The sequence below is a fragment of the Paenarthrobacter sp. DKR-5 genome, assembly GCF_018531425.1.
Classification (GTDB): domain Bacteria; phylum Actinomycetota; class Actinomycetes; order Actinomycetales; family Micrococcaceae; genus DKR-5.
In genome coordinates this window covers 394,955-449,817 of record NZ_JAHBOI010000004.1, presented here as the reverse complement: position 1 = coordinate 449,817, position 54,863 = coordinate 394,955, and the positions used below count along the sequence as shown (strand labels likewise).

54 protein-coding genes and 2 tRNA genes (1 of these 56 cut by a window edge) are annotated in these 54,863 nt (G+C 69.5%); 26 read left to right on the top strand and 30 right to left on the bottom strand.

Annotation, left to right across the window (positions count from 1 at the left end; translation table 11 throughout):
• Positions 1-401, bottom strand: partial view of a 2-hydroxyacid dehydrogenase gene (locus KIH31_RS11315; protein ID WP_214427201.1) — the 5' end (the start) only. 562 nt of this gene lie to the left of the window's left edge; 401 of the gene's 963 nt are visible here — the first part of the coding sequence; it begins with the start codon at positions 399-401; the stop codon falls past the left edge of the window.
• A 153-nt stretch (positions 402-554) separates the two neighbouring features.
• Here KIH31_RS11315 and KIH31_RS11310 point away from each other — a divergent pair, with 153 nt between their 5' ends.
• The 3 genes from KIH31_RS11310 to KIH31_RS11300 all read left to right on the top strand — a co-directional run bounded on the left by KIH31_RS11310 (position 555) and on the right by KIH31_RS11300 (position 2,827).
• Entirely contained in the window at positions 555-1,511 is a 957-nt protein-coding gene (locus KIH31_RS11310) for a hypothetical protein (protein ID WP_214427200.1), read from the top strand.
• Between the two features lie 184 nt (positions 1,512-1,695).
• Positions 1,696-1,768, top strand: a tRNA-Lys gene (locus KIH31_RS11305).
• 195 nt (positions 1,769-1,963) lie between these two features.
• Positions 1,964-2,827, top strand: a complete 864-nt coding sequence (locus KIH31_RS11300) for a hypothetical protein (RefSeq protein ID WP_214427199.1) — start codon at positions 1,964-1,966, stop codon at positions 2,825-2,827.
• Positions 2,828-2,915: 88 nt separating this feature from the next.
• Here KIH31_RS11300 and KIH31_RS11295 read toward each other — a convergent pair whose 3' ends face one another.
• Complete coding sequence (locus KIH31_RS11295; protein WP_374224872.1) at positions 2,916-3,398, bottom strand: MarR family winged helix-turn-helix transcriptional regulator; 483 nt, start codon at positions 3,396-3,398, stop codon at positions 2,916-2,918.
• 139 nt (positions 3,399-3,537) lie between these two features.
• Here KIH31_RS11295 and bcp point away from each other — a divergent pair, with 139 nt between their 5' ends.
• From bcp to KIH31_RS11250, 9 genes are all read left to right on the top strand, one after another.
• On the top strand, positions 3,538-4,008 hold the full coding sequence (bcp, locus tag KIH31_RS11290; protein WP_214427198.1) for a thioredoxin-dependent thiol peroxidase: 471 nt from the start codon (positions 3,538-3,540) through the stop codon (positions 4,006-4,008).
• A gap of 59 nt (positions 4,009-4,067) precedes the next feature.
• Positions 4,068-4,152: transfer RNA gene (locus tag KIH31_RS11285), tRNA-Leu, on the top strand.
• A 138-nt stretch (positions 4,153-4,290) separates the two neighbouring features.
• Positions 4,291-4,722: a rhodanese-like domain-containing protein gene (locus KIH31_RS11280; protein WP_307857628.1), complete on the top strand. Its 432-nt coding sequence runs from the start codon at positions 4,291-4,293 to the stop codon at positions 4,720-4,722.
• 248 nt (positions 4,723-4,970) lie between these two features.
• Complete coding sequence (locus tag KIH31_RS11275; RefSeq protein ID WP_214427197.1) at positions 4,971-5,657, top strand: fasciclin domain-containing protein; 687 nt, start codon at positions 4,971-4,973, stop codon at positions 5,655-5,657.
• Between the two features lie 167 nt (positions 5,658-5,824).
• Entirely contained in the window at positions 5,825-7,480 is a 1,656-nt protein-coding gene (locus KIH31_RS11270) for an ABC transporter substrate-binding protein (RefSeq protein WP_250545911.1), read from the top strand.
• A gap of 82 nt (positions 7,481-7,562) precedes the next feature.
• Entirely contained in the window at positions 7,563-9,059 is a 1,497-nt protein-coding gene (locus KIH31_RS11265) for a malate:quinone oxidoreductase (protein WP_214427196.1), read from the top strand.
• Positions 9,060-9,064: 5 nt separating this feature from the next.
• Positions 9,065-12,301 (top strand): efflux RND transporter permease subunit, encoded by a 3,237-nt coding sequence (locus KIH31_RS11260; protein WP_214427195.1) that lies wholly within the window; start codon positions 9,065-9,067, stop codon positions 12,299-12,301.
• Between the two features lie 110 nt (positions 12,302-12,411).
• The gene (locus KIH31_RS11255; RefSeq protein WP_214427194.1) at positions 12,412-13,542 is read left to right on the top strand and encodes an LLM class flavin-dependent oxidoreductase; all 1,131 of its coding nucleotides are present in this window, start codon (positions 12,412-12,414) and stop codon (positions 13,540-13,542) included.
• On the top strand, positions 13,539-14,021 hold the full coding sequence (locus KIH31_RS11250) for a MarR family transcriptional regulator (RefSeq protein WP_307857627.1): 483 nt from the start codon (positions 13,539-13,541) through the stop codon (positions 14,019-14,021). Before KIH31_RS11255 ends, KIH31_RS11250 begins: the two co-directional genes overlap by 4 nt.
• Here KIH31_RS11250 and KIH31_RS11245 read toward each other — a convergent pair.
• Both KIH31_RS11245 and KIH31_RS11240 read right to left on the bottom strand, forming a co-directional pair.
• Positions 14,011-14,820 (bottom strand): transglutaminase family protein, encoded by an 810-nt coding sequence (locus KIH31_RS11245; protein WP_214427193.1) that lies wholly within the window; start codon positions 14,818-14,820, stop codon positions 14,011-14,013. The genes KIH31_RS11250 and KIH31_RS11245 overlap by 11 nt on opposite strands.
• Before the next feature lie 71 nt (positions 14,821-14,891).
• Entirely contained in the window at positions 14,892-15,683 is a 792-nt protein-coding gene (locus KIH31_RS11240) for a hypothetical protein (protein ID WP_250545815.1), read from the bottom strand.
• A gap of 139 nt (positions 15,684-15,822) precedes the next feature.
• Here KIH31_RS11240 and KIH31_RS11235 point away from each other — a divergent pair, with 139 nt between their 5' ends.
• On the top strand, positions 15,823-16,482 hold the full coding sequence (locus KIH31_RS11235; protein ID WP_250545814.1) for a DUF1684 domain-containing protein: 660 nt from the start codon (positions 15,823-15,825) through the stop codon (positions 16,480-16,482).
• On the opposite strand, the gene KIH31_RS11230 is transcribed toward KIH31_RS11235, so the two are convergent.
• The 5 genes from KIH31_RS11230 to KIH31_RS11210 are packed head-to-tail and all read right to left on the bottom strand — an operon-like array spanning position 16,479 to position 22,150.
• On the bottom strand, positions 16,479-17,639 hold the full coding sequence (locus KIH31_RS11230; RefSeq protein WP_214427192.1) for a cysteine desulfurase family protein: 1,161 nt from the start codon (positions 17,637-17,639) through the stop codon (positions 16,479-16,481). The genes KIH31_RS11235 and KIH31_RS11230 overlap by 4 nt on opposite strands.
• Positions 17,636-18,532, bottom strand: a complete 897-nt coding sequence (gene nadC / locus KIH31_RS11225; protein WP_214427191.1) for a carboxylating nicotinate-nucleotide diphosphorylase — start codon at positions 18,530-18,532, stop codon at positions 17,636-17,638. The genes KIH31_RS11230 and nadC overlap by 4 nt, the downstream gene beginning before the upstream one ends.
• Positions 18,529-20,079 (bottom strand): L-aspartate oxidase, encoded by a 1,551-nt coding sequence (gene nadB, locus KIH31_RS11220; protein ID WP_214427190.1) that lies wholly within the window; start codon positions 20,077-20,079, stop codon positions 18,529-18,531. The genes nadC and nadB overlap by 4 nt, the downstream gene beginning before the upstream one ends.
• Entirely contained in the window at positions 20,076-21,386 is a 1,311-nt protein-coding gene (gene nadA, locus KIH31_RS11215; RefSeq protein ID WP_214427189.1) for a quinolinate synthase NadA, read from the bottom strand. Before nadA ends, nadB begins: the two co-directional genes overlap by 4 nt.
• A gap of 17 nt (positions 21,387-21,403) precedes the next feature.
• A complete protein-coding gene (locus KIH31_RS11210; protein ID WP_214427188.1) occupies positions 21,404-22,150 on the bottom strand; it encodes an NUDIX domain-containing protein in 747 nt (248 codons plus the stop codon).
• A gap of 177 nt (positions 22,151-22,327) precedes the next feature.
• Here KIH31_RS11210 and KIH31_RS11205 point away from each other — a divergent pair, with 177 nt between their 5' ends.
• Complete coding sequence (locus tag KIH31_RS11205; RefSeq protein ID WP_214427187.1) at positions 22,328-22,891, top strand: hypothetical protein; 564 nt, start codon at positions 22,328-22,330, stop codon at positions 22,889-22,891.
• Here KIH31_RS11205 and KIH31_RS11200 read toward each other — a convergent pair.
• Positions 22,872-23,375, bottom strand: coding sequence for an Lrp/AsnC family transcriptional regulator (locus KIH31_RS11200; RefSeq protein WP_214427186.1), 504 nt, complete (start codon positions 23,373-23,375; stop codon positions 22,872-22,874). The two genes, KIH31_RS11205 and KIH31_RS11200, sit on opposite strands and share 20 nt — an antisense overlap.
• A 132-nt stretch (positions 23,376-23,507) precedes the next feature.
• Here KIH31_RS11200 and KIH31_RS11195 point away from each other — a divergent pair, with 132 nt between their 5' ends.
• From KIH31_RS11195 to KIH31_RS11175, 5 genes are all read left to right on the top strand, one after another.
• Positions 23,508-24,527: a thiamine pyrophosphate-dependent enzyme gene (locus tag KIH31_RS11195; protein WP_214427185.1), complete on the top strand. Its 1,020-nt coding sequence runs from the start codon at positions 23,508-23,510 to the stop codon at positions 24,525-24,527.
• Positions 24,520-25,566: a transketolase C-terminal domain-containing protein gene (locus KIH31_RS11190; protein ID WP_214427184.1), complete on the top strand. Its 1,047-nt coding sequence runs from the start codon at positions 24,520-24,522 to the stop codon at positions 25,564-25,566. Before KIH31_RS11195 ends, KIH31_RS11190 begins: the two co-directional genes overlap by 8 nt.
• Positions 25,559-25,888: a biotin/lipoyl-containing protein gene (locus KIH31_RS11185; protein ID WP_214427183.1), complete on the top strand. Its 330-nt coding sequence runs from the start codon at positions 25,559-25,561 to the stop codon at positions 25,886-25,888. Before KIH31_RS11190 ends, KIH31_RS11185 begins: the two co-directional genes overlap by 8 nt.
• A 4-nt stretch (positions 25,889-25,892) precedes the next feature.
• On the top strand, positions 25,893-26,708 hold the full coding sequence (locus KIH31_RS11180; RefSeq protein WP_214427182.1) for an alpha/beta fold hydrolase: 816 nt from the start codon (positions 25,893-25,895) through the stop codon (positions 26,706-26,708).
• A 135-nt stretch (positions 26,709-26,843) separates the two neighbouring features.
• Complete coding sequence (locus KIH31_RS11175; RefSeq protein WP_214427181.1) at positions 26,844-27,839, top strand: serine/threonine-protein kinase; 996 nt, start codon at positions 26,844-26,846, stop codon at positions 27,837-27,839.
• Positions 27,840-27,852: 13 nt separating this feature from the next.
• Here KIH31_RS11175 and KIH31_RS11170 read toward each other — a convergent pair whose 3' ends face one another.
• The 4 genes from KIH31_RS11170 to KIH31_RS11155 form a co-directional block, all read right to left on the bottom strand.
• A complete protein-coding gene (locus KIH31_RS11170; RefSeq protein ID WP_214427180.1) occupies positions 27,853-28,263 on the bottom strand; it encodes a VOC family protein in 411 nt (136 codons plus the stop codon).
• A 9-nt stretch (positions 28,264-28,272) separates the two neighbouring features.
• Positions 28,273-28,731 carry a helix-turn-helix transcriptional regulator gene (locus tag KIH31_RS11165; protein WP_214427179.1) on the bottom strand — a complete coding sequence of 153 codons (459 nt, stop codon included), beginning with the start codon at positions 28,729-28,731 and terminating at the stop codon, positions 28,273-28,275.
• Between the two features lie 126 nt (positions 28,732-28,857).
• Positions 28,858-30,312: a 4-hydroxyphenylacetate 3-monooxygenase, oxygenase component gene (gene hpaB / locus KIH31_RS11160; protein WP_214427178.1), complete on the bottom strand. Its 1,455-nt coding sequence runs from the start codon at positions 30,310-30,312 to the stop codon at positions 28,858-28,860.
• A 55-nt stretch (positions 30,313-30,367) separates the two neighbouring features.
• Positions 30,368-30,898 (bottom strand): flavin reductase family protein, encoded by a 531-nt coding sequence (locus KIH31_RS11155; protein WP_214427177.1) that lies wholly within the window; start codon positions 30,896-30,898, stop codon positions 30,368-30,370.
• A 154-nt stretch (positions 30,899-31,052) separates the two neighbouring features.
• On the opposite strand from KIH31_RS11155, the gene KIH31_RS11150 reads away from it, so the two are divergent.
• Complete coding sequence (locus tag KIH31_RS11150) at positions 31,053-31,787, top strand: IclR family transcriptional regulator (RefSeq protein ID WP_214427176.1); 735 nt, start codon at positions 31,053-31,055, stop codon at positions 31,785-31,787.
• Here KIH31_RS11150 and KIH31_RS11145 read toward each other — a convergent pair.
• The 5 genes from KIH31_RS11145 to KIH31_RS11125 form a co-directional block, all read right to left on the bottom strand.
• Complete coding sequence (locus tag KIH31_RS11145; RefSeq protein ID WP_214427175.1) at positions 31,784-33,142, bottom strand: MFS transporter; 1,359 nt, start codon at positions 33,140-33,142, stop codon at positions 31,784-31,786. The genes KIH31_RS11150 and KIH31_RS11145 overlap by 4 nt on opposite strands.
• 89 nt (positions 33,143-33,231) lie before the next feature.
• Positions 33,232-36,315, bottom strand: a complete 3,084-nt coding sequence (locus KIH31_RS11140; RefSeq protein ID WP_214427174.1) for an AAA family ATPase — start codon at positions 36,313-36,315, stop codon at positions 33,232-33,234.
• Positions 36,312-37,472 (bottom strand): exonuclease SbcCD subunit D, encoded by a 1,161-nt coding sequence (locus KIH31_RS11135; RefSeq protein WP_214427173.1) that lies wholly within the window; start codon positions 37,470-37,472, stop codon positions 36,312-36,314. The genes KIH31_RS11140 and KIH31_RS11135 overlap by 4 nt, the downstream gene beginning before the upstream one ends.
• Positions 37,473-37,518: 46 nt before the next feature.
• The gene (locus KIH31_RS11130) at positions 37,519-38,466 is read right to left on the bottom strand and encodes an aquaporin (protein ID WP_214427172.1); all 948 of its coding nucleotides are present in this window, start codon (positions 38,464-38,466) and stop codon (positions 37,519-37,521) included.
• A gap of 144 nt (positions 38,467-38,610) precedes the next feature.
• A complete protein-coding gene (locus KIH31_RS11125) occupies positions 38,611-39,585 on the bottom strand; it encodes a plastocyanin/azurin family copper-binding protein (RefSeq protein ID WP_214427171.1) in 975 nt (324 codons plus the stop codon).
• A gap of 299 nt (positions 39,586-39,884) precedes the next feature.
• On the opposite strand from KIH31_RS11125, the gene KIH31_RS11120 reads away from it, so the two are divergent.
• The gene (locus KIH31_RS11120) at positions 39,885-40,856 is read left to right on the top strand and encodes an ADP-ribosylglycohydrolase family protein (protein WP_214427170.1); all 972 of its coding nucleotides are present in this window, start codon (positions 39,885-39,887) and stop codon (positions 40,854-40,856) included.
• On the opposite strand, the gene KIH31_RS11115 is transcribed toward KIH31_RS11120, so the two are convergent.
• Together KIH31_RS11115 and KIH31_RS11110 are read right to left on the bottom strand one after the other, a co-directional pair.
• Entirely contained in the window at positions 40,837-41,373 is a 537-nt protein-coding gene (locus tag KIH31_RS11115) for a DUF4395 domain-containing protein (protein WP_214427169.1), read from the bottom strand. The genes KIH31_RS11120 and KIH31_RS11115 overlap by 20 nt on opposite strands.
• Before the next feature lie 86 nt (positions 41,374-41,459).
• Positions 41,460-42,449: an exonuclease domain-containing protein gene (locus tag KIH31_RS11110; protein WP_214427168.1), complete on the bottom strand. Its 990-nt coding sequence runs from the start codon at positions 42,447-42,449 to the stop codon at positions 41,460-41,462.
• Positions 42,450-42,608: 159 nt separating this feature from the next.
• On the opposite strand from KIH31_RS11110, the gene KIH31_RS11105 reads away from it, so the two are divergent.
• The 3 genes from KIH31_RS11105 to KIH31_RS11095 all read left to right on the top strand — a co-directional run bounded on the left by KIH31_RS11105 (position 42,609) and on the right by KIH31_RS11095 (position 44,931).
• A complete protein-coding gene (locus tag KIH31_RS11105) occupies positions 42,609-43,199 on the top strand; it encodes an HAD family phosphatase (RefSeq protein ID WP_214427167.1) in 591 nt (196 codons plus the stop codon).
• Between the two features lie 81 nt (positions 43,200-43,280).
• The gene (locus tag KIH31_RS11100) at positions 43,281-44,150 is read left to right on the top strand and encodes an Fpg/Nei family DNA glycosylase (RefSeq protein ID WP_214427166.1); all 870 of its coding nucleotides are present in this window, start codon (positions 43,281-43,283) and stop codon (positions 44,148-44,150) included.
• Between the two features lie 49 nt (positions 44,151-44,199).
• Positions 44,200-44,931 (top strand): VTT domain-containing protein, encoded by a 732-nt coding sequence (locus KIH31_RS11095; protein WP_307857626.1) that lies wholly within the window; start codon positions 44,200-44,202, stop codon positions 44,929-44,931.
• Here KIH31_RS11095 and rdgB read toward each other — a convergent pair.
• From rdgB to clpS, 6 genes are all read right to left on the bottom strand, one after another.
• A complete protein-coding gene (gene rdgB / locus KIH31_RS11090) occupies positions 44,928-45,551 on the bottom strand; it encodes an RdgB/HAM1 family non-canonical purine NTP pyrophosphatase (RefSeq protein WP_214427165.1) in 624 nt (207 codons plus the stop codon). The two genes, KIH31_RS11095 and rdgB, sit on opposite strands and share 4 nt — an antisense overlap.
• The gene (gene rph / locus KIH31_RS11085) at positions 45,548-46,315 is read right to left on the bottom strand and encodes a ribonuclease PH (protein ID WP_250545813.1); all 768 of its coding nucleotides are present in this window, start codon (positions 46,313-46,315) and stop codon (positions 45,548-45,550) included. Before rph ends, rdgB begins: the two co-directional genes overlap by 4 nt.
• 85 nt (positions 46,316-46,400) lie before the next feature.
• Entirely contained in the window at positions 46,401-47,198 is a 798-nt protein-coding gene (locus KIH31_RS11080) for an MBL fold metallo-hydrolase (protein ID WP_214427164.1), read from the bottom strand.
• A complete protein-coding gene (gene murI / locus KIH31_RS11075; protein WP_214427163.1) occupies positions 47,195-48,157 on the bottom strand; it encodes a glutamate racemase in 963 nt (320 codons plus the stop codon). The genes KIH31_RS11080 and murI overlap by 4 nt, the downstream gene beginning before the upstream one ends.
• A gap of 108 nt (positions 48,158-48,265) precedes the next feature.
• Positions 48,266-48,820: a DUF2017 domain-containing protein gene (locus KIH31_RS11070; RefSeq protein WP_214427162.1), complete on the bottom strand. Its 555-nt coding sequence runs from the start codon at positions 48,818-48,820 to the stop codon at positions 48,266-48,268.
• Between the two features lie 10 nt (positions 48,821-48,830).
• Positions 48,831-49,139, bottom strand: coding sequence for an ATP-dependent Clp protease adapter ClpS (gene clpS / locus KIH31_RS11065; RefSeq protein WP_214427161.1), 309 nt, complete (start codon positions 49,137-49,139; stop codon positions 48,831-48,833).
• An 80-nt stretch (positions 49,140-49,219) separates the two neighbouring features.
• Here clpS and KIH31_RS11060 point away from each other — a divergent pair, with 80 nt between their 5' ends.
• Together KIH31_RS11060 and KIH31_RS11055 are read left to right on the top strand one after the other, a co-directional pair.
• A complete protein-coding gene (locus tag KIH31_RS11060; RefSeq protein ID WP_214427160.1) occupies positions 49,220-50,551 on the top strand; it encodes a nicotinate phosphoribosyltransferase in 1,332 nt (443 codons plus the stop codon).
• Positions 50,548-51,177: a nicotinamidase gene (locus tag KIH31_RS11055; RefSeq protein ID WP_214427159.1), complete on the top strand. Its 630-nt coding sequence runs from the start codon at positions 50,548-50,550 to the stop codon at positions 51,175-51,177. The genes KIH31_RS11060 and KIH31_RS11055 overlap by 4 nt, the downstream gene beginning before the upstream one ends.
• 132 nt (positions 51,178-51,309) lie before the next feature.
• Here KIH31_RS11055 and KIH31_RS11050 read toward each other — a convergent pair whose 3' ends face one another.
• The 3 genes from KIH31_RS11050 to KIH31_RS11040 form a co-directional block, all read right to left on the bottom strand.
• The gene (locus KIH31_RS11050; protein ID WP_214427158.1) at positions 51,310-53,088 is read right to left on the bottom strand and encodes a DEAD/DEAH box helicase; all 1,779 of its coding nucleotides are present in this window, start codon (positions 53,086-53,088) and stop codon (positions 51,310-51,312) included.
• Complete coding sequence (locus KIH31_RS11045) at positions 53,085-54,470, bottom strand: MFS transporter (RefSeq protein WP_214427157.1); 1,386 nt, start codon at positions 54,468-54,470, stop codon at positions 53,085-53,087. Before KIH31_RS11045 ends, KIH31_RS11050 begins: the two co-directional genes overlap by 4 nt.
• A 66-nt stretch (positions 54,471-54,536) precedes the next feature.
• Positions 54,537-54,848 (bottom strand): DUF3039 domain-containing protein, encoded by a 312-nt coding sequence (locus tag KIH31_RS11040; protein WP_214427156.1) that lies wholly within the window; start codon positions 54,846-54,848, stop codon positions 54,537-54,539.
• Between the last annotated feature and the right edge of the window lie 15 nt (positions 54,849-54,863).

Below are 54,863 nucleotides of genomic sequence, written 5' to 3'. Positions count from 1 at the left end.
CGCCATAGTCCCTCCGCCTGGTCGCGGGCCGCGGCGTCGATGCCGCGCAGGGACGCCAGCATCAGGCCGATGGCGAGTTCCGCCGTCGTCGCAGCGTGCACGCCGGCCGCGCTCGCCACGGCGATCCCGGGCCCCACGGCTTCCCGCACGCCGTCGTAACCGGTGGACTGGGTGTGAACCAGCTTCAGGTTCGGCAGCGCGGCCAGCAGGGGCAGCTGGGCCGCCGGGTTCGGGTTGTACGGCAGCACGACGACGTCGACGTTCCCCGCCTCCTCCGCGGGCAGCGGGGCCTCCATGTCCCACAACAGCACGGTCACGCCCTCCGGTACGGGCTGCAGGGCGGCGAGGAGCTCAGCGTCGGGGACGGTAACCGTGCGGATTGCGGGGGTGGATTCAGTCATAGCCCTAATCTAACCGGCGCTGCGGGCCCGGCCGGTCCGGTCCGGCGCCGCCGTGCCGCTTCCGTGGGCACCGCCTGCCTAGACACCGCTTCCCCGGGCACCGTAACGTCGGGCCAACGGCAATACCGCCGGCACGGACAGGAGGAACCTCCCATGGAATGGCTCATCTGGGTCATCGTCATCGTTCTGGTCATCGCCCTCGTGTGGTGGCTCGTCAGCCGCAGGGCCGGCGGCCAGGCGCCGGAATCGACCTCGGCAGGCACCGCTGCGGAGGCTGGCGCGAAGGCTCCTGCCGGGGGCGAGCCGGAGACAGCCGCAGCGCCCGGTCTTGACGAAGAACACCGCCAAGCCGGCGCCGGAGGTGGCCCCGTCGATGTCGACGACTGGGCTCCGGAAACGGAGGCACCCGCCGAAGAGCTGAAGCCGTCCGCCAAGGCAGTGCACGACGGCGATGTGGACGATTGGGACGAGGAAAGCACTGCGGCCGGCCACGACGTCGACGCCGCGAACCTGGATGCCGGCGAACGGACCGCGGAAGCAGACCGCCCGGCGGCCTACGCCGTCAAACCGGCCGAAGAGCCTGCGGCCGCCGAACCGGCCGCTGCCGAACCCGAACCGGCCGCTGCCGAACCCGTCGTTGCCGAGCCCGAGCCGGCTGTTGCCGAGCCACCCTTCGGGCAAGGGTCCGCGGCAGCGCTTCCGGACGGCTCCGCGCCGGCCGGATTCCCCGTCAAGGGCGTTTCGGATTCATTCACGTACCACGACCTGGACAGTGACGCGTACGCGGAGACAGCCGCCGACGTCTGGTTCGTCAGCGACGCGCACGCCGAGGCCGCGGGCTTCCGCCGCGCCCGGAACCAGTCTCGCAAGCCCGGCGGCCCGGCATTCTCCTTCGCCGCACCCGTTGCGCCGGGTCCCTACGGGGAAGGTTCCGCCGACCCCAAGGCCGACGGCACCGGCCCCGCCGGGTTCATGATCAAGGCCGACGAGGATGCGATGGTCTTCCACGGCCCCGACAGTCCCGCCTACGCGGGCACCGAGGCCGACGTCTGGTTCCGCACGTCCGAGGATGCCGAGAAGGCCGGATTCCGCCGCTACGCGGGCGAATAGGCCGTTCGAGGGGCCCTTCCGCTCCCCTGCCGGCGTGCGGAAGGGCCCCGAAAGAGCCGCCTAATCGCCCCCTCGAAGCGGGCCCGGAAGTCGATTTCGCACTTCGCCGGAAACCGTGTAGAGTTTCATGTCGTTGCGGGGTTCCGCGAAGGAATGAAAACCTTCACGATGATCTCAAAACAATGCGCCTCTAGCTCAATTGGCAGAGCAATTGACTCTTAATCAATGGGTTCTCGGTTCGAGTCCGAGGGGGCGCACAGCGAAACCCCGTCTTCACTGGCCCAGGCCAGGAAGGCGGGGTTTTTGTTTACTCCAGCACCCCCAAAAGTCTCGCGTCGGGGGTGTTCTTTGCTTTCGCGGCCCACTAAAAGCGGCGCGGTTCGTCGGCGAAGTTATGGACAGAGCTTTGTACTACGCATTGACGTCGGCTCGCAGGGGTCTAGTCTCCCGCCATGAAGGCGACATCGTTGCGCATGCTCACCGGCCTCGTTGGCTCGCTTCTCCTGGCAACGGGCGCCGTCGCCGCACCCGCCAGTGCCGCTCCGGCACCCGTCAAGCTCACCTGCCCGGCACCGTGCAGCCTGCCGTTCCGTGACTACACGGGCGACCGCAACCCGGACGTCCTCGCGCGGGACAGCCACGGCAACCTCTGGCTCTACCCGGGCAACGGCGACGGCGGGTTCAAGGCCCGCACGCTGGCCGGGATCGGCTGGAACTTCACCGAAATCGTACCCGTACCCGGCGGCTTTACGGGGCCCGGTCACATCAAGAACAACGGGGTGCTCGCCGTCGACCGCACCGGCACCATGTGGGCCTACTACGGCGACGGCCACGGCTACTGGCACAAGCCCCGGCGGGTCGGCCCCGGTTGGGACCGGATGACCAGCATTGTCTACACCCCGCGGGGCGGTGTGATGGCGATCGACCGTTCCGGCATTCTCTGGAGCTATTGGGTGGACGGCCGAGGCGCTTGGTCGCACCGCCGGCTGGGGTCCGGCTGGGCTGGCAGGACGCTGGTCGACTGGGCCGTCGGCGGCGGCTGGCCCGACTTCGCCGCCCGGGACATGCACGGCACGCTCTGGCCCTACTACATCACCGGCACCGGCGTCCGCCGCGCCTCCTATAGCCTCGGCACTGGGTGGGGCCGGTACACGCGGATCATCCAGGACGGCGACTTCGAGAACGTGGACGGCTACATCGACCTGCTGGCCACCGACCGCAACGGCGACCTGTGGTTCTTCCCGAGCACGGGCAACGCCGTGCCGGGGCACCGGGTGAAGGTCGGCGTCGGCTGGACCGGCTACACCATCTCATAACCGGGCATCGGCTTCCCACGAGAAGAGAAGACACGAAAAAGGGGCGGAGGTTCCCCGCCCCTTTTTCGCAGTTCCGGCGCCGTGGCGTCTAGCTCAGCGGGCCGACCCCCTGCGAGGCGCTGGCGACAATGGCGCGCGTCACCTCTGATTCCTGCGCGGTGGCACTCAGGCTGCGGATGACGTCTTTGAGACTTTTGCGCAGATCTTCGATGTTGACAGAGGAAGTGCTGACGACGCCGTCCTCCAAGGTGTGCGCCTTCTCGATCACTTCACGCCCTGCGTCGGTGAGCGACACGAGGTGGCTGCGCCGGTCGGTGGTGCTGCGAACCCGCGCGACATGGCCGTGGGCCTCGAGGCGGGACAAGGTCTTGCCCATGGTCTGCGCCTGGACCCGCACAATCTGGGCCAGCTGAGCCTGGGTGATAGCTCCCCGGGCAGCGAGGACGTCGAGGGCGATGATGCCCGCATGGGTCACACCGATCGCAGCAAGCCGTTCGTTCCAAGCGTGCTCAACGAGGCGGGCGGCGGTGGAAAGCAGGCGCCCAGTGGGCCACAACTCCATATCAGGCATAGCTAGCAGTATATCCCTTCGCATGCTTACCATTTGCTGGATTTGATAAGCATACTGATTTATTGCCCGTCACGCCATCTTTGCCTCCCGGAACCCGCTGATTTCCCTAAACTGAAGGCTCCAGACAATAGGAGGACACATGGCGCAGAGACTCTCCGTCGGCGACGAAGCACCGGACTTCACGCTCGAGGACCACAGCGGCACCCAGCACAGCCTCAGCGGACTGCGGGGCCGGAACGTGATCGTCTACTTCTACCCCGCGGCGTCAACCCCGGGGTGCACCACTGAAGCCTGCGATTTCCGCGACAACATCAACTCGCTCAAGTCCGCGGGCTACGAGGTTCTCGGCCTCTCCCCCGACCCGAAGAACAAGATCGCAAAGTTCGTCGAGTCCGAAAACCTGAACTTCCCGCTGCTCTCCGACGAGGACCACGCGGTGGCCGAGTCCTACGGAGCGTGGGGCCTGAAGAAGAACTACGGGAAGGAATACGAGGGCCTCATCCGCTCCACCATCGCCGTCGATCCCGACGGCAAAGTGGCCCTGGCACAGTACAACGTCAAAGCCACCGGCCATGTAGCAAAGCTGCGCCGGGACCTCGGCCTCGACTGAGTCCGCGGCAGCACCGCAGGTATGATTGACGCTGGCGCCCGGCGATGCCGGCCGCCGGCGCGCGAGTGGTGGAATTGGCAGACACGCAGGATTTAGGTTCCTGTGTCTTCGGACGTGGGGGTTCAAGTCCCCCCTCGCGCACCATGCGGTAAGTCGGGACATCCCTGACGGATGGGTCGAGTCATCGTTGACACCCCGGTCTTCGGACCGGGGTGCTTCTTCGTCCGCCGCAGCCCCGAGTCGATTGACTAGGGCTCTTCCGCCGAACGAAGCGAGGAAGTTGTGGAACAGCAGCGCTATGCGTCCGCGGGAGGCGCCGGGGTGGAAGAACACCGGGCAGTGACGATCGACCAATTGCTCATGGAGAGCCGCACGGGACTCGCTCGCGTTCACCCGGAGGACCTGGACCGTGAGATATCCGCGGGTGCCCTGGTTGTCGACACGCGCCCGATCGACCAGCGCAACCGCGATGGCGTCCTTCCTGGAGCGATCGTCATCGATCGCAATGTGCTCGAATGGCGTCTCGACCCGTCCAGCCCCTCCCGACTGCCGGACGCCGACTACCATGCCCGACGGATCGTGATCGTCTGCAACGAGGGCTACAGTTCAAGCCTTGCCGCCCACACCCTGCAACGGCTCGGGCTGACCCAAGCGACCGATCTTGTCGGCGGCTTCCAGGCTTGGCTCGCGCTTCAGAAGCAGACTCAGGACTGATCGCGGTCCCATATCGGCTGAAGACGCGGGCTAGCGGCTCTCGCCGACGGGGTGTCGACGATGCCGGGAGACTGGAAACCCCTCGCCCCCCCCAAAAAAAACTTTTCACTTCGGACCCATCCCTCGGGAGCGGGGGCTCGAACCAGCAGTGAGACACCGGGAAGACGGTGCCCGCCCAGCAAGTTCACGAAGCCCCTATCAACCGGACCCGGCCCCTGCACCAGGGCCGCCTTCAGAGGAGTACCGAAATGAAACTCATCAAGCGCAACTCACTCGCCGCCGTCGGCCTGACCGCCGTCGCCCTGATGGGCCTGACGGCCTGCGGCGGTTCCACCACTGCCGCTTCCACGGCGGGCTCGACCGCGGCCGCTTCCTCCTCATCGATGTCCTCGTCCATGCCCTCCTCGAGCGCCATGGCGAGCAGCAGCGCTGCCATGGACCCGGCCGCCGACCTGGTCGGCCCCGGCTGCAAGGGCTACGCGGAGAAGGTTCCCAGCGGGAAGGGCTCCGTCGCGGGGATGGCCGCTGACCCGGTGGCCGTGGCGGCGTCGAACAACCCCCTGCTGACCACGCTGACGGCGGCGGTTTCCGGCAAGCTGAACCCGAAGGTCAACCTCGTCGACACGCTCAACGGCAGCGAGTTCACCGTCTTCGCCCCGGTGGATGACGCCTTCAAGAAGATCGACCCGGCCACCATCGCGACGCTGAAGACCAACGACGCCCTGCTCAAGAAGATCCTCACGTACCACGTAATCCCCGGCCAGATCAGCCCCGACAAGATCGTCGGAACCCACCCGACGGTCGAGGGCGGTTCCGTCACCGTGACCGGCAGCAAGGACGCGCTCAAGGTCAACGGCGCCAACGTGATCTGCGGCGGTGTGCACACAGCCAACGCAACGGTCTACCTGGTCGACTCGGTGCTGATGCCGAAATAAGCTTCCCTGTACTGACTCCTCTTTCACGACAGGGAAACGGAGCGGGCGCCGCAGCCATGCGGTGCCCGCTCTGCTGTGGTCAGGGACACTCCCGCTGCGGGCCGGTCCGCTGGCCGCCGTCAATTAGACTGGTCAACGGTCTGGAGAAGTGAGGTGATGGGGCAGTGCTGAGCAAAGCGCGCCGGCGTGCAGGGTTCAAATTCGCGTCGGTACTGCTGGCTTTGGGACTCACCGCCTGCACCGCCACCCCTGCGCCGGCACCGGCGACCTCCAGTTCCACAGGGCTTCCGACGGCGACCTTCACCTTCGGCACGGGATCCATCCCGCAGGGCCTCGACCCCGCGGTGACGACCGACAGTGAGGCCTTCCGTGTGACCCGCCAGATCCTCGAAGGGCTGGTGGGCGTGGACCCGACGACGGGCGGTCCCGCACCGGCACTGGCCACCAGCTGGCAGGAACTCAACGACGGCCTGTCCTACGCCTTCGAGTTGCGCAAGGGCGTGACCTTCCAGGACGGCACTGAGTTCAATGCGGCGGCTGTCTGCACGAATTTCGACCGGTGGTACCACCTGCCGAAAGCCATGCAGACCGATCCCTCCGCCCTGATGTTCAAGACAGTATTCCGCGCCTTCGCCGACAACCCCAGCCTGTCCGTCTACAAGGACTGCCTTGCCACCAAGGACGGCCAGGTCCGAATCGACCTCAACCAGCGGTTCACCGGCTTCCTCCAGGCCATGTCGCTGCCCTCATTCGGCATCTCCTCGCCCAAGGCCCTCGCCGCGGGCAAAGCCGACGAGCCGAGCCGCACGGTCAACAACCACCGCATCTCCGAGTACGCGACCCACCCGGTGGGCACCGGCCCCTTCTCCCTGGCCTCCTGGGACGGCAGCGAAATCACCTTGAAGGCGAACAGGAACTACTGGGGAGACAAGGGCCAGATCGGCACCGTCAAGTTCCTGGCCATCGACCAGCCGCAGGCACGCCTGCAGGCCCTGATCGACGGGCAGATCGACGGCTACGACCTCGTCACGGTGGGCAACTTCGACCAGCTCGTCAAGCGCGGATTCCAGATCGTCCAGCGTGACCCCTTCTCGGTGATGTACCTGGGCATCAACCAGGCCTCCGGTCCACTGTCCAACCTGAAGGTGCGCCAGGCGCTGTCGATGGCCATCGACAAGGACACCATCATCAAGAAGTTCTTCATCGACGGAACGGCCAGTGCCTCCCAGTTCGTGCCGCCCAAGCTGAGCGGGTTCAACCAGAGCGCCCCGAGCCTGCCCTACGACCTGGAAAAGGCAAAGAAGCTGCTCGTCGACGCCGGCTACAAGGGAACCGAGCTGAAGTTCTACTACCCGACCAACGTCACCCGCGCCTACCTTCCCACGCCGGAGAAAATCTACGCGGAAATCAGCCGTGAACTGGTCGCGGCCGGGTTCAACATCAAGCCCGTGCCGATCGACTGGAACGACGGATACCTGCAGAAGGTGCAGGCTCCGGGAGGCCACGATTTGCATCTGCTGGGCTGGAACGGCCTGTACTCGGACCCCGACAACTTCCTTGCCACCATGTTCGGTTCGGTCAACGGGGAGTTCGGCTACCAGGACCCGCAGACCGCTGCGAAAATCGAGCGGGCTCGCGGACTTCCCAACGGACCCGAACGCACCGCGCTGTACCAGACCATCAGCACCCAGCTGGCCCAGGACATCCCCGCCGTGCCGATCGCCTTCCCTATTTCGGCCCTTGCCATGTCGGACCGAGTGGCCAGCTACCCGGCGTCGCCCGTCCTGAGCGAAGTCTTCAACCAGATCAAGCTCAAGGGCTGAGCGCCGCTTCCCGCAATTTCAGCAACTATTCACCCGCGCGGTAGTCTTCTACCGCTGGGCCAACCGCTACCGGAGATGGATCGTGACCGCTAATTCAGTGACCAAACAGACCGACGTTGTTTTGATTGGTGGGGGCATCATGAGCGCCACCCTGGGTGTGCTGCTCAAGGAACTCGAGCCCGGCTGGTCCATCTCCCTCTTCGAGCGGCTCGACCGGGTCGGCTCCGAGAGCTCGGACCCGTGGAACAACGCCGGCACCGGGCACTCGGCCCTCTGCGAGCTCAACTACACCCCGGCCGGCCCTGACGGCAGCGTGAACCCGGCGAAGGCGATCGGCATCAACGAGCAGTTCCAGGTTTCCCGCCAGTTCTGGTCGCACCTGGTCTCCAACGGGAGCATCGGGGCCCCCAAGAGCTTCATCAACCCGCTGCCGCACATGAGCTTCGTGTGGGGCGCGGACAACGTGCGCTACCTGAAGAACCGCTACGAGGCGCTCAAACCGCAGCCGCTCTTCAACACCATCGAATTCAGCGCCGACGCCGGCGAGCTGGCCGCCTGGACCCCGCTGGTGATGAACGGCCGCGACCCGCAGCAGCAGGTGGCCGGTTCCCGCGTCGTCGAAGGCACTGACGTGGACTTCGGCACCCTCACCCGCCAGCTCACCGAGCACCTCGGTGCCAGCGGTGCGGAGCTGCACTTCCAGCACGACGTCGTCGACGTCGCCCGCGCCACCAACGGCCGCTGGGACGTGACCGTGAAGAACCGCATCACGAACGCCCGGACCACCGTCAACACGCGCTTCGTCTTCATCGGCGCCGGCGGCGGCGCGCTTCACCTGCTCCAGCGCTCGGGCATTCCCGAAGGGAAGGGCTTCGCCGGGTTCCCCGTTTCCGGCCAGTTCCTGCGCTGCACCGATGAATCCGTGGTCAGCCAGCACAACGCCAAGGTCTACGGCCAGGCCTCGGTGGGCGCGCCGCCCATGTCGGTGCCGCACCTGGACACCCGCTTCGTCAACGGAAAGCGCTCCCTGCTGTTCGGCCCGTACGCGGGCTTCTCCACCAAGTTCCTCAAGACCGGCTCACTGCTGGACCTGCCGCTGTCCATCCGGCCCACCAACCTGATCCCGATGCTGGCCGTGGGCAAGGACAACATGTCCCTGACCAAGTACCTCATCACCGAGGTACTCAAGAGCCGCAGCGACAAGAACGAGACGCTCCGCGACTACTTCCCCACCGCCGAAGGCGATGACTGGGAGCTGATCACCGCCGGCCAGCGCGTCCAGGTAATCAAGAAGGACAAGGCCAAGGGCGGTGTCCTGCAGTTCGGCACCGAGGTCATCACCTCCGCCGACGGCGGCCTGGGCGCCCTGCTCGGCGCCTCCCCCGGAGCGTCCACCGCAGCTCCGATCATGCTCGAGATGATCAGGCGGTGCTTCCCCCAGAACCTCAAGAGCTGGGAACCGAAGCTGAAGGAAATGATTCCCGGCTACGGCGTGAAGCTGAACGAGAACCCGTCCCTGGCGCAGGAGATCCTGGATTCGACCGCTGCCACGCTGCAGCTCACCGTGCCCAGCATCTAGCGGCGATGTTCCGGCTCGCTCGACTGTCCCTGGGCAACCGGGCCCTGATTGCCCTGATCACGGTGTTTGCCGCCGTGTTCGGGGTGATCACCATGGGTTCGCTCAAGCAGGAGCTCATCCCCTCCCTCGAGTTCCCCCAGGTCACGGTGGTCACGGCGATGCCTGACGCGACACCGGAGGTGGTGGACAAGCAGGTCGGCCGGCCGCTGGAAAGCGCCCTGAACAGCGTCGAGGGCCTGGAGTCGAGCACGTCGACGTCGCGCAGCGGTGTGTCCACGATCAACCTGAGCTTTGCCTACGGCACCAACCTGGACCGTGCCCGCAACCAGATCGACCGGGCGATCAGCGCCGCCAAACGGACCCTTCCGGACAACGTCACGCCGCAGGCCATCGCCGGCAGCATCAGCGACTTCCCCATCGTGTTCCTGGCCGTCTCCTCCGACAAGCCGCTCAGCGAGCTGAACGCGGACCTCCAGCGCCTCACGGCACCCAAACTGCTGAAGATCGACGGCGTGCGCGGAGCCGACGTCACCGGCGGGAACACGCAGCACATCGCCATCCTGCCCAAGGACGGCGCACTGGCCGAGCGGGGGCTGGCCATCACCGCCATCAGCGACGCGCTCAAGAACAACGGGTCCCTCGTTCCCGCCGGCACCGTTCAGGAGCAGGGCAAAACCCTGTCCGTGCAGATCGGCAGCCCCGTCGACTCGCTGGATGCCATCCGTGCGCTGCCCCTGACCGGCGCCCGCAACGGTGCCGCCACGATCGGCGACGTCGCGGAGGTTTCACTCGCAGACGACACGGCCACCTCGATCACGCGGACGAATGGGAAGCCGACCCTGGCCATCTCGGTGACCAAGAAACCTGAGGCGGATACCGTCGCCATCTCGCACCAGATCCGCGACCAGCTCCCCCAGCTGGAAGCCGAGCTGGGCAGCAACGCGAAGATCACCAGCGTCTTCGACCAGGCTCCGTTCATCGAGAAGTCCATCAAGGACTTGACCACCGAGGGCATCCTGGGTCTGGGGTTCGCCGTCGTCGTCATCCTGATCTTCCTGCTTTCGGTCAGGTCCACGCTGGTCACGGCGATCTCGATCCCGCTCTCCCTGCTGATCACCTTCATCGGCCTGTGGGCCACGAAGTACTCGCTGAACATCCTCACCCTCGGTGCGCTCACCATCGCCATCGGCCGGGTGGTGGATGACTCGATTGTCGTCATCGAGAACATCAAGCGGCATCTGAGCTACGGCGAGGACAAGCTCACCGCGATCCTGGGCTCCATCCGCGAGGTCGCCGGCGCCATCACCGCCTCGACACTGACAACAGTGGCGGTCTTCCTGCCGATCGCCTTCGTTGGCAACATCGCCGGCGAGCTCTTCCGGCCGTTCGCACTGACCGTGACCATTGCGCTGCTGGCCTCGCTGCTGGTGGCACTGACGATCGTGCCCGTGCTCGCCTACTGGTTCCTCAAGAGCCCGGCCGCCCCCGGCCCCCCGGCGGATCCCCGGGAGCAGGCGGCGGTCCAGCAGGCGGCCGTGCAGCAGGCGGCGGTGCGGAGTAAGGACGAGCACAGCCGTCTGCAGCGCGCCTACCTTCCGGTCCTCTCGGCCACGCAGAAGCACCCCGTGGTCACCCTCGTGGCCGGGGTGCTGATCCTCGTGGCCACTTTCGCCATGACTCCGCTGCTGCCCACCAACCTGCTGGGCGACTCGGGCAACAACAGCCTCACAGTGCGCCAGGACATGCCCGCCGGGACAAGCCTGCAGGCAACCGCCGACGCTGCCGCCAAGGTTGAGGACGTCCTGAAGAAGACACCAGGCATCGGCGACGTCCAGGTCACCGTCGGCAATGCCACCGGCGGCTTCTCCGCGCTCGTGTCCGCCGGCGCCTCCAGCGCCCAGTTCACGGTGATCACCGATCCCAAGGCGGATCAGCCGGCGCTGCAGAACACCGTCCGGGACGCCCTGAACAAACTCAGCGGAGCGGGCAAGCTCAGCGTCAGCACCCAGCAGGGCGGCTTCGGCACGTCCAACACCGTGGACATCAAGGTCAAGGCTGCCTCCACGGCCGACCTGCAGAAGGCCAACGATGCGGTGCTCGGGGCAGTGAGCGGAACCCCCGGCGCCCGCGAGGTGACCAGCAACCTGTCCTCCTCGCAGCCCGTGGTGCAGGTAAGGATCGACCGGGCGAAAGCAGCCGCCGCCGGGCTCAACGAGGGCCAGGTGGCAGGGGTGCTGGCCGCCACCATCAGCCCGCTGCCGGGCGGCACGGTGCGCATCGACACCACCGACTACCAGGTCCGCATCGGCAGGGGAACCCAGTTCACCAGCCTGGAGGGGCTGCGCGCGGCCGAGGTTCCCACCGCCCGCGGCCCTGTCCCGCTCACCGAGATCGCTTCGGTACAGCAGGTCAACGTGCCGCAGTCGATCACCACCTCCAACGGCCAGCGGACCGCCACGATCTCCCTGACCCCGGACAACGGGAACCTCGGCGGCCTGAGCAGCGCGGTGCAGCAGCGGCTCGACGGCGTGCAGCTGCCTGCCGGCGCGACGGCCGCGCTCGGCGGCGCCACCACGCAGCAGCAGCAGTCCTTCCAGCAACTCGGCCTGGCCATGCTGGCGGCAATCGCCATCGTGTACGTCATCATGGTCGCGACCTTCAAGTCCCTGCTCCAGCCGCTGATCCTGCTGGTGTCCATCCCGTTCGCCGCCACCGGGGCCATCGCCCTGCTGCTGCTCTCCCGCGTGCCGCTGGGACTCGCCTCGCTGATCGGGATGCTGATGCTCGTGGGGATCGTGGTCACCAACGCGATCGTGCTGATCGACCTTATTAACCAGTACCGCCGCCCCGGCGGGAACCGGCCGGGGATGAGCGTGGCAGACGCCATCACGCACGGCGCGCGCCGCCGCCTGCGGCCGATCCTGATGACAGCCCTCGCTACCGTGTTCGCCCTGACGCCGATGGCTCTGGGCCTCACCGGCGGCGGCGGATTCATCTCGCAGCCCCTGGCCATCGTCGTCATCGGCGGCTTGGTATCCTCCACCGCGCTCACCCTGATCCTGGTGCCGGTGCTCTACCGGCTCGTGGAGGGCCGGCGGGAAAAGCGCCAGCTGCTCAAGGACCTGGCGAAGACACCGCAGGCACCCGCGGCACCCCCCGGCGGCCCCGCGGAGGACTGGACGACCGGCGCAATTCCGGCGGTCAGCGGGCGCCGGTCGGCCCGGTCGCCCCGCGAGCCGTAGCCGCTGCCACCCGCGACACGCGCCGGGAACATCCTGGGCTCCGCTGCTGTTGTATCCGTCAGTACATGCAAATGCATATAATGTAGGGGCAGTAGCAGAAGGGAACGACCATGCAGTTCGGCATTTTCAGCGTCGGCGACGTCACCACCGACCCGACCAACCACACCACTCCCACCGAGTACGAGCGCATCAAGGGGATCCTGAAGATCGCCAAGCACGCCGAGGAGATCGGCATGGATGTCTTCGCGACGGGCGAGCACCACAATCCGCCCTTCTACCCCAGCTCCCCCACCACCCTGCTCGGCTACATCGCCGCGCAGACCGAGCACCTCACGCTCTCCACGGCGACCACGCTGATCACCACCAATGATCCGGTGAAGATCGCCGAGGACTTCGCCATGCTGCAGCACGTGGCCGACGGCCGCGTCGACCTGATGCTCGGCCGCGGTAACACCGGCCCCGTCTACCCGTGGTTCGGCAAGAGCATCCAGGACAGCCTGGAGCTGACTTTCGAGAACTACCAGCTGCTGCGCCGGCTGTGGGACGAAGAGGTCGTGGACTGGCAGGGCAAGCACCGCACCCCGCTGCAGGGATTCACCTCCACGCCGAGGCCGCTCGACGGTGTCGCGCCCTTCGTCTGGCACGGCTCCATCCGCACCCCGCAGATCGCGGAGCTGGCCGCCTACTTCGGTGACGGCTTCTTCGCCAACAACATCTTCTGGCCGAAGGAGCACTACATGCAGCTCATCGGCCTGTACCGCGAACGCTTCGAGCACTACGGGCACGGCCGTGCGGACCAGGCCGTGGTGGGCCTCGGCGGCCAGTTCTTCATCCGGAAAAACTCGCAGGACGCGGTCAACGAGTTCCGCCCCTACTTCGACAACGCCCCGGTCTATGGCCACGGCCCCTCGATGGAGGACTTCACGGCACAGACGCCGCTGACCGTCGGCAGCCCGCAGGAGCTGATCGAGAAGACCCTCAAGTTCGCGGACTACTTCGGCGACTACCAGCGCCAGCTGTTCCTCATCGACCACGCCGGCCTGCCGCTGAAGACAGTCCTGGAGCAACTGGACCTGTTCGGAGCCGAGGTGCTGCCGACTCTGCGGCGCGAGTTCGAGGCGCGCCGCCCCGCCGGTGTGCCGTCGGACCCGCCGTCGCACGCCAGCCGCAAGGCCGCGCGTGACGCCGCTGCGACGGAGGCCGCGGAGAGTGCCGCTGCCGGGCCCGGGAGGCAGGGGTGAGCCAGCAGGACGAGCCTCAGGAGGGGCGCCCGGACCTGCGGCTCACCGCCGCGGCCTGGGAGTCGCTGTTCCGGGCCCAGGTGACGGTGATGCGCAGGCTGCAGGCCGACCCCGCCTTCCGCCAGGTGAGCATGAACGAGTACGACGTGCTCTTCAACCTCTCGCGCTGCCCCACGGGCTGGCTCCGGTTGAACGAGCTCAACCAGGAGGTGCTGCTCAGCCAGCCGAGCATGAGCCGGCTCGTCGAGCGGCTGGAGAAGCAGGGCCTGGTCCGGCGGAAACTTGCCCCGGAGGACCGCCGCGGGGTGCTGGTGGGCCTCACCGATGAGGGCCGGGAGCTGCAGAAGGCCATCGGGCGCGAGCATGTCAAGGAGATCCACCGTCTGCTCTCCCCCGCGCTGGAACCGGCGGAGCTGGAGCAGCTGGGGTCGCTGGCCGACAAGCTGCGGGCCGGCGTCAACCGCGCGCTCAGCGAATAAGGACAGCGGCCTCGGAATCCTCTGCCGGCAGCTCACCCTCGGACACCGCAGCGGTCACCGCCAGCTGGTGCAGCGAGAGGCTCCCCCCGACCGTGGACAGGAACGCGGTATCCGAAGCGTCCCGTCCGGTGGCGATCCGCAGCATGGCCTCACGCGGAGCCAGGCCGGTCGGGTCGATGACCTGCCAGGCGCCGTCGACGTAGGCCTCGGCGACGGCGTGGAAGTCCATGGGGGACAGCCCGGGGGCGTACACTGCCGCCACGCGGGCCGGGACGTCCTTGGCGCGCAGCAGCGACACCGCCAGGTGGGCAAAGTCGCGGCAGACCCCCCGACGGTGCAGCAGGGTTTCGACGGCCCCGTCGGTACCGCGGGAGGAACCCGAGACGTAGCGCAGCTCCTTGCTGACCCAGCCGCGCACGGCTGCCACCAGTTCGGCACCGTGCAGTCCGGCAAACTCGGCGTAGGAGGTCGGCAGCAGGCGGTCCGACTCGCAGTAGCGGCTGGGCCGGACGTAGCGGATGAGCTCCACCGGGTCCGCCGGCTCGGGGACGGCGTGGCCCGTGACGCTCGCGGCGTACTCGACCACCACCTCGGAAGGCTCGGCCAGGGTCAGGGCATGCAGCCGGCCGCCGTGCACGTCAGCCAGTTCGGCCAGCGGCACCTCCGAGCCCGCCACGGTGGCGCTCAGCGTCTCCTCCACCGCGTCGTATCCCTCGTTGCGGGCGACGGCGACCGCCAGCACCAGCGACGTGTTCGCCGTCGTCTTGAAAACGAGGCGCGCGGAAACGGTGCGCTTCATGGGGCAGGCTCCTGACATCCGGACAGACAAACGAGTCCAGTCTATGCGCAGCCTGCCCCTGGAACTTTCCGTCAGGGTTTGATCTTCAGGGACGTGATCATGCGCCGCAGGTTCGCGAATTCGGCCGTCCGCGTGTAGGCGGCCGCCTGCGCGAGGGTATCGAAAGCATGCTGCGGGGCGACGGCCTCGGCGGGCTTCTTCGGGTGCAGTGTCAGCTCATCCCCGAACATGTAGATCCCCACCCCGGCCGGTCCATTGACGACGTTGTATGCGAAACACGTCTTTCCATCGGTGCCGCCGACCATGTTGGTGATCCCGTAGGACGCGATGTACTTGTAGCTCTGGATGGCCCGGAAGACGAAGCGCGGTTCAATGCTGCCGCTGGCACCGGACGCGGGCAGGTTCACCGGGACACTCGCCAGCACGGTGTAGGGCTTCGCATCCCGAGGCAGGCAGGCGCCGCCGAGCCCTTGGATCTTGGTCTGTAGGGTTGCCAGCACCTTGCCGGACCCGTCGCGAACGTCCACCCGCAGGGACTCGGGATGGGATGGCACCGGCACCTGCTGCGCCGTCCATTCCTCGGGCAGGTCGAAGGACACCGTCCCCGCCGGGTCGGCATAGGTCTTCCACTGAGCCGCGGTGGGAGCGGCAGTCGCGGAAGGCACTGCCGTGGCAGCGGCCGAGCCGGTTCCGGCAGCGGTGCCGGACGCCGAGGCGGTTGCACCGTCAGTCGCCGGGGCGGAGACCGCGCCGGACGACGATGACGCCGGTGCGGCCGGCTGTCCTTGCGGAGCCGCGCCTGAGCACCCGGTCAGCATCGCCAGGGACAGTGCGGCCGCAGCAGCCGCCAGAAACTTCGCCATTTCCCCAACTTCCCGTCTCCCGGCCGGTCGGACGGCACCGGCGTGAGGCGAGCATACCTCCGCCGCGGCCTGCGACGCGGGACGCGGCAGGGCGGCGCACGGCGGGACGCGGCAGGGCGGCGTGGCTAGGCTTGGTGCCATGGCCGACGCTGAACTACCCCTGCCCATGTCCGCACTGGACATTGCCGACTGGCGGCTGAAAACCTTTGCGCTGTACGCGGAGGTGCGCGAGCGCGCCGCTGCGGACCCGGCCGGTGCCCACCGTCTTTGGCGGGAACGCCGGGACACGATGTTCGGCAGCCACCCGGCCTCTGCACTCGACAGCACCAAGAAGGCCGGCTTTTCCGGCCTTGCGGTCGCACCCTACGATCCTGCCTTCCGCTTCCGGGTCGCGTTGGACGGCGAGGGTGCCGGCGAGCGGATGGAGGTCGAAACCGGGACCGACGGCGTCGTTCCGTTCGTGCGGCTTGGCACCTTTGATGTTCCAGAGGTCGGCCGGCTGGCGGCGTGGGAACTCAAGAGCTACGGCGGCGGAATCTTCCTTCCCTTCCGGGACGCCACGGCCGGCAAGCCCGGCGGAAGCTACGGGGCCGGACGTTACCTGCTGGACACCGTCAAGGGGGCCTTCCACGGAACCGACGCCGACGGAGGCACCCCAACCTTCATCCTGGACTTCAATTTCGCCTACAACCCCTCGTGCGCCTACAACGAGTACTGGGCCTGTCCGCTGCCCGGGCCCGCCAACCGGGTGCCGGCTTCCGTCACCGCCGGCGAGATGTACCTGCCCGAACTGGCCTAAGCAGGAGCCCGGAGGGCACGGACCGCGGCAACCGCCTGCCTGACCCGCTCGGCGGCCTCCTCCAGTTCCTCCTCGGCCACGGCTGCCGGGAAGCTGAACCGCACCGCGGTCTGCGCGGTTTCCCTGTCCAGTCCGGTGGCGAGCAGCACCTCGGACGGTTCGTCCGAACCGGCGGCGCAGGCCGATCCGCTGGAGCAGGTGACGCCGGCCCGTTCAAGCTCCAGCAGCACCGACTCCCCGCTCGTACCCGGGAAGCAGAATGAGGCCACCGACGGCAGGCGCTCCTCCGGGGCGCCGGTGAGCAGGGAACCGGGCACCTCCGCCAGCACCCGGTCGATGAACCGCGAGCGCAGGGCTGCGACGCGGGCCGCTTGCACCGGTCTGGCCGCTTCGGCGAGCCGCAGTGCGGCGGCGAAGCCGACCGCTCCGGCGACATTCTCGGTGCCCGACCGCGCCCCGCGCTCCTGGCCGCCGCCGTGGATCAAGGGCTCCAGCGGCGTGCGGGAACGCACGTAGAGCACCCCGGTCCCCTTGGGCGCACCGAGCTTGTGCCCGGACAGACTCATCGCGTCCACACCGAGGGCTGCGACGTCCAGCGGCAGCCAGCCCGCGGCCTGCACGGCGTCCGTGTGGAAGGGCACGTCGCTGGCCCGGGCGGCGGCAGCCAGCTCGGCCACCGCCTGCACGGTGCCGATCTCGTTGTTGGCGTACATGACGCTGCACAGCGCCACGTCGTCATCCAGCAGCCCGGACAGCTCAGCCGGATCCACCCGGCCCTGGCTGTCCACGGGGACCCTGCTCACGGTGAAGCCAAGGACGCGGGCCAGGAACTCGGCTGAAGCAGTCACCGCGGCGTGCTCCACGGCGCTGATCACCACCCGGCGGCGGCGCGGATCGCGGGCCGCGCGCGCCAAGGCGATGCCCTGGACGGCCAGGTTGTCCGCCTCGGTACCGCCGGAGGTGAAGATCACCTCGGAGGGCCGGCAGCCGAGCGTGGCGGCGACGTCGGCCCGCGCGGCCCGCAGCGCGGCGGCAGCCCGTTCGCCCGTCTCATGGTGGCTTGAGGGATTGCCGAACTCGCCCGTCAGGTACGGCCACATGGCTTCGAGGACCTCGCGCCGCACCGGCGTGGTGGCGGCAGCATCGAGGTAGATCACGGCAACGCCGCCGCGGGGACGGCCTCCACCCGGATGTCCAGGCCCAGGTCCAGGGCCCGGACCGAGTGCGTCAGGGCCCCCACCGAGATGATGTCCACGCCTGTGGCGGCAATGCCGGCAATCGTGTCGAGGTTCACATTGCCGCTCGCCTCGACCAGAGCCCTGCCGCCGACGACGGCGACGCCCTTTTCGAGGTCCTCGAGCGAGAAGTTGTCCAGCATGATCGTGTCCACCCCGGCGGCGAGGACCGGCTCGATCTGGCCCAGGCGGTCCACCTCCACCTCGATGTGAGTGGTGTGCGGCAGGTTCCGGCGCACTCCGGCGAGGACCTCCGTCAGCCGGGCGTCGTCCCCGCCGGTGAGTACCGCCAGGTGGTTGTCCTTGGCCAGCACGGCGTCGGAGAGGCTGAACCTGTGGTTCGAGCCGCCGCCGCAGCGCACCGCGTGGCGTTCAAGCAGCCGCAGACCCGGGGTGGTCTTCCGGGTGTCGGCCACCCGCGCTGCGCTGCCGCCGACCCGCCGGACGTACTCCGCCGTGCGCGTCGCGATGGCGCTCATGCGCTGCGTCAGGTTCAGGGCGACCCGCTCGGCGAGCAGCACGGCACGGGCGTTGCCGCGCACGCGGGCCAGGACGTCTCCCGCCGTGAAGGACGCGCCGTCCGGCACCAGCAGTTCGACGGCAGCCTCCGGGTCAGCGAGGGCCATCGCCGCGGCAAAAACCTCGCCGCCGCTGAAGATGCCCGCCTCCCGTGCCGTCAGCTCGGCGGTGGCGACGGCGGACGCCGGGATGAGGGCCTGGGAGGTGACGTCCCCGTGCGGGGCGTCCTCCTCGAGGGCGGCCTGCAGGATGCGCTGCACGGCGGCGCGCGGGAGGGGATCCAGGTGGACGGTCATGAGGCGGCTCCGGGGTTGATCCAGGCCACCGGCCCGGTGTGGTTTCGGTGCTGGAAATCGGTGCGGAAATGGGCGCCGACGGATTCCTCGCGGCGCCTCGCGGAGGCCACGAGCAGCCGGCCGGCCTGAAGCAGGTTGGCGTCCTCCCCGGTCGCGGAACCGCGGGCCTGCCACATGTCCAACTGCTTCGCGGCGACGGCCAGCCGGTCGCCGTCGCGCAGGACGGCGGCGGCGTCCGACATCAGCCTCCGCAGTTCCATCCGGTCAAAGCCGGACCGCTCGCCCCGTGCCGGTTCCAGAGGCAAGGCGGCGAACACGGGCGCGGGCCCGGCGCCGGCCTGGAGGTCGCGGACGGCGCGCGCGCCGAAGACAAGGCCCTCAAGCAGCGAATTGGAGGCCAGCCGGTTGGCGCCGTGCACGCCGGTGGCCGCGGCCTCCCCGGCGGCGTACAGGCCCGGAACCGAGGTGCGGCCGTTCAGGTCCGTGGCAACGCCGCCCATCCAGTAGTGCGCCGCGGGCGCCACGGGCAGCCACTGGCTGGTCCAGTCGAAGCCCAGTCCGGCAGTGAGGCGGTGCAGCGTCGGGAAGCGGCGTGCCAGGAAACCGGCGCCCTGGCCGGCCTCCACCACCGTGGCGTCGAGATAGACCTCGCCGTCCGCACCGTCGCGGCCCGCGGCGCGGTGCTGCGCGATGCCGCGGGCGACGACGTCGCGCGGTGCCAGTTCGGCGAGAGGATGCACGTCCGGCATAAAGCGCCGGCCGGTGCCGTCGCGCAGCACGGCCCCTTCGCCGCGGACAGCCTCCGAGATCAGCAGGTTGCCCGGCACGGCGAGTGCGGTGGGATGGAACTGGAAGAACTCCAGATCGCGTACTACCGCACCGGCGCGCCAGGCGGCGCCCAGTCCGTCGGCCGTCGCGACCGAGGGGTTCGTGGTGTGCTCGAACAGCTGGCCGGCGCCCCCGGTGGCCAGCAGAACGGCCTCCGCGCGAAGGCGGTGCTCCTTCCCGTCGTGCCGGAAGCGCACCCCGCTCACGGCTCCGGAAGCAAGCTCGACCGCTTCAAGGAAGGCCCCGGTCCGCAGGGTGAGCAGACCGGCACGCGCCCGGCGGAGCACCTCGGCCGAGAGCGCGGCGGAAATTCCCGCGCCGGTGGCGTCGCCTCCCGCGTGCAGGATGCGTGGGGCCGAGTGCGCCGCCTCCAGCCCGAGGGCAGGCGCCGGACCGGCGGCGTCGAACTGCACTCCGAACCGGCGCAGGCCCGCGATGCCCGCCGCTGCCTCCGCGCAAAGCACCCGCACCGCCTCCGGATCCGACAGCCCGGCTCCCGCGGCAACGGTGTCTGCGGCGTGGGCACCGACGGTGTCCCCGGGCGCCGCTTCGCCGCCGCCCAGGACCGCGGCGATGCCGCCCTGGGCGTAATAGGTGTTGCTCTGCTCCAGCCGGCCTTTGCTCAGGACCGTCACGTGCGTGCCGCGGTCCTCGCTGGCCAGCAGGGCGGCGTAGAGCCCGGCGATGCCGGCGCCGACGACGACGAGCCGGGTGGTCACGGCCGCGCCGCCAGCATCCGCTCGAGCGCCACCCGGGCCGGAGCGGCGACGTCACCGGGAACGGTGATGCGGTTGAGGACTTCCCCGCTGACGAGTCCCTCCAGCACCCAGGCCAGGTAGCCGGGGTGGATCCTGTACATGGTGGAGCACGGGCAGATGACCGGGTCGAGGCAGAAGATGGTGTGCTGCGGGTACTGGGCGGCGAGCCGGTTCACCAGGTTCACCTCGGTGCCGATGGCGAAGGTGCTGCCGGCAGGCGCAGCGGCAATGGCCTTGACGATGAAGTCCGTGGAGCCGGAGGCATCCGCGGCGTCGACCACCGGCATCGGGCATTCGGGGTGCACGATGACGCGCACGTCCGGGTGCTCCGCCCGCGCCTTTTCGATCTGGGCGACATTGAAGCGCTTGTGCACCGAGCAGAAGCCGTGCCACAGGATCACCCGGGAGTCGGCGAGGGTCTGCTCGTCCGTTCCGCCGAGAGGCTTGCGCGGGTTCCACATCGGCATCTGCTCCAGCGGCACGCCCATGGCCTTGGCGGTATTGCGGCCCAGGTGCTGGTCGGGGAAGAAGAGCACCCGCTGGGCGCGCTGGAAGGCCCACTCCAGCACGGTCGCGGCGTTGGACGAGGTGCAGACGATGCCGCCGTGCTCGCCGCAGAAGCCTTTCAGCGCCGCGGAGGAGTTCATGTACGTCACCGGCAGGACGGGCACCCGGCCCTCGGCATCCGGTTCGGTTCCAAACAGCTCCTCCAGCTGCTCCCAGCATTCGGTGACCGAGTCGATGTCGGCCATGTCCGCCATGGAGCAGCCCGCGGCCAGGTTCGGCAGGATCACGGCCTGCTCGGGGCCGGAGAGCATGTCGGCGGTTTCGGCCATGAAGTGCACGCCGCAGAACACGATGGCCTCGGCCTCGGGATGCTCCTTGGCCGCGCGCGCCAGCTGGAATGAGTCCCCCACATAGTCGGCGAAGCGGACCACTTCATCGCGCTGGTAGAAGTGGCCGAGAACGACCGCGCGGCTGCCCAGCCGCTCCTTGGCGGCGGCGATGCGGTCGAAGAGCTCCTCGTCGGATGCCCGCTTGTACTCGTCGGGGAGCTGGCCCTGCCGCGGAGTCGACGCCGGCGCGACATCGGCCGAGGAGGCGCCCGGCCCGTAGCCCGGGGTGCCCGCGAGCGCCTCGGCCAGGTCGAAGTCCCACGGGCCCTTGGCCAGCTCCGGGCTGCACGTCGCACCCGCCTGTTCCGCACCGGAGAGCCCGGCCGCCTCCGCGCGCGTGATGAGCTGGATGGAAGTGTTCACTGATGACATGGTCTGCTCCGTGGGTCCTATTGCTGGAAGGTGTAAGCGAGGGCCGGTTCGCCGGCAGCGGGCTGGCCCGGCACCGCGTGGGCCGCCGCGGCTCCGGTGTAGCGGTACAGCCGCGGAGGCCGGTGTTTGCCGCCCTGCAGGTATTCGTCCGTGGCCTCGATCTGCGGTGTGGCTTTGAGCTGGCGCCGGAAGTTGGCGGGGTCCAGGCTCTTGTCGAGCACCGCTTCGTAGACTTCGCGCACCTGGGCAAGGGTGAACTTCGGCCCCAGGAAGTGGTAGGCGATGGAGCCGTATTCCATCTTGTTGCGCAGCCGCCACAGGGCGTATTCGACGATTTCGTTGTGGTCGAAGGCCAGCGTCCCCAGCCGGTCGGCGCGGAACCAGCGCACGTTGGCGGATTCCTCCGCGAGCGCGGCCTCGGTCGGCTGGACGAGGGCCCAGTAGACGATGGATACCACCCGCTGGCTCGGCGAACGGTGCAGGCCCCCGAAGGCGTAGAGCTGTTCGAGGTACTTCGGCACCAGGCCCGTCGTTTCCTGCAGGTTCCTGCCGGCGGCGTCGAGCAGGGACTCGGTGTGGCTCAGCGGACCGCCGGGAAGCGCCCACAGGCCCCTGAACGGTTCCCGGATGCGCCGCACCAAGGGCAGCCACAGCGTGGGACGGCCCGAGGACTCGCTGGGGCGCAAGGCGAAGATCACCGTGGAGATCGCCAGCGACGGCGGCTGCTGCAGGCGCTCGCTGACATTCGCGGCACTGGAGTACACGGGACTCCCTTCGCTTCCGGGGCCGAACCACTAGTTATGGTCAAGATGACTACAACTGATTCTACGGCCAATCCCGCCCGGCCCCAAATGTGCCCCCGCCACGGGGGTGCCGGAGGCCTTCTCCGGCTCTATCATGAGGGCAGCCTCAGCTGTTTTCCGTCAGGGAGGTGCCGCTCGATGGCTGCGCACCGGATGGCCGCACACCGGCTGCCCCCGAAGTCCGGCAGGCTTCTGCCGCTCACCGTGCCGCTCGTCGTCGCCGCCTGGGGCGCCTCGGTCGCCGTCGGGGCATCCGCCACCGCCGGCCCGCTGCTGTTCCGCATCAGCCTGGCCGTCCATGTGCTGTCCCTGACCCTCGGGTTCGGAGCGGTACTCCTCGTGGACTGGCACGGCTTCCTCTGGCTGCTCGGGCGCCGCGGCATCCATGAACTGGGCCGCCTCGAACACGCCGCACGGCCGGTCATCTGGGGAGGAATCGCGGGGCTGCTGGCCAGCGGCGCCCTGCTGCACCCGGCAGTAACCAGCGGCCCCACCCAGCTCAAGCTCGCGGCCGTGCTGATCCTGATGGTCAACGGCATCACCATCGACCCGGTGATCCACCAGCTTCGCGCCAACCCGGCCGAAACCCGCTTCACCGAACTCCGGCGGGGCACCCGGCTGCACATGCTGGTGAGCATGTCCCTGTCCCAGCTGTGCTGGTGGACGGCCATCATTGTCGGGTTTATGAATGCCCTGAGGTGACCCCCGGCCGCTCCTGGAGCCCGGCAGCGGACCGGAACAGTGGCAGCGTCCGTCCCTGGAAGTGGGTGTTGAGCACAATCACCGTGGACGCGCGCACCACCGTCCGGGTCGCGAGCACAGCATCCAGCACACGCTGGAGATCAGCGTTGGAGCGGGCGACGACCCGGGCCAGCAGGTCGCTTTCGCCCGTGACGGTGTGCAGTTCGAGGATCTCCGGGATACCGGCCAGACCGTCGGACACGGCATGGTGGCCCAGGTCCTGGTTGATGGCCAGGGACACAAAGGCCACGACGGGGAAACCGAAGGTGCCGGGGTCCACTTGGGGGGCCCAGGACGCGATGACGCCCTCCCGGGCGAGCCGGTCAAGCCGCGCCTGGACGGTGCCCCGCGCGGCGCCGAGCAGCCGCGAGGCCTCCAGCACCGACGCCCGCGGGTGCTCGGTGAAGAAGGTGACGATCCTGGCATCGAGCGCATCAACGCCCACGGGAATCCTTTCGGCCACAAACCGGACAATTTGTACAGTTCCCCCCGGCAACCGCCCCGACAAACTGCGCACTGTGGGCAAGGTTACACCTCCCAATTGCAGACCCCTCCGGCTGCCGCTAGCGTTCGGGCCATGCCAGCGACGACTGACCCGCCAGCCCTGACCGCACCGGAACTGCGGGAGCTCTACCGGCTGATGGCGGCCACCCGGGCCCTCGATACCGCCGCGGTTGCCTGGCAGCGCCAGGGCGCCATTCCCGGCTTCGCTCCTCAGCTCGGCCAGGAGGCCGCGCAGGTGGGCAGCGGCTTCGTAGTGGACCGCCGCCGCGACTTTGCCTTCCCGACCTACCGCGAGCTCGGCGTCGCCCGGGCCATGGGGGTGGACATGGTCGGCTACATGGCCACTCACAAGGCGCTCTGGCACGGCGGGCTGTACGATCCGGCGCAGAGCCGGTTCGCTCCGGTCCAGGCCGTGGTGGCCGGCTCGGTGCTCCACGCCGTCGGCTGGGCGCATGGCCAGACCCTGGCCGGCCACGACGGCGTGGCCCTGAGCTATTTCGGCGACGGCGCCAGTTCGCAGGGCGACGTGCATGAGGCGATGAACTTTGCCGGCGTCCTCCGCGCCCCGGTCGTCTTCTTCGTGCAGAACAACGGCTGGGCCATCTCCGTGCCCACCGAGCGGCAGGTGGCCGGCGGATCGGTGGCCGCCCGCGCCGCCGGCTACGGGATCGTCTCCGAACGGGTGGACGGCAACGACGTCGTAGCCGTCGTGGAGGCCACCCGGCGGGCGTTCGCGCAGGCCCGGTCGGGCGGCGGCCCGGTGCTGATCGAGGCGATGACCTACCGCCGGGGTCCGCACTCGACCAGCGACGACCCGGGCCGGTACCGCTCGCTCGAGGACGAACGCCGCGACGCCGGCACCGACCCGCTCGAACGCCTTGCCCAACAGCTCCTCCGCACCGGCGCCGCGGACCAGGCGTTCCTCGAGGAGGCGCGCAGCGCCGCCGCCGCCGATGCCGAGCAGGTGCGCACCAAACTTGCGGCGCTCGGTCCCCGGCCGGGCCGCGAGATGTTTGAGTTCGTGTACCAGGAGCCCACCGGCGCACTGAAGTCCCAGGCGGCCGCCTGGCGGGTGGAGTCCGAGCATGTCTGAAACCACCATCGCCGCGCCCGGCCGCACCGGGGCGGATCCGGAGCCGGCAGCGCCGCGTCAGCTCTCCATGCAGCAGGCCCTGAACCTGGCGCTGGCGGATATCCTCGCCACGGATCCCGCCGCCGTCGTGCTGGGCGAGGACGTGGGCACCCTGGGCGGCGTCTTCCGCGTCACCGACGGGCTGCAGGGGCGCTTCGGCGCGGCCCGCGTCTTCGACACTCCGCTGGCTGAATCCGGGATCCTCGGCATGTCGGTGGGCCTGGCCATGGCAGGGTTCCATCCGCTCCCCGAGGTCCAGTTCGACGGCTTCGCCTACCCGGCAGTGAACCAGATCGTCTGCCAGATCGGCAGGATGAACTACCGCAGCCGGGGCACGCTGCCCATGCCGATCACGCTGCGCGTTCCCAGTTTCGGCGGCATCCGCGCCCCCGAGCATCACGGGGAAAGCCTTGAGGCACTCTTCGCTCACGTCCCCGGCCTGAAGGTGGTCTCCCCATCGACCCCGGAGGAGGCCTACCACTTGCTCAGGTACGCGGCGGCGCGGCCCGATCCGGTCATCTTCATGGAGCCGAAATCCCGCTACTGGCAGAAGGGCGAGGTCAGCACCGGACGCCGGGGCGCGGACGGCGACCTCGGCTCGCGGGTGGCGCGCCCCGGAAAGCACGTCACGCTCATCGCGTGGGGGGCCATGGTGGCGCGCTGCCTGCAGGTTGCCGAGCTGGCCGCCGAGGACGGCATCGAGGTGGAAGTGCTGGATCTGAGGTGGCTCAAGCCGCTCGACGCGGAAGGGCTCGCGGCCTCGGTGCGCCGAACGCGCCGGGCCGTCGTCGTCCACGAAGCGCCGCTGACCTCCGGCCTGGGGGCCGAAGTGGCAGCCCTGGTCACCGAACGGTGCTTCGACACCCTGCGCGCACCCGTTGAGCGCGTCACCGGTTTCGACGTACCGTATCCCTCGGGGGACCTTGAGGACGAGTACATTCCCAACATTGACAGGATTCTGTTCGGAATCCAGCGAGTATTGGAGTATCGCCGTGGCTGAGCTGTCGTTTCCCCTTCCCGACCTGGGCGAGGGCCTGATCGAGGCCACGGTGCTCGAATGGCTGGTCGAACCGGGCGAGCAGGTGGAGCGCAACCAACCGCTCGTCGAGGTCGAAACCACGAAGTCGGCAGTCGAGCTGCCTTCGCCGCAGGCGGGCAAGGTGCTGCGCACCTACGGCGTGCCGGGCGCGAAAGTCTCCGTCGGCGAGCCCCTGATTGTCTTCGAAGTCGCCGATGACGCTGCCGGCATCGTCGGCACCGTGCCGCGGGACGAGGCGCCGAAAAGGCGCGTCCGGCTGACGGCCGTCCCGGACGAGGACTGAACCGGTGAACGCGCGGCACCAAGGGACCCGGCCGGAGCACCTCGTCGAAGGCAGCCGGCAGGAGCTCGCCTTCCAGGTCCACGAGCCCGATGCCGCCGCGCTGGAGCGGCCGGTCCTGCTGCTGCACGGTTTCGCTTCTTCGTCCCGGCTGAACTGGTCCGACGCCGGGTGGCTCTCGGCCCTGGCCGACGCCGGCCGGCGCGTGGTCACCGTGGACCTGCCCGGACACGGGTCCAGCCCGGCCCCCGATGAGCTCGATGAATACAGCCCCAGCCGCATCCGCGCCGAACTGCTGCAGCTGCTGGCCGACGTCGGCGTGCGGCCGTACCGTGCCGAGGACCCCGCCAGCGGAGTGGACCTGATCGGCTACTCCCTCGGGGCGCGCCTTGCCTGGGAGTTTGGCGGGGCCCAGCCCCAGCTCGTGCACCGCATGGTGCTTGGCGGACCGGCCAGCCACGACCCGCTGGCGGACTTCGATCTGGCCGCCGCCCAGCAGTTTCTGGCCGACGGCACGCCCATCGCGGACCGCAGCACCCAGGAGCTGCTCCGGATGGCCCAGCTGGTTCCGGGCAACAACATGTTCGCCCTGATGAGCATGGTCCAGGCGATCAAGGCAGAACCCTTCACACCGACCGAAGCGGTCCCGAAGATGCCGCTGCTGCTGGTCGCCGGGGAGCAGGACGAGCTGGCTTCGACGATGCCGGAGCTGGCCCGGCTGAGCGGACGCGCCGACGTCGTCTGGATCCCTGGACGGACCCATGCGGACGTCGTGACGAGCCGCGCCTTCAAGAAGGCGGCAATCGCTTTCCTCGCCAGCTGAGCGTGTCCGGGGAATTGTGTCCCTCCCGTTATCATTAATGCGGACGGATCCACTGCTCGCTTTGGTTGCCGTATGTAAACTTGGCCCCGGTAAGTCAGTAGGCTTACCATCAAGGGCCCTCGGAAGGACCGAAGCATGGAAGAACTTCTTGGCGGCCGCTACCGGACGACCCAGCTCATCGCCAATGGCGGCTCAGCGACGATTTACCGCGCCGTCGATGAGCACCTGGACCGGGAAGTAGCCGTCAAGCTTTTTCCCCCCAGCACCGAGGGCGCCGACGACGTCCGCCGCCAGGAGATCGAGGTCAAGCTGCTCGCGACCCTGAGCCATCCGGGCCTGATCACCTTGATCGATGCCGGGCTGCACGGGCCCGAGGGCGACATTCCCCGCGCGTTCCTGGTGATGGAACTCATTGACGGACCGGACCTGCGCGGGCGCCTCAAGGAGGGTCCCCTCCCCTCGCCCGACGTCATGCAGATCGGCGCCGATCTCGCCGACTCGCTGCACTACATCCACAACCAGGGCGTGATCCACCGGGACGTCAAGCCGGCAAACGTGCTCATGGCCGACCAGGACCGTGACACGCGCCCGCACCCGAAGCTCACCGATTTCGGCATCGCCCGCAACCTCGATTCCTCCCAGATCACGGTCCACGGCGCGACGCTGGGCACCGCCAGCTACCTCAGCCCGGAGCAGGCAACGGGCACCAACGTGTCCACGCCGACGGACATCTACTCTCTGGGCCTGGTGCTGCTCGAGTGCCTCACCGGCGTCAAGGCCTTCCCTGGCCCCCTGCTCGAAGCGACAGTGGCACGGCTGCTGCGGGATCCGGAGATCCCCTTGGAGCTCGGCACCGACTGGACCGGCCTGCTGTCCGCGATGACCGCACGCCAGCCCGAGGACCGGCCCAGCGCCCACGACGTCGCCCTTACCCTGCGGCACTGGCTGCCGGCGGCGCTCTCCAACGAGCCCGAGTCCGCCGAGACCGAGGCAGCGGTGGCGGAGCTGATGCGCTCAAGCGCGGAGGCTGCGGGAGCGGCAGACATGACCGAGTCGCTCACGCCGATCGGCTTGGTGCGCATTCCGCCCGTGCCGGGCACCCCGCCGCGCTCCGCAGCGGCCAGGAACTGACCGAAGGCCGCCGCTAGGCGGAAGGTGCCTGCGCGATCCGGACCATGTTGCCCGAGGGATCACGGAACGCGCAGTCACGCTGGCCCCACGGCTGCTCGATCGGTTCCTGAAGCACCTCGGCTCCCGAAGCCCGGACTTTTTCGAAGGTCGCATCAAGGTCGTCGACCCGGAACACGATGTTGTGCAGCACGCCCTTGGTGAGCAGCTCCTGCAGCATGTCTCCGTCGCTTTGCGAGCGGCCCGCGTGCGGTTCCGCGAGCACGATTTCCAGTCCCGGCTGGCTCGGTGTGCCGAGGGTGACCCAGCGGAACCCGCCCTGGGCAACGTCGTTGCGCAACTCGAGGCCAAGCGCGTCCCGGTAGAAAGCGAGCGCCTCGTCGGGGTCGTTGACGGTGATGTTGGTGTACTGGAGTGCGATAGTCATGCGGCAACTCTAGGAGGCCGCGGGACCGGCCGCTTCTCGAATCCTGCTCGATGCCGCCGGAGCTGACACGCCCTGCCGGCGCGGACGGGTGTGCGTCCTGGCCACGCAGGCGGGCATGGCATTGACGGCGCGGTGCTCCCGCAGCCGGTAGGAACTGGGCGGCTCCCCCACGAGCTCGGTGAACCGTGAACTGAAGGACCCGAGGGAAGTACAGCCGACCGCCATGCAGGCGTCCGTGACGCTCACGCCGGAGCGGAGCAGCGCCATCGCCCGCTCGATCCGCCGCGTCATGAGGTAGCCGTACGGGGTCTCGCCGTACGCGGCGCGGAACTGCCGGGAGAAGTGGGCCGGGGACATCAGGGCCTTGCGGGCCATTGTCGGCACATCGAGCGGGCGCGCGTAGTCGCGGTCGATGAGGTCACGGGCACGGCGCAGGTGCACCAGGTTAGCGATCTCCTGCGGCGTCATGGCCACGAGGCTACCACCGCAGGCATGCTGCGGCGCCAGCCCAGGCGCATATTGATGCCCACCCGTCCGATCCGGGCCCGGGACCGCTCCCTCCCGGTTCAGTCCTCGCGGTTCAGTCCTCGCGGTTCAGTCCTCGCGGGCGAGGAACTCCTTGACACGCTCGCGCACGGGAGCGCGGTCGTAGCTGTTCACCAGGGCGCCGGCCATCCGGACCGGGTCCCCGAAGAAGAAGTATTCGTAGAGCGACTGGCGGCCGGAGAAGCCGGAGATGCTGGCGTCGAAGGCGAGCTTGAAGAGGCGCACCCGCTCCGGGCCGGTGAGGGTCTTGCCCTGCAGGTACATCTCGATGTCGGCGCGGGCGTCGCTGTTCACATCTGCTTCCCCGGGCAACGCCATCAGGCCCGAGGCGCAGAACTTGCGGATGATCTGCGGGAAGCGCTGGGCAGCCTTGGGATACCAGTTGCGGGCGGCGTTCAGCGTGGCCCACTTCGGCAGCATGACGCCGTTACCGTTCAGTTCCGCGTCCGCCTCCGCGGCGCGCACCAGCGCCTTGCCGATCTCGACGTCGACGATGAGTTCCGCCAGGTCCTCCTGGATGTGCTGGAAGCCGTCGATGCCGATGGACTCGGCCAGCTCGGAGGCCAGGCCGAGGAAGAATTCGCTCTTGGCCACCGTGCGGGTCACGACCTGGTGGGTCATCAGGGCGCCGGCGCCGGTCTCGGTGTAGAAGCTGTTGCACAGCTCCGGGTGGCCAAGCATGAAGATCCGCTCATTCGGCACGAACACGTTGTCGAAGATGGCCACGGCGTCCATCTCCTCGTACCGTCCCGCCAGCGGCTCGTCGTGCACGCCGCCGCCGTTGTAGAGCGAGGTGCGGCACAGGTAGCGCAGGCCCGGCGCGTCATTCGGAATGGCGAAGGCGTAGGAGTAAGGCGCATCCTCAGGGGTCCCGCGCAGGACAGTGGACGGGAACACCAGCAGCTCGTCCGCGATCGGGGCGATGGTCGCCAGCATGCGGGCACCGTGGATGACGATGCCGTCCTCGCGCTCTTCGATGATCCTGGCCGAGAGCTGGCCGCCGAGCTGCTCGGACCCCGAGACGGACCGGTTGACCTGCGGCGGGATCAGGGTGTGAGTCGCCAGCAGATCGTTCTCGCGCGCGTACTCGTAGTAGTTGCGGATGTTCTCGCCGAAACGGGGATCCGCCTGCGAGAACCACTTTTCGGCCGTGCTCAGCGCTGTCAGTGACGAGTTCATGTAGTCGCCGGAGCGGCCCAGGAAGCCGTTCGAGTAGCGCGCCCAGGTGGAGATGGCGGCCCGCCGCTTCCGGAGGTCCTCCACGGTCCTGGGCACCAGGAAGGACGCGTTCACCAGGTCCCCGGTGGTCGGGGAGGTGTAGGTCAGGTCCGGCTGGTGCTCCGGCTCGTGCTGCATGTCGAAAAGCTTGGCGTAGGAGCGCGCGACGTTGCGGAACGCGGGATGCTCTGCGATCTTCTCGCTGACCACTTCGCCGTCGATGACGACGTGCGGGTGCATGGCGTTGAGTCGGTCGAGGTACTGCTGGCCGGTGCGGATGCCCATGGACTGCTCCAGTTTCTGGTGGTGGTTGCGGGACGGAATGGTTGATGGAGGCGCTTTAGAGGAGGTCCTCGACGCCAAGCTGGCTTTCGGGGATCGTGGTGAACCGGCTGTTCGCAAAGGCCAGCGCGTCACCGTTGCGGTAGTCGAAAGCCACCACCTCTCCGAGGTAGAGCGTGTGGTCCCCGCCGTCATAGGCGGCCCACGGGGTGCACTCGAAGAAGGCCAGCACGCCCGCCAGGCGGGGGGCGACGTCGCCCTCGACCCACTGGGGTTCGCGCCCGGGCTTGCCGGCGAAATGCAGGGCGAGGCCCTGCTGTTCGGCCCCGAGGATGTTCACGGTGAAGGGCCGGCCGGCCAGTTCGTCATGGGCCTTCGTGGTGCGGGCGATGCTCACCAGGACCAGCGGCGGCTCCATCGAGACGGAGGTGAAGGAATTCACCGTGATGCCGTGGCGCTTGCTGACGCCGTCGAAGGTCACGATCGCCACGCCGGTGGCGAACCGGCCGAGGCTGCCGCGGAAATGCTGGGCGCGCGGCGGAAGGGCACGCCGGCCCTGCTGGTGCTGCGCCGGGCTGGGCAGATTCATGAGTGACACCTCGCTGTGCTCCCTGATCGGCACCGACGATGTTCGATAATGGAATGGTGTGTGCCAATAGAGAACGATATCCCGGTGTGAGCCGGGGCACAATAGGGGCACGGGACCGTCCGGCGGCGAGGCGGCGGGTGCCTATGATGAAGCCATGAGCGACACGACGGCGGCAGCGGCACGGCCCGAACAGGCCGGCGCCGCCCATTCGCAGACCCTCTCCCGCGGCATCCGCGCCCTGGAGATCCTCGCGGAGTCGCCCGCGCCGATGACGATCGCCGAACTGTCGGCGGCCCTGGGGGTGCACCGGTCGATTGCCTACCGCATCCTGCGCACGCTGGAGGACCACTCCCTCCTGATGCGCGACGACGCCGGCCGGGTACAGGCCGGCCCCGGGCTGGCCGCGCTCGCGCGAGGGGTTTCGCGGGACCTGCAGGCGGCCGCGCTGCCGGAACTGACCGAGATCGCCAACGAACTCTCAATGACCGCCTTCGTGGCCGTCTGGGACCAGCACGACTGTGTCACGTTGGTGACCGTGGAGCCTCGCCACCGGGCCGCCACGCTGGTGCAGCGGCCGGGGACCCGGCACTCGTTCAGCGCCGGCGCCCCCGGCATCGCCATCCAGTCGGCCATGACCGAGGAGCAGTGGCAGGTCCAGGCGCCCGGGCAGCCCTACCGGGCGGAGTCGCGCACCGCCCGGGAGTTGGGTTACGCCGTCAGCCACGACGAAGTCATCGCCGGTACGTCAGCCGTGGCGGCGCCGATCGTCGTGCCCGGCCAGCTGCCGGCCGCCCTTGCCGTGGTCTACATCCGGTCCGACCGGGAGGTCGCCGCCATCGGAGCCCGGCTTCAGGCGGCCGCGCGCCGGATCGAAGCACAGTTGCTCTAGCGCCGGTTCACCGGGCGACCTCCAGCACCCCGTGCGCGCTGGCGCCCCGCCGCGGCGCCGAGCAGCAGCAGCCCCGCTGCTGCCGCGGCGGCCACCAGGAAGGACTGATGGTACCCGGCTGACTGAGCCGCGGCGCCGGCCGCAGCAGAGCCGATTGCCGTCCCGGCCACGATCCCGCTGGCCAGGGCCGTCATCACCGTGCCCAGCTTCCCCTCCGGCGCCACTGCGCCGCCGATCCGGAAGACCGTGACCATCATGGGCCCCACCGGGATGCCTGCGGCGAAGAGCAGCACCAGCATCGGCCAGAGTGCCGAGGGCAGGGACAGGGCGAAGCCTCCGGCACTCATCAGGGCGGCCGCCGCCAGCCAACGCCTGCGCACACTGAAGCGCTCCGGCCAGTAGGCCACGGAGAGCGCCGCCACTGCCGAACTGACCCCCATCACGGCGTAGAACAGGCCGGCCAGGTCCGCGACGCCAAGGCTGCCGGCGAAAGCGATGAGCCCTGTCTGCACAGAGCCGAAAAAGGTGCCCATGCACACCATGGCGAGCACAGGGACCGCCACTGCCCGGCTGACGGCCCGGACAGCCGCAGGTGCGGCGGAGCTGCGGGCCGGAGGCACTGCGGCGTGCGTCGGGTGCAGGGCGAAGGCGGTGACCAAGGTGGCTGTCAGCAGGGCGGCGAGCGCCAGCGGAAGCCAGGGCGCGGCCACGCTCGCCAGCAGTCCGACCAGTGCCGGCCCGAGGACAAAGGTCAGTTCATCGGCGGTGCTCTCGTAGGAGAGCGCGGCTTCGAGCTGGCGGGCGTCGGGGGCGCCGGTCGTCCGGTCGTGCGTGAGCGCCATCCAGCGGACCCTCGCCAGCGACCCGACCTGAGGTGACGTAGCGCCGGCGAGCACGGCCAGGCCGAGTACAAGCGCTCTGCCGGCGGCACCCCTGTCCTGCTGCAGGGCTGCCGTCAGCAGCAGGCCGACGGCGGCGGAGTTCGCGGCGGCGGCCGCCAGCAGTGCGCGCCGCTGGCCGGCCTTGTCCGCCAGCAGACCGAAGAGCGGGGCTCCCGCGGCCGAGCCCAGGCCCACTCCCCCCGCCGCCAGACCGCCGAAGGCGTAGGATCCGCTCGTGGCGGTGGCGAGCGTGAGGGCGCCGACGGTGAGCATGGCCAACGGGAGCCGGGCCAGGAAACCCACCGGCAGGAAGGCCTTGCCGGCGAGCTGCGGGAGCACGGCGTAGCGGCGAGTCGTCCGGAAGGGAGCGGCCGGCGTCGAATGCACCGGCGTCGACGGCGCGGGTGTCGGAGGTGTCGGGTGCGTAGGGATCGGGCGTGCCGAGGGGTCGGCGGGGAATGCGGAGGGTGTCATTTTTCCGGTCGCTGAATCGTGCGCATCGTCCCTCCTCCCGATGCGCGCAACCCGGATACCCCCTCAGTGTAGAGGACCCGAGCGGGCGCCTACACGGAGGTGAGGCTGGCCCGGGAGAACTCCACGTTGGACCCGTGCCGGCCCTTGACGATGCGCAGCTGGGAACTGATCCTCAGCTTCATTTCGGCCACATGGCTGACCAGGCCGACCACGCGGCCGCCGTCGCGCAGGCCCTCCAGCGCGTCCATCACCTGTTCGAGTGCCTCCTCATCGAGGCTGCCGAAGCCTTCGTCCACGAAGAGTGTCTCGATGTCGACCCCGCCGGCCTCCTGCTGCACGACGTCGGCCAGCCCGAGCGCCAGCGCCAGTGATGCCATGAAGGACTCGCCGCCGGAGAGCGTCGCGGTGTCCCGCTCCTGGCCCGTCCACTCGTCAATGACGTGCAGCCCGAGCCCGGACTTCGCGTTGCCGCGCTTGGAATCGTCGTGGGTCAGGGTGTAGCGGCCGTCACTCATCGCAGCCAGCCGCAGGGACGCTGCGGCGGCCACTTCCTCGAGCCGGGCTGCGAGAACGTAGGTGCTCAGCGACATGTTCCGAAGGTTATCCCGGCTGCCCCGGGCCGTGTCCGCGAGTCCGGCCAGCAGGGATGCCCGGCGGATCAGCGGCTCGGCCTCGGCCGCCGCGGTCTCGAAGTCGGCCCGCAGCTCGGCGAGCCGCCGTGCTGCCGAGTCAAGCAGGCCGCCGCGCAGCGCGGCCTGCTCGAGGCGCCCTTCCGCTTCCGCGACCCGTTGCTCCGCCGCGTGCAGCCGGACCTGGTCCGGAACGGCGACACCGGCGAGGGCTTCCGCCGCGGCCGTGCTCACGTCGGCGTCCTCGAACGCCACCGCCGCACGGGTGCTCTCGGTCTCGAAGGCTTCGCAGGCCCGCTGCAGCGCGGCCGATTCGGCCGGCGCGAGCAGTGCGGCGCGGGCCTCGCCGGCGGTGCCGAAGTCGGAGGCCGGGAGGGCGGCTGACAGCGCGGCTTCGGCCTTCCGGGCCGCCTCGCCGGCCCGCCGGACCCGGTCCCTGGCGCGCAGACAGCCGTCCAGCACGGAGGCCAGCCGGCGGAGCTCGCCGGCCCGTTCCGCCAGACTGGAGAAGCCGTCCCGTGCCGCCACGAGCTTCTCCTCCAGTTCGGCCGCGGCGGCGGAGGAGGACGCCGCCCGGGCGGCGTCCTCGACCGCCTGGTGCCGGGACTGCGCCTCCGCTGCCCTGACCTGCTCCGACGTCGTGCGAAGCCGCGCCAGCTCGGCCTCGGCGCGCGCCAGCTCCTGTTCGGCTTCCTCGGCCTCCTCCACGAGACGCAGGGCGGCGGCGGCCTCCGCTGCCGCGGCCGCCGGGTCCGCGGAGCCGCCGCGGGCCCCAAGGACCGCTTCTTCCCGCTCAGCAGCTCCGCGGCGTTCGTCCGCGGCCCGCGACTGAGCCTCCGCCTGGTCGTAGGCGTCCCGGGCCGCGTCCTCCGCTTCCACGGCTGCGTGCCCGTCAGCCTTGGACAGCGAGGGCGCGGGGTGCTCGGTTGCGCCGCAGACAGCACAGGGCTCGCCGTCGCGAAGCCGGCCAGCGAGCTCCCCGGCGGCCTGTTCGAGCCTGCCGCGCAACAGCTCCAGCCACGTGTCCTTCGCCGTGAGCGCGGCCTCGCGGGCCTGGCGGTGCTCTTCCTCGCGCTGCAGGCGGGTGCGGACGGCTTCACGGTAGCTGGTGACCAGCCCGAGCACGTCCTGGGCCGCCGCCGCCCGGGCACGCCGCGGCGTCAGGTCCCGGACCAGCTCGGCCAGCAGGTTTCGGGTTTCTTCCAGCCCGGCGATGGCGGCCCCGAGTGCTTGGAGCTCCTCCGCGTGCCGTTCGCCTGCGGCCGCCGCCTCCGCCGCGGAGGCGCCCAGCCTGTCAGCCTCGCCGCACAGACGAAGGTAGGTCTGTTCGTCCGGAACCATGGACTCGAGGACCGCTGCTTCCCCGGCGAAGGCCTCGCGCCCGCGTTCGAGCTCCTCCGCGGGAGCTTCCGCGGCCGGGCACGCCTGCTCGGCGCGCACCCGCTCTTCGGCATCGGCCAGCGCCGCGCGGGCGCCGGAGAGGTCCTCCGCGGCGGCGTCGACGACGTCGATGCGGCCGGCAAGGACTTCGGCCGCCCGGTGCCGCTCCAGCCGCTGCTGCCGACGTGCCTGGTCTGCGGCGGCCGCGGCGACAGCGGCACGCAGGGACTCGGCGCGGGCCAGTTTGCCGTGCCGGGCGGCCAGGGCCGCGAGGTCGTCGGCCTCGGCGCGGCAGGACGCCGCGTGCGAGCGCAAAGCCTCGACGGCTCCGGCCGCCTCTGCTGCTTCTTCGCGGACACGTGCCAGCAAGGCATCGAGCCGCTCGCGGGACGCCACCGGGTCTCCGGCTGCGGCGGCAGCGCCTCCGGACTCTGCGGGACCAGCCGGCTCTTCCAGCCCGCGGGCCGGCTCGCCGGCAGCGCCCTCCGCCGGCACGGACGCCGCCTCGTGCTCGGCCAGCGCCAGGACGGCCTCAAGCCGGCGCTGCGCCTCGCCCATACGGCTGCGCGCGGCGGCGGCGTCGGCGGCGAGCTGCTCCTGCAGTCGTTCGTAGCGTTCGCTGCCGAAGAGCTGCTGCAGCAGTTTCTGCCGTTCGTCCGCCTTGGCGCGCAGGAAGGCGGCGAAATCCCCCTGCGGGAGCAGCACGACCTTGGTGAACTGCTCCCGGTTCATGCCCAGCAAAGCCTCGATCTCGGCGCCGGCCTCGTCATTGCGCTCGGACTTCGGCAGCCAGGCGCCGTCCACCCGTTCCTGCAGCAGCACCTTGGCCTGGCTCGTCGTCGTGCCGTCCCCGCGCTTCTTGGGCCGCTCCCACGCAGGGTTGCGCGTCACCCGAAGCCGGCGGCCCCTGGTGCTGAATTCGCACACCACTTCGGGCGCGGTGGCTGGATCGGCGTGGTCGCTGCGCAGCCGCCGGCCCTCCTGGCGGAAACCCGGAACGGAGCCGTACAGGGCGTAACAGATGGCGTCCAGGACGCTCGTCTTGCCTGCGCCGGTGGGCCCGTTGAGCAGGAACAGGCCCTGCTCGCTCAACTCGTCGAAATCGACTGTCTCGCGTCCCGCGAAGGGCCCGAAGGCCTGCACCTCAAGCCGGTGGATCCTCATCGCTGCACCTCCGCGGCACGTGCCGCATCCAGGGCCGCCGTGAGGGCGGCTTTCTCCTCGGAATCCACGGCACGGCCGCGGACGTGGTCGAAGAACCCGCAGCACACCTCAAGGTCGTTCTTTGCGGCGGCAAGCCGGTCGCTGTACGAGAGCCGCTGCTCCTCGCTCCGGCCTTCCGGGTCGAAGGCGAGCACCACTGTGTCGGGGAACCTTTCCCGGACCTTGTCCATCGCCTGCGCAGGCCGTTGCGGGTCGGTGAGCGTGACCTGGCAGTACGCCTCCTCGGCCCAGGCATGCGCCGGGTCCTCGAGAAGTTCCGCGAGCCGGCCGCGGAGCACGGCCAGCCGCCGTTCGGCGGGCCAGTCCACGGCCGAAACCGACACGAGTCCCGCCGGGCCGAAGTCCAGGATCCAGCCGCCCTTGTGCTGCCGGGCCTCGGAGAAGGAGTAGGGCAGCGGCGATCCCGAGTAACGCACTGTCCCGCTGAGCTGCTGCCGGCCGTGCAAGTGCCCGAGCGCGGTGTAGTCGAAGTCCTCGAACAGGGACAGCGGCACTGCGCCGAGACCTCCGATGCTCAGGTCCCGTTCACTGTCGGAGCCCGCTCCCCCGCTGGCGAAGGTATGGGCCATCACGACGGCGTGCACGGTCCCCGCCCGCCGGCGGTCCTCCAGGTCGAGGCGGACGCGGTCCAGCGCGGCCTCCGTCACGGCGGAGTGCCCCGGCGTTTCCACGCCGAGTTCATCCGCCACCAGACGCGGCTCGAGATACGGCAGGCCGTAGATGGCGAGCTGCCCGTCCCCGACCGGCAGCAGCACCGGCAGGTCCAGGTCCGCGACCCGGGTGCGCAGGTGCACGCCGCCGCGCGCGAGCAGCTTGCCGGCGAAGCCGAGCCGGACCGCCGAATCGTGGTTGCCGCTGGTCAGGACCACCTGCGCACCGGCGGCAGTGATCCCGACCAGGGCTTCGTCGAGCAGGTTCACGACGTCGACGCCGGGCAGCGCGCGGTCGTAGACGTCCCCGGCGATCAGCACGACATCGACCTGCTCGGTCCGCACCGTGTGCACCATGGCTTCGATGAACCGGCGCTGGGCCTCCAGCAGGCCGACTCCGTGGAAGGAGCGCCCCAAGTGCCAGTCCGATGTGTGCAGCAGCCTCATGTTTTTACGCTATCGGCTGCCTCCGACAATTCCTTCCGCGACGTGCCTAGGCCTTCGGATTGTCGAAGAAATCACGTGCCTCGCGGTCATCGCGCGCCGCCGGTTCCTGCTGCTCCGGCGCTGCCGCTCCGCTTCCGGCCGCGGCCGCCGGGACGTCCGCAGCTGCCGGGACGTCCTCGGCCGCAGCCGGCTCCTCAGCCGCTTCTGCCGTTGCGTAGCGGGCGTCGGAGACCGGTTCGGCGGTGAAGAACCGTGCCACGAGGCCGGCGATGGCGCCGCCGAGCAGCGGAGCGACCCAGAACAGCCACAGCTGCTGCGCCGCGAAACCCTCCGCGAAGAAAACGACAGCCGTCGAGCGCGCAGGGTTCAGCGATGCGTTCGTGATCGGCAGGGCCACCTGGACCAGCACCGCGAACGTCAGACCCACACCCACCGGGGCCAGCGCCTTGTTGGCACGGGCCGACGTGGAGGCAAGAAGCACGCCGACGAAGACGGCGGTGGTCACGACCTCCACCAGCAGCGCACCGGAGAGCGGGAACTTCGACGGCGAGTGGTCATCGAAACCGTTGGCGAGGCTGCTGAAGACCTTGTCCACGCTGCTGATCTGCGGGTAGCTCTTGAGCACAAGGAAGAGCACGACCGCGGCGAGTGCGGCACCGACGACCTGGACCACGATGTAGGGCAGCACCAGCTTCCACTTGGTGCGGCCCGCGATGGCCGAGCCCAGCGTGATAGCCGGGTTGAAATGTCCGCCGGAAACCCGGCCCACGGCGATGACCGCCACCATCATGGCCAGGCCCAGTCCCAGGCCCACCGGAATGCTGGTGGTGTTTCCCCCGCCCGCGAACAGCGCGATGCCCAGGCCGCCGAACACCAGCACGAAAGCTCCGAACGCCTCAGCGGCGAGCTTCGCAGTCAGGGTGTAGGGCCGGTCCGGCAGGGTGGCTGCGCGGGCCGGCTCTAGCGTGGTTTCCTCAAACGGGGTGGAGGCCATGAAGGGCATCATCCTTTGGGTCGTGGTGGGGTCGTCGGGGTGGTCCGGGGCCGCGCGGTGCGGGCCGCGGCAGGGACCGCCGGGATCTCCCGGGCGGTCCCTGCCACTCTCCCAGCCGAATCTGGGAGTCCGCTGTGTGAGAGCTTAGTCCCCGGACGGGTCCCGGACGACGACTTTGCCCACCATGCCCATGTAGTCGTGCAGCGCGCAGACGTACGTGAAGGTGCCGGCCTTCGTGAAGGTCACCGTGAACGAGGAATGCGGCGCGAGGAGCCCGGAGTTCAACTGGCCGCCGCGGAAGTTGCGGGGATTGCCCACCTTCGCGAACGGGTTCGCCGGTTCCTTGCCGAAGGTCACCGTGTGCGGGGCGCCCATGCCGTTGTTCACGAACGTGACACGCTGGCCGGTGCGGATCACCACCGTCGCACGGACGAACCGCATCACCATGGCGGTGCCGTCGTCGGCGCCGGCAATCACGGTGTGGCGCCCGGCGTCGTCGCGGGCCTGCTGCCACAGGTCCATCCCGTCATCGAGGATGCGCTCTTCCCGTTCCCTCGCCTGGCGGTTGTAGTCGCGCTGGCTGTAGGGATAGGGCGTGCCGGCAGCACGCACGTGGACCGTGCCCTTCATCGCCGTTCCGTGCACCAGGCAGTAGTAGGTGTAGGTGCCCGTCCTCGGGAAGGTCAGGCTGTAGCTTTTGACCGCGGGCAGGCCGCTGTTCGGCGCCGTGGTGAGGATGCCGGAGTTGTAATAGCTGTGCCCGTTGTAGCTTGAGCCTCCGCGCCGCAGGAGTTCATTCGGTTTCGCCGGGTCGAACGGCTGGAGGGAGCCCAGCGACTGGCCCGTGGCGAGGAAAGTCACGGTATGGATTTCGGCCGAGTTCGCTGTCCACCGGACGGTGTCGCCGGCGTCGATGTAGATGTTGGCGGGCAGGAAAGACATTCCCTGCAGCGCCATGTCGTCGGATTGCGATCCGGCCAGCACCGTCCAGGTGCGTGGCGGCGCGGCCTGGGCGGCCGGTGCCGCGCCGACGACGAGGGGTGCCAGGGAGGCGATGAGCACCGACGCGAGCGCGCGCGTCAGGTGCCGGACTGAACGGAAAGCTGGATGTCGTCTCATGGGACGTTTCCCTTCACGGGAGGACGATCCGCAGCGCCGCTTCCGGCCCGTCGGCCCGGGCGGCTCGGCGGTTTTTTGGAGCCCAACGGCGGCAACGGTGCCGCGCGCCGGACAGAAAGGGCCTGCCGTCCCCGGCTCCCCCGGCGCCGCGAGACCGGACCGCCCGCCCTGGACAAGAACGCACTCCCAGCCTGCTCCGGTTCGCCCCCGTTGTCGAGGGTCCTGCCGCCCTGCCGGTAAATTTGGCTGCGGAACATTCGAAAACCGTCCCGGCCCGGGGGCCGCAGGAAGGACATCCCATGGTTGAGCCCACCACCGCCTCCCGGGTCCACGGCTGCCTGCTCGGCGGCGCTGTCGCCGAGGCCGCCGCACAGACGGCCGACGACGGCGGGCGCCGGTTCGCCGCGGGCACCCAACTGGCGCTCTATACCGTGGACGGGTTGGTGGAGGCGCTGGACTGGGCCAACCAGGGCGTGGCCGCCGACGAGACCGCCTGCCTCTGGCTGGCCTACCTGCGCTGGTTCACCGCGCAGGGCCACCGCGCTCCGTCCTCGGCGCCGGTGCCGCCGGCACGCTGGCTCGACGGCCAGGAAGCGGTGCGGCGGCCAACGGCCGCGGACCCGCTGTGCGTGAGCGCGCTGGCCACCGGCGAGATGGGAAGCACCGGCCGGCCCCTGAATGCCGGCGCGCGCGGCAGCGGCGCGGCAGTCCGCTCGGCACCTTTCGGGCTGGTTTCCCGGCTCGACGCCGCCATGGTCGCGCGGCTGAGCAGCAACGGCGCCGCCCTCACCCACGGCGATGCCTCGGACCGCGAATCCGCCGCAGCGTTCAGCCTGCTCATCCATGCCGCTGTGGAAGGTACGGGCAGCCTCCGTGCCTGTGTCGCAAGGGTTGAGGAGTACCTCGGCGGCCAGGCCGGTGCGGACGGCGTGCTGGGGGCGCTGCAGGACGCGGTCGATGCGGCGGACACGGGCACGGATGCAGACGCACCTGCTGCGGCCTCATTCTGCGCCGAGCCGCTGGCCGCCGCCATCCATGCCGTCCTAGCGACCGACGGCGCGGAGCCGGCGCAGCATTTCCTGGACGCTGTCCGGCTCGCGTCGCAGGCGGGGCCCGCCCATGCGGCAGCCGCCGTGATGGCCGGGAGCCTGCTTGGTGCCTTTTACGGCGAGGGCTGCCTGCCCGCGGACGGGCTGGCAGCCCTGGAGGGTGCGGAAGTGGTGCGCACCATGGCGCAGGAGCTGCTGAAGGCTACCGGCGTCGAAGGCTGATGTTGTTGCAGGCCTCGCAGACGTCCTCCGGGATGACGCCGGCCCGCTGGAGCCGGCCGAACACCACGCAGCCGATGCACAGGCCGACGAACGCCTCCAGCGACGCCGCGATGATGAGCACAGCCGTGAGCGCCCAGGCGGCCACGGGGACTCCCGTCAGGTAGAGGACCGCCGCAGCGGTGGACAGTACCGCGCCGATGCCCTGTGCGAAGCGCTTCGGCGGCCCGGCCACGAGGTTGACCTTGCCCAGGCGCGGGGTGATCACCTTCGTTGAGAGCAGCGCCGCCGGTGAGATGCGCGGGCCGAAGAGCACGCGGAGTATGAAGCCGCCGGCGATGAGCACCAGCCCCCAGCCCTGGCCCGTCAACAGCGTGGCGAGGGCGAGCACGACCACGATGCCGGCGGTGACGCGGGCGGCGTATTCGTTCACGGGGTTCGGGAACGCGAAGATCCGGCGCGCCCGCGAGCTGCGGGGTTCGAGCGAGATGAAATCGGGGCGTTCGCGCAACTGGGTCATACAGTCAGGCTAGGCGCGCGCCGCGGCGCCCGGGAAGAAATGTTGCGCACTGTGACAGTTGGCCCGCAGGGCTCCCCGGGCCCGGTTCAGACAGCAGCGGGCCACTCGCCGCCGAGCATTTGCAGGAATTCCGCTGCGGAGAGCACCTCGATCTGCTGGCCGCGCTGGTGCAGCTCGAGCACGCGACGGGCCTTCGTGGTCACCCTCCCGGACCGCAGGTCCGCGGCGGTGAAACCGTCGCCAACCACCAGGACGGTCGTCCTGCGGGTCACCGAACTCGCCGGCTGGGCCCCGAGGGCGGCCGCGCGTTCCTTGGCATGGGCACGCGGCATCCCAAGGTTGCCCGTGAACACCACTGTCTGCCCGAACAGCGGGTGGCTGCGGTCCGCGGCAGGGTTGGCGGGCGGGTTGATCCCCTCGTCGGGCCACCCCGTCCAGGTTGCGGGGGCGGACCGCCGGAGCAGTTCCGTCCGGGTGGACTTGGACAGCTCGTCGAGCCCCGGCCGGTAGGCCTCGAGCCGGCCCTGGGACAGTTGCATCGAGGCGAAAACCCCGGCAATGCTGTCCGCTCCGTTGCGCCGGGCAATGTCAATCATGATGCCGGCGCACGCCCGGGCATCCTCGACGGCGTCGTGGTGGTTCATCAGCGGCACCCCTGCCGCCTCGGCCACGAACGGCAGCGAATACGACGGCAGCGAGTAGCTCCGGCGGGACAGCACCACCGTGCAGGCGTAGTCGTAGGCCGGGCCTGCCATGTCGGAGACTTCCAGGGCCGATCGGATGACCCCGAGGTCGAACGCCGCGTTGTGGGCTACCAGCACGTCGCCGCCAATGAAGCCGCCGATTTCCGGAAAGACATCACCAAAGCGCGGGTGCGACGCGACGTCGTCGGGGGTGATGCCGTGGATGTCGATGTTGCGTGCCTCGAACCGGTCGTAACCGGCCGGCGGACGCATCAGCCAATAACCCTCTTCAACGATTCTCCCGTCGCGGACCTTGCTCAGGCCGACCGAGCAGGGAGAACCGCGGAACCCGTTGGCTGTCTCAAAATCGATAGCGGTAAACTCCAGACCCACGCCCCCAAGGGTACCGGCCGCACGGGCGGCTTCGGCTCAGGAACACGGCCGCTCCGGCCAATCGCGCCCTCCGTCTGGAGCTGGGAGCCGGCCGGGACTTAACCCACTGTTCACGCGCGCGGCCTTCAACAGCCGCACGCGCGGCACTACGCTGACCCCATGGAAACGGCGCAATGGTACGTGTTCGACTACGGCATGGTGATTTCCGAGGCACCCGGCGAGGAGGACTGGCAGGCTCTGCGGGAAGCCTGCGGTCTCGACGTCCAGGATGCGCAGAGCCCCTATTGGACGCACCGCACCGAGTTCGACGCCGGACGGCTGAGCTCCGAGGAGTACTGGAGCCGGGTGCTCGGCCGCGAAGCGGGCGTAGGCCTCGCGGGCAGCCTGGACGCCCTCGACGCGAACGCGTGGTCCCACTGCAACCTCGACACCCTGGATGTGGTCGAGGGCCTCAGCGCGCGCGGCGAGCAGCTGGCCCTGCTGTCGAACATGCCCTCGGCGATGGCCGACGAGTTCTCCGGCGCCGCGTGGTCCCGGTATTTCCGGCACCTGTTCTTCTCCTCACGGCTCGGACTCATCAAGCCTGATCCGCGGGTCTTCGACCACGTGCTGGCCGCGCTCGGCGTTCCCGCGGAGCAGGTGACCTTCGTGGACGACAAACAAGAGAACGTGGATGCCGCGGCGGCCCTGGGTATGCGCGCCATCCTGCACACACCCGGCATTGACCTGCAGCGCGAGATCGGCCTCTGACCCGGCGGCGCAAGCCCCGCGCCGCACACCGCACTGGATACCGCACTGGGCGCCGCGGGCAAAACACGGCAAGATAATGCCATGCCCGAGCTTCCGGAAGTCGCAGGTCTTGTCCGCTTCCTCGACGCCGAGCTCGCCGGGGCCGAGATCGAGACTGTGAGCGTGCTGGCGATTGCCGCCCTGAAGACGGTCGAGCCCCGTTACACCGAACTCGAGGGTCGCCGGGTGCAGCGCGCACTGCGCTTCGGCAAGTTCGTCGCCCTCGACGCCGACGGACTTTACCTCGTCTTCCATTTGGCCAAGGCCGGCTGGCTGCGCTTTGCCGAGGGCGAGCCGGGCACGCTCCCCCGGCCCGGGCGCGGGCCGACAGCACTGCGCGTCCGTCTGGCGACGGCAGGCGGCCCTGCGTGGTTCGACCTGACCGAAGCCGGGACGAAGAAGCGCCTGGCAATCTACGTGGTGGCCAAGCCGCAGGACGTCCCCGGGATCGCCAGCCTGGGCCCGGACCCGCTCGACCCTGCCTTCGGGCAGGAGGAGTTCGACCAACTCCTCACCGCCCACCACGGACAGATCAAGGGGCTGCTGCGGAACCAAGGCATCATCGCAGGCATCGGCAACGCCTACAGCGACGAGATCCTGCACGCCGCCCGGCTCTCGCCCTTCGCGCTGGCCAACGGACTCAAAGACGAGGAGCGGCGCCGGCTGTTCCAGTCCCTGCGCGAGGTGCTTGGCACCGCCATCGAGGCGGCGGCCGGAAAGCCACCGAACTCGCTCAAGGACGCCAAGCGTTCGGGCATGCGCGTGCACGGACGCACCGGCGAGAGCTGCCCGGTCTGCGGGGACACGGTGCGTGAAGTCTCCTTTGCCGACACGTCGCTGCAGTACTGCCCCACCTGCCAGACCTCCGGCCGACTGCTGGCCGACCGCCGCACCTCGCGCTTCCTGAAGTAGTACAGGACCGCCCGGAGGAGCCGGGTGGCCGGTGCCGTAGGCTTTAAGGGTGACTTCCTCCGCGCACGTCCTGGCCGCCCTCGGCGCCGTCCACCCCTCCGCCGGCCTCCTGCCGGGCTGGATGGACCCCAACGTCTTCCTGCGCGACCCGGCCCTGGCGCCGTGGATTGTGCTCGTGGTGTGCGCGGTGCTCTTCGCCGAGACCGGGCTGCTGGTCGGATTCTTCCTGCCGGGCGACTCGATGCTGTTCACCGCCGGGCTGCTGGTGGCCACCGGAACGGTCCACATCAACATCTTCCTGCTGGGCGCCGCTGCCTTCGTCGCCGCATTCGCCGGCGACCAGGCCGGCTACCTGATCGGCCGGAAGGCGGGCCCGGCTGTGTTCAACAAGCCCGAATCCAGGCTGTTCCGGCAGGAATACGTGGACAAGGCGCACGCCTTCTTCGTCAAGTACGGCGGGCGCTCAATCATCCTCGCCCGCTTCGTGCCGATCGTACGGACCTTCATTCCCGTCGTCGCCGGCGTGGCCCGCATGCATTACCGGACCTTCATTGTCTACAACGCGGTGGGAGCCCTGCTGTGGGGCGTGGGCGTGACGCTGCTGGGTTTCTGGCTGGGGCAGTTCACCTGGGTGGGACAAAACATCGACCTGATCTTCATCGTGATCGTGCTCGTTTCGGTCATCCCGATCGGCCTCGAGCTGTTCAAGGCCCGCCGCAACGGCCGGGCATCGGCGGCACAGGAAACGGCCGCGGAGGAACCCTCCGAGCTGGACCGCTAACCCAGCGCCTCGACAATCGCCGGCAGCAGTGCCCGGAACGCCTGGCCCCGGTGGCTGATGGCGTTCTTTTCCTCGCGGCTGAGCTCCGCGCAGCTGCGGTCCATTCCCTTCGGCACCAGAATCGGGTCGTAGCCGAACCCGTGAGCACCGCGCGGCTCGCGCAGCAGCGTGCCTTCCAGTTGGCCGTACTCCACGACGGTGGAGGCGTGCTCGCCGGGAAGCGCCAGCGCGGCCGCGCAGACGAAGGCCGCGCCCCGGTGTTCCTCCGAGATGTCTGCCAGTTGTGCCAGCAGCAAACGCAGATTGGCCTCGTCGTCGCCGTGCCGGCCGGCCCAGCGGGCCGAAAAAATTCCGGGGGCACCCCCGAGTACGTCCACGGCCAGACCCGAATCGTCGGCAATCGCGACCAGCCCGGTTGCCTTGGCGACCGCCTTGGCCTTCAGCAGCGAGTTCTCAGCGAAGGTCACGCCCGTCTCGGCGACGTCGGGGGCCCCGACGGAGGGCGCGTCCACCACCTCGGTGTCCACGTCCAGTCCCGGGACCTGGCCGCGGAGCAGGTCCCGCAGCTCGCGCAGTTTTCCCTTGTTGTGGGTGGCCAGCACCAGCCGCGGGGCACTCACGGGCGGCCCTCTTCGAGGGTGTCGCGCTGGATGTCCGCCAGCTGGGCCGTCCCCAGCAGCGCAAGATCCAGCAGCGCATCCAGTTCGGCGCGGTCGAAGGGCGCTCCCTCGGCGGTTCCCTGGACTTCCACGAACTTGCCCGATCCGGTCACCACGACGTTCATGTCGGTCTCGGCGCGCACGTCCTCGATGTACGGCAAGTCCAGCATCGGGATGCCGTCGATGATGCCGACGCTCACCGCCGCAACGGTATCGACCAGCGGCTCTGCGTTGCGCGCGACCAGTTTCTTCTCCTTGGCCCAGCGCAGCGCTTCCGCCAGTGCCACGTAGGCGCCGGTGATCGCCGCCGTCCGGGTGCCCCCGTCAGCCTGGAGCACGTCGCAGTCCAGCACCACGGTGTTCTCGCCGAGGGCCTTCGTGTCGATGATCGAGCGCAGCGAACGCCCGATCAGCCGGGAGATTTCGTGCGTGCGGCCGCCGATCTTGCCCTTGACCGATTCGCGGTCGGAGCGGGTGTTGGTGGCCCGGGGCAGCATCGCGTACTCGGCGGTGACCCAGCCCCGGCCCTCGCCCTTGAGCCAGCGCGGCACGCCCTCGGTGAAGGACGCGGTGCACAGCACCCGGGTGTTGCCGAACTCGATCAGCGCGGATCCTTCCGCCTGCTTGGACCAGCCCCTGGTGATGCTGATCGGGCGCAGCTGTGTCGGGGTGCGCCCGTCGGCGCGGATCACGGTGGTCTCGGAGGACGTGTCGGCTGAAGTCATGCCTCCAGCTTATCGGCCGCCCCGGCACGCCGGGCCCGGGCCTGGGGCAGGGAGCCGTGCCCGGCCCCGGGCCCGGGTGCCGGCTTCAGATGTGGTAGTGGACGCCTGCCACCGCGACCGCGAGGCCGCCGTCGAACGCGGGCCGGGCCTCGGCGAGCACCGTGGCCGCATCGGTCCAGACCGGCAGGTGGGTCAGCAGCAGCCGCCGGGCCCCGGCCTCGGCAGCGGCCTCGGCGGCGCGCTTGCCCGTCAGGTGCACGCCGCTGATGCCGTCGTCGCGCCCTTCCTGGAAGGCGGCCTCGCACAGGAACAGGTGCGCGTCCCGTGCGGCGTCCACCAGGGCCGGGCACGAGTCGGTGTCCCCGGAGTAGGCCAGGGTGGTCACCCGGGGGACGCCGGTGCCGTCCCACTCGGTGGTCTCCACCCGCAGTGCGTACGCTTCCTCAACCGGGTGGTTCACCGCGTACGGCGTGACCCGGAACGGGCCCACCTGCACCGGCGTGCGCTCGGCCCAGTTCCTGAAATCGAATTCCTCGCGCATCCCCGGCTCCAGATCCAGGCCGTACGCGGTGGCGATCCGGTCCGCCGTCGCGGCCGGGCCCCAGACCTTGACCCGCCCCGCCTTCCAGCCCTGCGGGTCCCAGCGCACCGCCACGTGGAGGCCGCACAGGTCCATGCAGTGGTCCGGATGCAGGTGGCTGAGGAATATGGCGTCAATGTCCTGCAGGTCCAGGTAACGCTGCACCGCCCCCAGGGCGCCGCTGCCGAGGTCCAGCAGCACGCGCCAGGTGCGGTCGCCGTCGTTTGCCGTCAGCAGGTAGCACGACGCCGGCGACTGCGGGCCGGGGAACGAGCCGCTGCAGCCGACGATGGTCAGCTTCATGGGGTGGCGCCGTGCGCGACGAAGTTGGAGATGCGGGCCTGCCCGCCGTCGGCCCGGGCCGCGGCGATCATCTCCGGCGTGATGCGGGCCATGCTCCCGGTCGGATAGTGGGCCGCCACATGGTCCACGTGTTCGACGGAGAGGACCTCGGGGCCGAGGAACCGGCGGGCCAGGACTTCGAACTGGGCTGCGTCCCCGGTGGCAATGAAATGGTGCTTCGGTGCGGCGGCGTCGGTGCGCTCCAGTCCGTGCGAGACGAGCGCCCGGTAGACGTCCTTGGCCGTCTCCTCCGCACTGGAGACCAGGGTGACCTGCTCGCCCATGACGTAGGAAATGACGCCGGTCAGCAGCGGATAGTGGGTGCAGCCGAGCACCAGCGTGTCCACGCCGGCACTGCGCAGCGGCGCGAGGTATCCCTCGGCAGCGGAAAGCAGTTCCGGGCCCGAGGTGATCCCGGCCTCGACGTAATGCACGAAGTCGGGGCAGGCGGCCGAGGTGATGCGCAGATCCGGCGCAGCGGCGAAAGTGTCCTCGTAGGCCCGGGAACCGACAGTGGCCGAGGTCCCGATCACGCCGACGCGGCCGGTGCGGGTGGCCGCCACCGCGCGGCGCACGGCCGGCTGGATGACCTCGATGACGGGGATGCCGTAGCGGGCGGTGTACCGCTCGCGCGCGTCGCGCAGCACGGCCGCCGAGGCGGAGTTGCAGGCGATCACGAGCAGTTTCACGCCCGAGTCCACCAGTTCGTCCATCACGCCCAGCGCGTTGGCGCGGACCTCGGCGATCGGCAGCGGGCCGTAGGGCCCGTTGGCGGTGTCCCCGACGTAGAGGATCGACTCGTTGGGAAGCTGGTCAATGACCGCACGTGCGACGGTCAAACCACCGACGCCGGAATCGAATATGCCGATCGGCGCGGAGTTTCCACGCTCCCGTCGGCCCTCCATCGCAGCTGAGCTCATGATCTAACGAGAATAGTTTGTCTTCGCCGCCAAGGTTAACTTTGGGCCACGTTCCGTTTGTCACACGTGTCGCCGCGGTGCGGCGGGCTGCCGCGGCGACGGGAGGACCTACAGGCTGCGCAGCATCGCCTGGACGAGGGACTCCTGCAGCCAGGAGACGAAGTTGTAGACCAGCGCCAGATAACTGTCCACGTCCTTGGCCTGGCTCCAGTCCATCATGGCGTTGATCGCTTCGGCGTCCTTCTCGTCCTTGATCTGCAGGCGTTCGGCCAGCACCAGGCGCACGTCGTTGAGGGCCATCGCCCAGAGCCGCGCATCGTTCTGGCTGAGCGTGAGCTGCTTGGCGTCCAGACCCAGCGCGGCCGCCCGGAGCGCGCCGATCTTCGTCTCCCGGAGCGAGCGCTCCGTGAGCTGGCGGAACTCGAGGGCCGCTGCGTCGTCGTCGCGCACGGCATTGGGCAGCAGCCGCTTGAGCGCGGCGTCCGTCGGCTCGGCCACGTCCGGATCGAACCCGACCAGCGCAGCGAGCGGGTCCTGGTGGGCCGGGGTTGCGGGTTCGAGCATCTCGATGACGTCGTCGAAGAGGTTCCGGAGCAGGTCCCGCTCCGCCGGTTCCAGGTATCCGGTGATGCCCTTGAGCCCGTACTTGAAGGCCTTGGCCACTAGGAAATCCTCACTGCTGGTCCTGCTTCTGGATGGTCGCCCACAGCCCGTAGGAGTGCATGGCGACGGCGTGCTGCTCCATTTTTTCGCGGCTGCCGGAGGCGACGGCCGAGCGGCCCTGCGTGTGCACCTGCATCATCAGCTCGTGGGCTTTCGCCTCGGAGTAGCCGAAGTAGCTTTGGAAGACATAACTGACATAGCTCATCAGGTTGACGGGGTCGTTCCAAACGATCACAACCCACGGAACGTCGCTGGCTGTCAGTTCCTCGCTGCTGGTCTCCTGCCGCAGGTCTTCGGAGGGCGCGGTGCTGACGGTCATTGATCCATTCTAGGTCGTCCCCGCTGGCCGGCCGCCCCGGCGCTACTCAGCGCCGGCGCTCCGCCACTAAAGTGGTCAGGGTGACTACCTCAGCCGGCTGGGCACCGCCCAGGACGTCCCTGTTCACGGACCACTACGAACTGACCATGCTGCAGGCCTCCCTGCGCTCCGGCGCCGCCCACCGCCGGTCGGTGTTCGAGGTCTTCGCCCGGCGCCTTCCGGAGGGCCGCCGCTACGGCATCGTCGGCGGCACCGGGCGGTTGCTCGAGGGCCTGGCGAACTTCCGCTTCGGGCCCGAGGAACTGGATTTCCTCGCCCGGACGCACGTGGTGGACGACGCGACGCTTGAGTACCTCGCGGGCTTCCGCTTCTCCGGGGACATTTACGGCTACGCCGAAGGCGACGCGTACTTCCCCTACTCCCCCATCCTGATCGTCGAGTCCAGCTTTGCCGAGGCGTGCATCCTGGAAACGTTCGTGCTCTCGGCGCTCAACCATGACAGCGCGATCGCCTCGGCCGCCTCCCGGATGACGACGGCCGCCGCCGGCCGGCCCTGCATCGAGATGGGCTCGCGCCGCACGCAGGAGGAATCCGCCGTCGCGGCCGCCCGTGCCGCCGTCATCGCCGGATTCGCCAGCACCTCCAACCTCGAGGCCGGCCTGCGCTACGGGGTGCGGACCGTCGGCACCGCCGCCCACTCCTTCACGCTGCTTCACGACACCGAGCGGGACGCGTTCGCGGCGCAGATCGACGCTCTCGGCAAGGGAACCACGCTGCTCGTGGACACCTACGACGTCGCCGCCGCGGTGCGGACGGCGGTCGAGCTGGCCGGGCCGGAACTCGGCGGCGTCCGGCTCGACTCCGGGGACCTGCTCACGCAGGCGCGGGAAGTGCGGGCCCTGCTGGACTCGCTCGGGAACCACAACACGCGGATCACTGTCACCTCTGACCTGGACGAGCACGCCATCGCGGCGCTCGCCTCGGCGCCGGTGGACGCGTACGGCGTCGGCACCTCCCTGGTCACCGGCTCCGGCGCGCCGACCGCCAGCATGGTGTACAAGCTGGTGGCCCGCGCGGACGACGGCGGCCCGCTGGTCTCGGTCGCGAAGACCTCCCCCAACAAGATTTCCCACGGCGGCCGCAAGTACGCGCTGCGCCGCCTTGACGAGCACGGCACCGCCCAGGCCGAGGTCATCGGCGTCGCGCACCGCCCGATCGACGACGGCGACGACCGCTCGCTGCTGCACCAGTTCGTCCGGGACGGCGAGCTGCTGCCGGGCTGGACCGGCGCGGAGGGCGTGCGCCGCGCAGCGCAGCGCCATGCCGACACGATGGCCGAACTGCCCGCCGCGGTCCGCCGCCTGCAGCGGGGCGAGCCGGCCCTGCCGACCGAATTCGAGGAGCAGTCATGACCCGTGCCCTGATCGTGGTGGATGTGCAGAACGACTTCTGCGAAGGCGGATCGCTGGCGGTGACCGGGGGCGCGGACGTCGCAGGCCGGATCAGCGAGTACATCGAAGAGCATTACGACGAGTTCGACCACATTGTGGCCACGCAGGACTGGCATGTGGACCCGGGGAGCCACTTCTCCGAAAACCCTGACTACGTGAACAGCTGGCCGGTGCACTGCGTGGCCGGGTCGGACGGCGCACAGACCCACCCGGACTTCGACACCGAGCATGTCGAGGCGTTCTTCCGTAAGGGCCGTTTCGAGGCCGCGTATTCCGGCTTCGAGGGCCTGCTCGCCCCGGATGAGGAGGTGCCGACCGGGGACCGCCGCGTCGGGGCCGCCGTCCAGGCCGGCGAGGAAGAGGACGAGGACGCCGTCGGCCTGGACGACTGGCTGCAGCAGCACGAGGTGGACGAGGTGGTGGTGGTCGGGCTGGCGACGGACCACTGCGTGCGTGCCACCGCGCTTGACGCCGTCCAGGCCGGCTACTCGACCACGGTGGTGCGGGACCTGACCGCCGGCGTCGCCGAAGACACCACCGAGGCGGCGCTTGAAGAACTCGAAGACGCCGGGGTGGACATCGTCTGAGCCGGGGCGGCGGGCCGGCGAACCGGCTTCGCGCAGCGGCGTTGGCAACTCGGACCGGCGATAGCGGAACTTCGCTAACGCCCGTCCGGGTTCCTCACGGTCACGTCCGTGTTCCCCACGGGCAGGCCGCGGCTACTTGCGGCCGATGAACCAGTCCTGGAGCTTCTTGAGCCGGTCCTGCAGCTGCGCCTCGTTGGCCTGCGCGACGGCGGGGCCGCCGCAGAGCCGGCGAAGCTCGCTGTGCACCAACCCGTGCGGCATCCCGGAGCGCGCAGCCCAGGCCGCCACGTTCTTGGCGAGTTCGGCGCGGAGCTCCTTGAGCATGCGGTGGTCGACGACGGCGGGAGCCTCCGGAGCCGGCGCTGCGCCCGGCGTCTTCTTGCGCCGGCTCTGCTGCTCGTGCTGGCGCTGGCGCAGCAACAGGCCGACCTGTTCGGCGTCCAGCAGGCCCGGGATGCCGAGGAAGTCCAGCTCGTCCTCGCTGCCGACCTCGGCGCCGGTGCCGAATTCGCCGCCGTCGAAGAGCACGCGGTCGAAGGAGGCCTGCGATTCGAGCGCCTCGTACTTGCCTTTCGTCAGGGAGTCGGAGGCCTTTTCCTCGCGGTTGGCCTCCTCCATGAGGGCGTCCTCGAGTGCGAAGTCCTCGGCGTCCTCGTTGACCGGCCGGTCCAGGGCGTGGTCGCGCTCGAGTTCGAGCTGGTTCGCGAGCGCCATCAGGTTCGGCACGGACGGCAGGAAGACCGATGCCGTTTCGCCGCGTTTGCGGGCACGGACGAAGCGGCCGACGGCCTGGGCGAAGAACAACGGTGTGGCAGTCGATGTCGCGTACACGCCGACGGCGAGGCGTGGCACGTCCACGCCTTCGGACACCATGCGGACGGCAACCATCCAGCGCTGCTCCCCCGCGGAGAAGTCTTCGATCTTCTGCGAGGCGCCCACGTCGTCAGAGAGGATCACTGTCGGCGATTCCCCGGTGATGCGCTTGAGCTGGCCCGCGTAGGCCCGCGCGTCGTCGTGGTCGGTGGCGATGACCAGGCCGCCGGCGTCGGGAACAGCGCGGCGCACCTCGGTGAGGCGCTTGTCGGCTGCGGCGAGGACGGCCGGGATCCATTCGCCGGTCGGGTTCAGGGCGGTCCGCCAGGCCTGCGCGGTGATGTCCTTGGTGACAGCCTCGCCCAGGGTCGCTGCCATCTCATCGCCCGCGCTGGTGCGCCAGCGCATCTGGCCGGAGTACGCCATGAACATCACGGGCCGGACCACATGGTCCTTCAGGGCGGCACCGTAGCCGTACGTGTAGTCCGCCCGCGAGCGCCGGATCCCGTCCTTGTCCTCGGCGTATTCGACAAACGGGATGGCCGCCGTGTCGGACCGGAACGGGGTACCCGTCAGGGCCAGCCGGCGGGAGGCGGGCTCGAAGGCCTCACGGATGCCGTCGCCCCAGGACAGCGCGTCGCCGCCGTGGTGGATCTCATCCAGGATCACCAGGGTGCGGGCGGCCTCGGTCTTGGCGCGGTGCAGCATCGGCTTGCTGGCCACCTGCGCGTACGTGACCGCGACGCCGATGAAGTCCGCGCCGTGCCGGCCGTCCGCGTTTTTGAAGTTCGGATCGATGGAGATGCCGACACGTGCCGCGGCGTCGGCCCACTGGCGCTTGAGGTGGTCGGTGGGGGCCACGATGGTCACCCGGTTGATGGTGCCGCGCTCCAGCAGCAGGGAGGCGACGCGCAGCGCGAAGGTCGTCTTACCGGCGCCCGGCGTCGCCACCGCGAGGAAGTCCTGCGGGGCCATGTTCAGGTACCGATCCAGGGCCTCCGCCTGCCAGGCGCGCAGTTTGGGGGCGGTCCCCCAGGCGGCCCGTTCCGGGTAGGCCGGAGGCAGGGTGGGGCCCGAGCCGAAGAGGGTTTCCGTCACGCCGCGGCTGCCTTGTCCGAACCGGCGGCGAGGGGTGCGGCACCGCCGGGGATGCGGAAGCCCGCGACAGCGGCAAGCGCCGCAAAGAAGGCCAGTATTGCCCAAATCACTACGTAAACTCCGGCCTCAGAAGGTTGTATCGGATTCCGCAGCAGCGCGTACACAGTCCCGGCTCCAGCAGTTCCAATCACTCCACCGAGCATATCGGCCAGCTGCAGAGAAGCCGAATTCCGCCCCCTGTCCTGCTCGTTGGAGAGCTCCAGCACGAGGACCGAGGTGCGCGAGAGCGCCACCCCCATCGCAAAGCCGGAACCGACCCAGACCAGCCCCGGGATCCAGCCCGGCAGCGACGGCCATGCAGCCAGCGCCATCAGCGAAAGCGTCACCGCCAGCAGCACCGGAGCCAGCCGGAGCATCCAGTCCTTGCCGCGCCGGATCCGGGCGTGCGTGACCGAGCCGAGCGTCCAGCCGACGGCGCCCCCGGTGAGCGCCAGCCCTGCGGCGGACGGTTCGATGCCGCGCGTGCTCACGAGCATCAGCGGCACGAACGCCTCCGCCCCGAAGAACGCCAGGGTGAGCAGGCCGCGGGCGACAACCACGCTCGGCAGGCCCCGGCGCAGCCGGAAGGTGCCGGCCGGCAGCAGCCGCGGGGCGGCGAGGACGACGGCGGCCAGGCCCGCAGCACCGAGCAAAAGACTCCATGCCCCCGCCCCGCCAGCCGCGTCGTGGGCCGCCCACTGCCCCGCGAACACTCCGACGGCAAGCACCAGGCCCAGCAGCGCGCGCCGGCCGCCCGCCGCCGGGTCCGTCGAGGGCTCCGCGGGCGGTCCGAGCCGGCGCACCGTCGACCAGACCAGGCCCACCGCCCCGAGCACGAAGGGAGCGACGCCAAAGAACACCCAGCGCCAGGAGACGTGTTCGGCCAGCAGCCCCGCAATGTAGGGGCCCACGAGCGAGGGGACGACCCACGCCGCGGAGAACCAGCCGAACAAGGTCGGTTGCAGCCGCGGCGGGAGTGCCTGGCCGATGATGACGTAGAGCGGCACAATCAGGAACCCGCCGCCCAGGCCGGACACCATGCGGCCGAGCGTGAGCAGGGTGAAGTCGGCTGCTGCGCCGGAGACCACAAGCCCGGAGCACATCAGCACCAGCCCGGTCAGCAGCGACGGCCGCGGGCCCTTCAGGTCGCACCAGACTCCGGCGGACGCCGTCGCCACGAGCGAGGCCGTCAGGTACATCGAAAAGGCCAGCCCGTAGCTGGAGCGGCCGTGAAGTTCGTCAGCGACCACCGGCATGGCGGTCGCCACGGCCATCGCTTCGAACGCCGTGCAGGTGACAATGGCCAGCAGCCCGATCACGAGCCCCCGGTGCTCGGCGCCCATCAGGCCCGGCGCCTCCGCGCCCCCACGTGCGGCCCGGAGGGCACGGATTTTCCCCCAAACGGCCACTTACTTGTCGGAGCCGGAATCGTCCTTGCCCGGGCGGAGGCCTTCGTAGATCTGCTTGCACTCGGGGCAGACCGGGAACTTCTGCGGATCCCGGCCGGGCACCCAGACCTTGCCGCAGAGGGCGATCACGGGCTCGCCGGACAGGGCCGACTCCATGATCTTTTCCTTGCGTACGTAGTGGGCGAACCGCTCGCGGTCCCCCGGCTCGACTTCCTCGCGCAGTTCCTCGCGCTCGATGACGGCGGTGGAGGAACCGGGGCCGGAGGCTTCCCGCTGGGGGTCGTTTTCGAAGGGATCCGGTGGCATGCTCATGCGTGCCATTCTACG

What these genes read in the sequence shown, in the direction of transcription:
- KIH31_RS11165 (WP_214427179.1), bottom strand. Translation starts at nt 28,731, where the DNA reads ATGACGCCGCAGGAGATCGCTAACCTGGTGCACCTGCGCCGTGCCCGT.
- KIH31_RS11105 (WP_214427167.1), top strand. Translation starts at nt 42,609, where the DNA reads ATGGAAACGGCGCAATGGTACGTGTTCGACTACGGCATGGTGATTTCC.
- bcp (WP_214427198.1), top strand. Translation starts at nt 3,538, where the DNA reads ATGGCGCAGAGACTCTCCGTCGGCGACGAAGCACCGGACTTCACGCTC.
- KIH31_RS11235 (WP_250545814.1), top strand. Translation starts at nt 15,823, where the DNA reads ATGGCCGACGCTGAACTACCCCTGCCCATGTCCGCACTGGACATTGCC.
- KIH31_RS11275 (WP_214427197.1), top strand. Translation starts at nt 4,971, where the DNA reads ATGAAACTCATCAAGCGCAACTCACTCGCCGCCGTCGGCCTGACCGCC.
- KIH31_RS11170 (WP_214427180.1), bottom strand. Translation starts at nt 28,263, where the DNA reads ATGACTATCGCACTCCAGTACACCAACATCACCGTCAACGACCCCGAC.
- KIH31_RS11190 (WP_214427184.1), top strand. Translation starts at nt 24,520, where the DNA reads ATGTCTGAAACCACCATCGCCGCGCCCGGCCGCACCGGGGCGGATCCG.
- KIH31_RS11115 (WP_214427169.1), bottom strand. Translation starts at nt 41,373, where the DNA reads ATGACCCAGTTGCGCGAACGCCCCGATTTCATCTCGCTCGAACCCCGC.
- KIH31_RS11140 (WP_214427174.1), bottom strand. Translation starts at nt 36,315, where the DNA reads ATGAGGATCCACCGGCTTGAGGTGCAGGCCTTCGGGCCCTTCGCGGGA.
- KIH31_RS11080 (WP_214427164.1), bottom strand. Translation starts at nt 47,198, where the DNA reads ATGAAGCTGACCATCGTCGGCTGCAGCGGCTCGTTCCCCGGCCCGCAG.
- KIH31_RS11310 (WP_214427200.1), top strand. Translation starts at nt 555, where the DNA reads ATGGAATGGCTCATCTGGGTCATCGTCATCGTTCTGGTCATCGCCCTC.
- KIH31_RS11125 (WP_214427171.1), bottom strand. Translation starts at nt 39,585, where the DNA reads ATGAGACGACATCCAGCTTTCCGTTCAGTCCGGCACCTGACGCGCGCG.
- KIH31_RS11055 (WP_214427159.1), top strand. Translation starts at nt 50,548, where the DNA reads ATGACCCGTGCCCTGATCGTGGTGGATGTGCAGAACGACTTCTGCGAA.
- KIH31_RS11175 (WP_214427181.1), top strand. Translation starts at nt 26,844, where the DNA reads ATGGAAGAACTTCTTGGCGGCCGCTACCGGACGACCCAGCTCATCGCC.
- KIH31_RS11295 (WP_374224872.1), bottom strand. Translation starts at nt 3,398, where the DNA reads ATGCCTGATATGGAGTTGTGGCCCACTGGGCGCCTGCTTTCCACCGCC.
- KIH31_RS11155 (WP_214427177.1), bottom strand. Translation starts at nt 30,898, where the DNA reads ATGAATCTGCCCAGCCCGGCGCAGCACCAGCAGGGCCGGCGTGCCCTT.
- KIH31_RS11255 (WP_214427194.1), top strand. Translation starts at nt 12,412, where the DNA reads ATGCAGTTCGGCATTTTCAGCGTCGGCGACGTCACCACCGACCCGACC.
- KIH31_RS11100 (WP_214427166.1), top strand. Translation starts at nt 43,281, where the DNA reads ATGCCCGAGCTTCCGGAAGTCGCAGGTCTTGTCCGCTTCCTCGACGCC.
- hpaB (WP_214427178.1), bottom strand. Translation starts at nt 30,312, where the DNA reads ATGGGCATCCGCACCGGCCAGCAGTACCTCGACCGACTCAACGCCATG.
- KIH31_RS11300 (WP_214427199.1), top strand. Translation starts at nt 1,964, where the DNA reads ATGAAGGCGACATCGTTGCGCATGCTCACCGGCCTCGTTGGCTCGCTT.
- KIH31_RS11045 (WP_214427157.1), bottom strand. Translation starts at nt 54,470, where the DNA reads ATGGGCGCCGAGCACCGGGGGCTCGTGATCGGGCTGCTGGCCATTGTC.
- rph (WP_250545813.1), bottom strand. Translation starts at nt 46,315, where the DNA reads ATGACTTCAGCCGACACGTCCTCCGAGACCACCGTGATCCGCGCCGAC.
- KIH31_RS11120 (WP_214427170.1), top strand. Translation starts at nt 39,885, where the DNA reads ATGGTTGAGCCCACCACCGCCTCCCGGGTCCACGGCTGCCTGCTCGGC.
- nadA (WP_214427189.1), bottom strand. Translation starts at nt 21,386, where the DNA reads ATGTCATCAGTGAACACTTCCATCCAGCTCATCACGCGCGCGGAGGCG.
- KIH31_RS11245 (WP_214427193.1), bottom strand. Translation starts at nt 14,820, where the DNA reads ATGAAGCGCACCGTTTCCGCGCGCCTCGTTTTCAAGACGACGGCGAAC.
- murI (WP_214427163.1), bottom strand. Translation starts at nt 48,157, where the DNA reads ATGAGCTCAGCTGCGATGGAGGGCCGACGGGAGCGTGGAAACTCCGCG.
- KIH31_RS11145 (WP_214427175.1), bottom strand. Translation starts at nt 33,142, where the DNA reads ATGACACCCTCCGCATTCCCCGCCGACCCCTCGGCACGCCCGATCCCT.
- clpS (WP_214427161.1), bottom strand. Translation starts at nt 49,139, where the DNA reads ATGACCGTCAGCACCGCGCCCTCCGAAGACCTGCGGCAGGAGACCAGC.
- KIH31_RS11135 (WP_214427173.1), bottom strand. Translation starts at nt 37,472, where the DNA reads ATGAGGCTGCTGCACACATCGGACTGGCACTTGGGGCGCTCCTTCCAC.
- KIH31_RS11260 (WP_214427195.1), top strand. Translation starts at nt 9,065, where the DNA reads ATGTTCCGGCTCGCTCGACTGTCCCTGGGCAACCGGGCCCTGATTGCC.
- KIH31_RS11205 (WP_214427187.1), top strand. Translation starts at nt 22,328, where the DNA reads ATGGCTGCGCACCGGATGGCCGCACACCGGCTGCCCCCGAAGTCCGGC.
- KIH31_RS11040 (WP_214427156.1), bottom strand. Translation starts at nt 54,848, where the DNA reads ATGAGCATGCCACCGGATCCCTTCGAAAACGACCCCCAGCGGGAAGCC.
- KIH31_RS11130 (WP_214427172.1), bottom strand. Translation starts at nt 38,466, where the DNA reads ATGGCCTCCACCCCGTTTGAGGAAACCACGCTAGAGCCGGCCCGCGCA.
- KIH31_RS11150 (WP_214427176.1), top strand. Translation starts at nt 31,053, where the DNA reads ATGAGCGACACGACGGCGGCAGCGGCACGGCCCGAACAGGCCGGCGCC.
- KIH31_RS11195 (WP_214427185.1), top strand. Translation starts at nt 23,508, where the DNA reads ATGCCAGCGACGACTGACCCGCCAGCCCTGACCGCACCGGAACTGCGG.
- nadC (WP_214427191.1), bottom strand. Translation starts at nt 18,532, where the DNA reads ATGACCGTCCACCTGGATCCCCTCCCGCGCGCCGCCGTGCAGCGCATC.
- KIH31_RS11240 (WP_250545815.1), bottom strand. Translation starts at nt 15,683, where the DNA reads ATGGCGAAGTTTCTGGCGGCTGCTGCGGCCGCACTGTCCCTGGCGATG.